This is a genomic window from Qipengyuania vulgaris, assembly GCF_009827325.1.
Classification (GTDB): domain Bacteria; phylum Pseudomonadota; class Alphaproteobacteria; order Sphingomonadales; family Sphingomonadaceae; genus Qipengyuania; species Qipengyuania vulgaris.
The window spans coordinates 849,451-895,915 of record NZ_WTYC01000001.1; the positions used below are offsets into that span (position 1 = coordinate 849,451).

The 46,465-nt window shown below is 61.4% G+C and carries 41 protein-coding genes and 2 riboswitches (1 of these 43 cut by a window edge); of the genes, 12 read left to right on the forward strand and 29 right to left on the reverse strand.

All coding sequences use genetic code 11. The annotated features are described in order from the left end of the window. The 4 genes in view from GRI69_RS04090 to mmsB are tightly spaced (at most 11 nt apart) and all read left to right on the forward strand, a layout consistent with a single transcriptional unit that may run on beyond the window. Window positions 1-335: the end of an acyl-CoA dehydrogenase family protein gene (locus GRI69_RS04090; protein WP_160726934.1), read on the forward strand. It extends 811 nt beyond the left edge of the window; the window shows 335 of its 1,146 coding nt (coding positions 812-1,146); its start codon lies off the left edge, out of view; it ends in the stop codon at window positions 333-335. A gap of 11 nt (window positions 336-346) precedes the next feature. Next, the gene (locus tag GRI69_RS04095) at window positions 347-1,393 is read left to right on the forward strand and encodes an enoyl-CoA hydratase/isomerase family protein (RefSeq protein WP_160726935.1); all 1,047 of its coding nucleotides are present in this window, start codon (window positions 347-349) and stop codon (window positions 1,391-1,393) included. Further along, window positions 1,390-2,172, forward strand: a complete 783-nt coding sequence (locus tag GRI69_RS04100) for an enoyl-CoA hydratase-related protein (protein ID WP_160726936.1) — start codon at window positions 1,390-1,392, stop codon at window positions 2,170-2,172. The genes GRI69_RS04095 and GRI69_RS04100 overlap by 4 nt, the downstream gene beginning before the upstream one ends. After that, window positions 2,105-3,079 (forward strand): 3-hydroxyisobutyrate dehydrogenase, encoded by a 975-nt coding sequence (gene mmsB / locus GRI69_RS04105; protein ID WP_419957060.1) that lies wholly within the window; start codon window positions 2,105-2,107, stop codon window positions 3,077-3,079. The genes GRI69_RS04100 and mmsB overlap by 68 nt, the downstream gene beginning before the upstream one ends. Here mmsB and GRI69_RS04110 read toward each other — a convergent pair. The 10 genes from GRI69_RS04110 to GRI69_RS04155 all read right to left on the reverse strand — a co-directional run bounded on the left by GRI69_RS04110 (window position 3,066) and on the right by GRI69_RS04155 (window position 15,175). After that, the gene (locus tag GRI69_RS04110) at window positions 3,066-3,791 is read right to left on the reverse strand and encodes an Nmad3 family putative nucleotide modification protein (protein ID WP_160726938.1); all 726 of its coding nucleotides are present in this window, start codon (window positions 3,789-3,791) and stop codon (window positions 3,066-3,068) included. The two genes, mmsB and GRI69_RS04110, sit on opposite strands and share 14 nt — an antisense overlap. A gap of 16 nt (window positions 3,792-3,807) precedes the next feature. After that, complete coding sequence (gene gcvPB / locus GRI69_RS04115; protein ID WP_160726939.1) at window positions 3,808-5,415, reverse strand: aminomethyl-transferring glycine dehydrogenase subunit GcvPB; 1,608 nt, start codon at window positions 5,413-5,415, stop codon at window positions 3,808-3,810. Continuing rightward, a complete protein-coding gene (gcvPA, locus tag GRI69_RS04120) occupies window positions 5,412-6,779 on the reverse strand; it encodes an aminomethyl-transferring glycine dehydrogenase subunit GcvPA (RefSeq protein WP_160726940.1) in 1,368 nt (455 codons plus the stop codon). The genes gcvPB and gcvPA overlap by 4 nt, the downstream gene beginning before the upstream one ends. A gap of 43 nt (window positions 6,780-6,822) precedes the next feature. Beyond that, window positions 6,823-7,194: a glycine cleavage system protein GcvH gene (gene gcvH, locus GRI69_RS04125; protein ID WP_160726941.1), complete on the reverse strand. Its 372-nt coding sequence runs from the start codon at window positions 7,192-7,194 to the stop codon at window positions 6,823-6,825. A 5-nt stretch (window positions 7,195-7,199) separates the two neighbouring features. After that, a complete protein-coding gene (gcvT, locus tag GRI69_RS04130) occupies window positions 7,200-8,375 on the reverse strand; it encodes a glycine cleavage system aminomethyltransferase GcvT (protein ID WP_160726942.1) in 1,176 nt (391 codons plus the stop codon). 52 nt (window positions 8,376-8,427) lie between these two features. Next, window positions 8,428-8,527, reverse strand: a riboswitch (glycine riboswitch). Then, window positions 8,528-8,624: riboswitch (glycine riboswitch) on the reverse strand. A gap of 73 nt (window positions 8,625-8,697) precedes the next feature. After that, window positions 8,698-9,639, reverse strand: coding sequence for a sulfite exporter TauE/SafE family protein (locus GRI69_RS04135; protein ID WP_160726943.1), 942 nt, complete (start codon window positions 9,637-9,639; stop codon window positions 8,698-8,700). After that, window positions 9,615-12,242 carry a methionine synthase gene (metH, locus tag GRI69_RS04140; RefSeq protein WP_160726944.1) on the reverse strand — a complete coding sequence of 876 codons (2,628 nt, stop codon included), beginning with the start codon at window positions 12,240-12,242 and terminating at the stop codon, window positions 9,615-9,617. The genes GRI69_RS04135 and metH overlap by 25 nt, the downstream gene beginning before the upstream one ends. Further along, the gene (locus tag GRI69_RS04145; protein WP_160726945.1) at window positions 12,242-13,282 is read right to left on the reverse strand and encodes a homocysteine S-methyltransferase family protein; all 1,041 of its coding nucleotides are present in this window, start codon (window positions 13,280-13,282) and stop codon (window positions 12,242-12,244) included. The genes metH and GRI69_RS04145 overlap by 1 nt, the downstream gene beginning before the upstream one ends. 4 nt (window positions 13,283-13,286) lie before the next feature. Next, a complete protein-coding gene (gene metF / locus GRI69_RS04150) occupies window positions 13,287-14,207 on the reverse strand; it encodes a methylenetetrahydrofolate reductase (protein ID WP_202391802.1) in 921 nt (306 codons plus the stop codon). After that, complete coding sequence (locus GRI69_RS04155; protein ID WP_160726946.1) at window positions 14,204-15,175, reverse strand: ArsR/SmtB family transcription factor; 972 nt, start codon at window positions 15,173-15,175, stop codon at window positions 14,204-14,206. The genes metF and GRI69_RS04155 overlap by 4 nt, the downstream gene beginning before the upstream one ends. Before the next feature lie 265 nt (window positions 15,176-15,440). Between GRI69_RS04155 and GRI69_RS04160 the strand changes: the two genes are divergently transcribed. Next, entirely contained in the window at window positions 15,441-17,507 is a 2,067-nt protein-coding gene (locus tag GRI69_RS04160; protein WP_160726947.1) for a glycoside hydrolase family 3 C-terminal domain-containing protein, read from the forward strand. Here GRI69_RS04160 and GRI69_RS04165 read toward each other — a convergent pair. The 8 genes from GRI69_RS04165 to GRI69_RS04200 form a co-directional block, all read right to left on the reverse strand. Continuing rightward, window positions 17,504-18,502 (reverse strand): DUF2891 domain-containing protein, encoded by a 999-nt coding sequence (locus tag GRI69_RS04165; protein ID WP_337191019.1) that lies wholly within the window; start codon window positions 18,500-18,502, stop codon window positions 17,504-17,506. The genes GRI69_RS04160 and GRI69_RS04165 overlap by 4 nt on opposite strands. Next, window positions 18,493-19,443, reverse strand: a complete 951-nt coding sequence (locus GRI69_RS04170) for a 5-oxoproline transporter, DUF979 family subunit (protein WP_160726949.1) — start codon at window positions 19,441-19,443, stop codon at window positions 18,493-18,495. The genes GRI69_RS04165 and GRI69_RS04170 overlap by 10 nt, the downstream gene beginning before the upstream one ends. Further along, window positions 19,440-20,111 (reverse strand): DUF969 domain-containing protein, encoded by a 672-nt coding sequence (locus tag GRI69_RS04175; RefSeq protein ID WP_160726950.1) that lies wholly within the window; start codon window positions 20,109-20,111, stop codon window positions 19,440-19,442. The genes GRI69_RS04170 and GRI69_RS04175 overlap by 4 nt, the downstream gene beginning before the upstream one ends. Continuing rightward, window positions 20,108-23,665 carry a hydantoinase B/oxoprolinase family protein gene (locus GRI69_RS04180; RefSeq protein WP_160726951.1) on the reverse strand — a complete coding sequence of 1,186 codons (3,558 nt, stop codon included), beginning with the start codon at window positions 23,663-23,665 and terminating at the stop codon, window positions 20,108-20,110. Before GRI69_RS04180 ends, GRI69_RS04175 begins: the two co-directional genes overlap by 4 nt. A 42-nt stretch (window positions 23,666-23,707) precedes the next feature. Next, entirely contained in the window at window positions 23,708-25,132 is a 1,425-nt protein-coding gene (locus GRI69_RS04185; RefSeq protein ID WP_160726952.1) for an aldehyde dehydrogenase family protein, read from the reverse strand. Window positions 25,133-25,265: 133 nt separating this feature from the next. Next, window positions 25,266-25,388 carry a DUF2474 domain-containing protein gene (locus GRI69_RS04190; RefSeq protein WP_160726953.1) on the reverse strand — a complete coding sequence of 41 codons (123 nt, stop codon included), beginning with the start codon at window positions 25,386-25,388 and terminating at the stop codon, window positions 25,266-25,268. Then, a complete protein-coding gene (gene cydB / locus GRI69_RS04195; protein ID WP_160726954.1) occupies window positions 25,388-26,395 on the reverse strand; it encodes a cytochrome d ubiquinol oxidase subunit II in 1,008 nt (335 codons plus the stop codon). Before cydB ends, GRI69_RS04190 begins: the two co-directional genes overlap by 1 nt. Continuing rightward, window positions 26,385-27,842 carry a cytochrome ubiquinol oxidase subunit I gene (locus tag GRI69_RS04200; RefSeq protein WP_160726955.1) on the reverse strand — a complete coding sequence of 486 codons (1,458 nt, stop codon included), beginning with the start codon at window positions 27,840-27,842 and terminating at the stop codon, window positions 26,385-26,387. The genes cydB and GRI69_RS04200 overlap by 11 nt, the downstream gene beginning before the upstream one ends. Before the next feature lie 179 nt (window positions 27,843-28,021). On the opposite strand from GRI69_RS04200, the gene GRI69_RS04205 reads away from it, so the two are divergent. Beyond that, window positions 28,022-28,702, forward strand: coding sequence for a DUF305 domain-containing protein (locus GRI69_RS04205; RefSeq protein ID WP_237452914.1), 681 nt, complete (start codon window positions 28,022-28,024; stop codon window positions 28,700-28,702). On the opposite strand, the gene GRI69_RS04210 is transcribed toward GRI69_RS04205, so the two are convergent. From GRI69_RS04210 to GRI69_RS04225, 4 genes are read right to left on the reverse strand one after another with little or no spacing between them, the layout of a single operon-like run. After that, window positions 28,644-29,375 (reverse strand): glutaredoxin family protein, encoded by a 732-nt coding sequence (locus GRI69_RS04210; protein ID WP_160727045.1) that lies wholly within the window; start codon window positions 29,373-29,375, stop codon window positions 28,644-28,646. The two genes, GRI69_RS04205 and GRI69_RS04210, sit on opposite strands and share 59 nt — an antisense overlap. A 26-nt stretch (window positions 29,376-29,401) precedes the next feature. Beyond that, window positions 29,402-29,881 (reverse strand): DUF411 domain-containing protein, encoded by a 480-nt coding sequence (locus tag GRI69_RS04215; RefSeq protein ID WP_160726956.1) that lies wholly within the window; start codon window positions 29,879-29,881, stop codon window positions 29,402-29,404. A gap of 15 nt (window positions 29,882-29,896) precedes the next feature. Further along, window positions 29,897-30,436, reverse strand: coding sequence for a DUF2231 domain-containing protein (locus GRI69_RS04220; protein WP_160726957.1), 540 nt, complete (start codon window positions 30,434-30,436; stop codon window positions 29,897-29,899). A gap of 56 nt (window positions 30,437-30,492) precedes the next feature. After that, window positions 30,493-30,765: a metal-sensitive transcriptional regulator gene (locus GRI69_RS04225; protein WP_160726958.1), complete on the reverse strand. Its 273-nt coding sequence runs from the start codon at window positions 30,763-30,765 to the stop codon at window positions 30,493-30,495. 75 nt (window positions 30,766-30,840) lie between these two features. Here GRI69_RS04225 and GRI69_RS04230 point away from each other — a divergent pair, with 75 nt between their 5' ends. Further along, window positions 30,841-32,529: a copper resistance system multicopper oxidase gene (locus tag GRI69_RS04230; protein ID WP_160726959.1), complete on the forward strand. Its 1,689-nt coding sequence runs from the start codon at window positions 30,841-30,843 to the stop codon at window positions 32,527-32,529. After that, window positions 32,526-33,575, forward strand: coding sequence for a copper resistance protein B (locus GRI69_RS04235; RefSeq protein ID WP_160726960.1), 1,050 nt, complete (start codon window positions 32,526-32,528; stop codon window positions 33,573-33,575). Before GRI69_RS04230 ends, GRI69_RS04235 begins: the two co-directional genes overlap by 4 nt. 90 nt (window positions 33,576-33,665) lie before the next feature. Here the strand turns inward: GRI69_RS04235 and GRI69_RS04240 are convergent, their stop codons facing one another. From GRI69_RS04240 to GRI69_RS04255, 4 genes are read right to left on the reverse strand one after another with little or no spacing between them, the layout of a single operon-like run. After that, window positions 33,666-35,819, reverse strand: coding sequence for a tetratricopeptide repeat protein (locus GRI69_RS04240; protein WP_160726961.1), 2,154 nt, complete (start codon window positions 35,817-35,819; stop codon window positions 33,666-33,668). Between the two features lie 4 nt (window positions 35,820-35,823). After that, on the reverse strand, window positions 35,824-36,330 hold the full coding sequence (locus tag GRI69_RS04245) for a cytochrome c3 family protein (RefSeq protein WP_160726962.1): 507 nt from the start codon (window positions 36,328-36,330) through the stop codon (window positions 35,824-35,826). Continuing rightward, window positions 36,327-37,937, reverse strand: a complete 1,611-nt coding sequence (locus GRI69_RS04250) for a cytochrome C (protein WP_160726963.1) — start codon at window positions 37,935-37,937, stop codon at window positions 36,327-36,329. The genes GRI69_RS04245 and GRI69_RS04250 overlap by 4 nt, the downstream gene beginning before the upstream one ends. Window positions 37,938-37,939: 2 nt before the next feature. Then, window positions 37,940-38,842, reverse strand: coding sequence for a hypothetical protein (locus GRI69_RS04255; protein ID WP_160726964.1), 903 nt, complete (start codon window positions 38,840-38,842; stop codon window positions 37,940-37,942). A gap of 318 nt (window positions 38,843-39,160) precedes the next feature. Here GRI69_RS04255 and GRI69_RS04260 point away from each other — a divergent pair, with 318 nt between their 5' ends. After that, window positions 39,161-40,471: an NAD(P)-binding domain-containing protein gene (locus tag GRI69_RS04260; RefSeq protein WP_160726965.1), complete on the forward strand. Its 1,311-nt coding sequence runs from the start codon at window positions 39,161-39,163 to the stop codon at window positions 40,469-40,471. Window positions 40,472-40,481: 10 nt separating this feature from the next. Here the strand turns inward: GRI69_RS04260 and GRI69_RS04265 are convergent, their stop codons facing one another. Continuing rightward, complete coding sequence (locus GRI69_RS04265) at window positions 40,482-41,546, reverse strand: tetratricopeptide repeat protein (protein WP_160726966.1); 1,065 nt, start codon at window positions 41,544-41,546, stop codon at window positions 40,482-40,484. A 558-nt stretch (window positions 41,547-42,104) separates the two neighbouring features. On the opposite strand from GRI69_RS04265, the gene GRI69_RS04270 reads away from it, so the two are divergent. The 3 genes from GRI69_RS04270 (at window position 42,105) to GRI69_RS04280 (ending at window position 43,692) form a co-directional block, all read left to right on the forward strand. Next, window positions 42,105-42,932, forward strand: coding sequence for a CPBP family intramembrane glutamic endopeptidase (locus GRI69_RS04270; RefSeq protein WP_160726967.1), 828 nt, complete (start codon window positions 42,105-42,107; stop codon window positions 42,930-42,932). Window positions 42,933-43,000: 68 nt separating this feature from the next. Next, on the forward strand, window positions 43,001-43,378 hold the full coding sequence (locus GRI69_RS04275) for a hypothetical protein (protein ID WP_160726968.1): 378 nt from the start codon (window positions 43,001-43,003) through the stop codon (window positions 43,376-43,378). Beyond that, entirely contained in the window at window positions 43,375-43,692 is a 318-nt protein-coding gene (locus tag GRI69_RS04280; protein WP_160726969.1) for a winged helix-turn-helix domain-containing protein, read from the forward strand. Before GRI69_RS04275 ends, GRI69_RS04280 begins: the two co-directional genes overlap by 4 nt. 543 nt (window positions 43,693-44,235) lie before the next feature. Here GRI69_RS04280 and GRI69_RS04285 read toward each other — a convergent pair. Then, window positions 44,236-45,429 carry an IS91 family transposase gene (locus GRI69_RS04285; RefSeq protein ID WP_160726970.1) on the reverse strand — a complete coding sequence of 398 codons (1,194 nt, stop codon included), beginning with the start codon at window positions 45,427-45,429 and terminating at the stop codon, window positions 44,236-44,238. Between the two features lie 6 nt (window positions 45,430-45,435). Next, window positions 45,436-46,344 (reverse strand): tyrosine-type recombinase/integrase, encoded by a 909-nt coding sequence (locus GRI69_RS04290; protein ID WP_160726971.1) that lies wholly within the window; start codon window positions 46,342-46,344, stop codon window positions 45,436-45,438. Between the last annotated feature and the right edge of the window lie 121 nt (window positions 46,345-46,465).

The following is a 46,465-nucleotide window of genomic DNA, read 5'->3' on the forward strand; positions in this document are numbered from 1 at the left end:
TCGACACGCCCATCGCCGACTTCCAGAACACGCAGTTCATGCTCGCCGACATGGCGACCGATCTGGAAGCTGCGCGCGCCCTGCTCTATCTTGCCGCGGCCAAGGTGACCGACAATGCGCCCGACAAGAGCAGGTTCTCCGCCATGGCCAAGCGCCTTGCCACCGATAGCGGCAGCAAGATCGTCAACGACGCGCTGCAACTCTTCGGAGGCTATGGCTACTTGCGCGAATATCCGATCGAGCGGTTCTGGCGTGACCTGCGCGTCCACTCGATCCTCGAGGGCACGAACCAGGTCATGCGGATGATCGTGGGCCGCGACCTGCTGCGTCAGTAAGCGAGAGTAACATGACCGACGAAGTGAATATCCATGCGCATGGCCGAACCGGCCACATCTCGCTGAACCGCCCCAAGGCGCTTCACGCGCTCACGCTCGACATGTGCCATGCAATGAGCAAGACGCTGGCTGAGTGGGCCGCGGGCGGCGAGATCGAGGCCGTGATCCTCGACCATGCCGAAGGACGCGGGTTCTGCGCCGGGGGCGACATCAACCTGCTGCGCCATTCCGCGCTCAACGATGACGGGAGGAGTGGCCGCAAATTCTTTCACGACGAATACCAACTCAACCACCAGATGTTCGAATATGACAAGCCGATCGTGGCTTTCATGGACGGCATCACCATGGGCGGCGGCGTGGGCATTGCCCTGCCGTGCAAATATCGCGTCGCGACCGAACACACGCGCTTCGCCATGCCCGAAACCGGCATCGGCCTGTTCCCCGACGTGGGCGGCGGCTGGCACCTTTCGCGTCTCGGCGGCAGGCTGGGCCAGTTCCTCGCCTTGACCGGCGCTCGGCTCGACGGGGCGGAATGCGTCTGGGCGGGCATCGCCACGCACTACCTGCCGACGGAAAAGCTGGCCGAAGCCAAAGCCCGCATCACCGAGCATCCGGACCGTATTTCGGGCATCCTCTCGGAACTCTCCGTGTCCCCGCCCGAGGCGCGGATCGAAGCCAATTTCGACGCCATCAAGAAACACTTCGCCTCAGACCGCTACGAGGACATCCTCGCCAGCCTCGAGGCGGACGACAGCGAATGGGCGGCGAAGGAACTCGCCACGCTGCGCACCAAGAGCCCGCAGACCTGCAAGGTGGCGCTGCGCCAGCTGGCGGAGAGCGAGAAGCTGGACAGCTTCGCCGACAACATGCGCATGGAATACCGCATCGCCAGCCGCGTGCTGACCCGCCCGGACTTTTCCGAAGGCGTGCGCGCGGTGATCGTGGACAAGACGAACGACCCCCAATGGGATCCGGCAACGCCCGAGGGCGTGAGCGAGGAACTGCTCGACAGCATCTTCGCCCCGCTTCCCGCTGACGAGGAATGGAAACCCCTATGAGCTACGAAACCATCACCGTCGAACAGCGTGACGCGGTTACGCTGATCACCCTCAACCGCCCCAAGGCGTTGAATGCTTTGAACAGCAAGGTTCTCGAAGAATTGATTGACGCCTTCGCCGTCTATCAGGCGGACGACAGCCAGCTTTGCGCGGTGCTGACCGGATCGGGCGACAAGGCCTTTGCCGCCGGCGCCGACATCAAGGAAATGAGCGAGAAGGACGCAGCCGACTTCTACCTCGAGGATTTCTTCGCCCCCTGGACGAGCGAGATCGTAAAGAAGACCCGCAAGCCATGGATCGCCGCAGTCAACGGCTTCGCGCTGGGCGGAGGATGCGAACTTGCCATGATGTCGGACTTCATCATTGCGAGCGAAAACGCCAAATTCGGTCAGCCTGAAGTCAAGCTCGGCGTCGCGCCGGGCATGGGCGGATCGCAGCGCCTTACGAAGGCGGTCGGGAAGTCGAAGGCGATGGAAATGTGCCTGACAGGGCGGATGATGGATGCCGAGGAAGCCGAACGCAGCAACCTCGTCGCACGGGTCGTGCCGCATGACACCCTGCTCGACGAGGCGATGAAAACCGCCGCGCAGATCGCCTCGATGCCGCCGATGGCCGCCATCGCGAACAAGGAAATGGTCAATGCCGCCTTCGAAACCGGCCTCGACCAGGGCCTGATCATCGAGCGCCGCATCTTCCAGATCCTCGCCGCGAGTGAGGACAAGAAAGAGGGCATGGCCGCCTTCGTCGAGAAGCGGGAAGGCAAGTGGAAGGGGCGCTGAGCCCCTCCCCTTCGAACACGAGAATACGCGGAGAGAGAAAATGAAAATCGCCTTCATCGGCCTCGGAAACATGGGCGGCGGAATGGCCGCGAATCTCGTCAAGGCGGGGCACGAGGTGAACGCCTTCGACCTTGCTGATGAAGCGCTTCATTCGGCCGCTGAACACGGGTGCACAACGTTCGACGATGCCGGTGCGGCATGCCAAGGCGTAGATGCAGTGGTGACGATGCTGCCCAGTGGCGCAATCGTGAAGTCGGTCTATGAGGGCAGCGTTTTCGGTCATGCCCCTGCAGGTGCTGTCCTGATCGACTGTTCGACCATCGACGTTGCTACCGCCAGGGAAGTGATCTCAAACGCCGAGGCTGCTGGATACGACATGGTCGACGCCCCCGTTTCGGGCGGGATCGCAGCGGCGAATGGCGGCACCTTGACCTTCATGGTCGGCGGAACCGAAAAGGCCTTCAACCGCGCCAAGGAAGTCCTCGACCCGATGGGCAAGGCCGTGATCCACGCGGGCGATGCCGGTGCCGGCCAGACCGCCAAGATCTGCAACAACATGCTGCTGGCCGTTACGATGATCGGCACGGGCGAGGCGCTGAAAATGGCCGACAAGCTCGGCCTCGATCCGCAGAAGTTCTTTGAGATCTCAAGCCAGTCGACGGGGTATTGCTGGCCGCTCAACGATTACACGCCGCTGCCTGGGGTGGGCAAGCAAAGCCCGGCGGACAATGATTACAAGGGCGGCTTCGCTGCCGCGCTGATGCGTAAGGATTTGCGCCTTGCCATGCAGGCGGCGCAAAATGTCGGGGCAGTCACCCCGCTGGGCAAGCATGCTGCCGAAATTTACGAAGAGTTCGCCGAAGAAAGCGGCGGGCTCGACTTTTCGGCGGTCATCAAGACGCTCTGAGTTCGCCCATCACCCGCGCGAGCCATTCGCGCGGGGCTTGGCCACTGCCCACATCGGCTACGAATTCCTGCCCGCGCGCCACGCTCTTCAGCCGCCCGTTGCCAAGCCAGCGTTCCGGACGGTCGTGATAGGATAGCCCTCCCCGCTTCAGCCAGTCGGGCCGCTTCCACAGCGATGGCGACCCGCCCGGAACGGTGAGGCGCAAGCCCTCGCTCGCCCGCGCAGCCGTGCCGCCCGGTCCGATATAGATGCAGTCGTTGGTGCCGTGCATTTCCAGCGCATGCGGATGGTTCGCTTCGGCCAGCCAGCTTGGCACTCCGCCCGCGAGGTGAACCGTCTCGGCGATCTCCATCCACCCGAAAATCCGGTGGTGCGGCTCGCCGCTCTCCTCCTCGCGGAACAAGCCGAAAAAGAGGAAGACATCGCCCGTCCCCACACCGCGATTGGCAAGGTGGGTCTGCGCCGCGCCGACTTGCCCGAAAAGGCAGGTCCCGTCATCGCGGAACATGGGATCATGGTGGCAGAGATCGTCCGCACCGAGCTTCCCGCGACTAGCCGCGACCGCATGGTCCCCAAGCCCGAGATCGCGGTAGCTGGTGCGCGAGGCAGCGCCTGCCGGGATCGGCAGGCTCAACGGCCTGCCGTCCACGATGGGCGAAGGCCCACCACCGGAGGAACTGTCGAAGCCCTTGCGGCTGAAGACGATCTTCATGGCCGCGGGCCCGCGTCTACCGTCCGTCCTGCTCGCTCATGCTCGGCGCACCGCCGGGAGGGTTGGGTTCTTCCCAGGCCAGGATCGGCTTGCGTGCCGCCAGCGTCTCGTCGAGGCGGCGACGCGGGGCATAATGCGGTGCGGTCTTGAGGCTTTCGTCGCCAGCCTTCGCCCGTTCCGCCACGCTGCGCAGCGCGCCGATGAACTGGTCCAGTGCTGCCTTGCTCTCGGTCTCCGTGGGCTCGACCAGCATCGCGCCATGCACCACCAGCGGGAAGTACATGGTCATCGGATGGTAGCCCTCGTCGATCAGCGCCTTGGCGAGGTCGAGCGTCGAGACGTCCTCTGCGAAGCCTTTATCTCCGAACAGCGCCTCGTGCATGCATGGCCCGCTGTGGCCGAAGGGCGCATCGAGCACGTCTTCGAGGCTGCGCAGGATGTAATTGGCGTTGAGCACCGCATCTTCGGCCACCTGCCTGAGCCCGTCTGCACCGTGGCTGAGGATATAAGCCAGCGCGCGGGTGAACATGCCCATCTGCCCGTGGAAGGCAGTCATCCGGCCAAAGGCCTTGGTATGCTCGAACTCGGCTGCGTTCTCTTCTTCGACGAGATGGACCACGCCGTCCTTGGTCCGCGCAGTAAAGGGCAGCGGGCCGTAAGGCGAAAGCGCTTCGGACAGCACCACCGGTCCCGACCCCGGACCACCGCCGCCATGCGGGGTGGAGAAGGTCTTGTGTAGGTTGATGTGCATGGCATCGACGCCGAGGTCGCCCGGACGCACCTTGCCGACGATGGCGTTGAAATTGGCCCCGTCGCAATAGACGAAGCCGCCCGCTTCATGGACCGCGTCGGAGATCGCCTTCATGTCGCGCTCGAACAGTCCGCAGGTGTTCGGGTTGGTGATCATCACGCCCGCAACGTCCGGGCCCAGCCGCGCCTTGAGCGCTTCCAGATCGACCCGTCCATCGGAATTGGCGGGAATGTCCTCCACCCGGTAACCGGCAAAGGCCGCGGTCGCCGGGTTGGTGCCATGCGCACTTTCGGGGACGAGGATAACCTCGCGGGCGTCGCCGCGCGCTTCCAGAGCGGCGCGGATGCAGAGGATCCCGCACAGCTCGCCATGCGCGCCCGCCTTGGGGCTCATCGCAACGCCGTGCATGGCGGTCAGTTCGATCAGCCAGTGGGCCAGTTCGTTCACGACCTCCAGCGCGCCGCGCACCGTGTCGACGGGCTGCAGCGGGTGGACATCGGCAAAGCCGGGCATCCGCGCGACCTTTTCGTTCAGCCGCGGATTGTGCTTCATCGTGCAAGACCCGAGCGGGAAGAGGCCGAGGTCAATGGCGTAGTTCTGCCGCGAAAGGCGCGTGTAGTGGCGGATCGTTTCGGGTTCGGAAAGACCGGGCAGGCCGATTTTCTCGCTGCGGTCGAGCCCGCCGAGGCGGTTCGAGCCGGACTGCGGTTCGGGCAGGTCGACACCGGTGGTCTCGGTCGTGCCTATCTCGAAGATCAGCGGCTCTTCCAGCATCAGAGCGCGGTTGCCGGTGACGGTATCGGGACCGGCCATGGCGTTGTGATCCTGCACGGGCGTGCCGGGCTTCCAGCCGGATGCGTTGGGCGCGCTCATGCCAGCACCTCCCCGAGAGCCGCGGCAAGGGTTTCGATGTCCTCCTCGGTCGTGGTTTCCGTGACCGCGACAATAAGTCCATCGGCGAGGTCGGCGTGTTCGGGGAACAGCCGGCCGAGCGAGACCCCCGCAAGCACATCCTGCTTGGCGAGCTTGCGCACCACGGTGCGCGCATCGGTGCCTAGGCGGATGGTGAATTCGTTGAAGAAGCTGTCGTTGAGCACCGAAATGCCCGGCACCTTAGCCAGCCGGTCGGCGGCGATGCAGGCGAGACGGTGGTTCTCCATCGCCAACCGGCGCAGCCCCGCTTCCCCCAGCAGCGTCATGTGAACGCTGAATGCCAGCGCGCAGAGGCCCGAATTGGTGCAGATGTTGCTGGTCGCCTTTTCCCGGCGGATATGCTGCTCGCGGGTGGAGAGCGTCAGCACATAGCCTCGCTTGCCCTCGGCATCCTGCGTTTCGCCGCACAGGCGGCCCGGCATCATGCGGACATGCTTGGGATCGCGCACGGCAAAGAGACCGAGATAGGGACCGCCGAACTGGAGGCCGACGCCGATCGACTGGCCCTCGCCCACGACGATATCCGCGCCCATCTCGCCGGGCGACTTCAGCGCGCCCAGAGCGACCGGCTCGGTGTTGACAACGATCAGAAGCGCGCCCTTGGCATGGGCTGCCTCTGCTATGGGAGCAAGGTCGGTCACGCGGCCGAGAATGTCCGGATACTGCACGACGACCGAGGCGGTATCATCGTCGATGCGCGCGATCAGGCCTTCATTGTCGGGCGCTGCCTGCATGGCGGGCCTGGCATGCGCGATCTCGTCGTCGGTGAACTTCGCCATGGTCTTCACGACCTCCGCATAATGCGGATGCAGCGCGCCGGAGAGAACGACCTTGCGTTTCTTGCCGCGCGCGATGCGGCCGGCCATCGCCACAGCTTCCCAGCACGCGGTCGAGCCGTCGTACATGCTCGCATTGGCCACCGCGCAGCCATAGAGATGCGCGACCTGGCTCTGGAACTCGAACAGCATCTGCAGCGTGCCCTGCGCGATTTCCGGCTGGTAGGGCGTGTATGCAGTCAGGAACTCGCCGCGCTGGATGATGTGATCGACGCTGGCCGGGACGTGATGCTTGTAAGCGCCCGCACCGAGGAAGAAGGCGGCATCGGCGGCCGCAAGATTCTTCTTCGACAGCCGCCGCATACGCTTTTCGACAGCCATCTCGCTGGCATGCATCGGCAAGCCGTGGATCGGACCGTCGAGCCGGGCTTCCTCCGGCACATCGACGAACAGGGCGTCCACATCGGGCGCACCGATTTTCTCAAGCATCGCCGAACGGTCGGCGTCAGTCAGCGGCAGATAGCGCATTTACAACCTCACTGGCCCCGTGATGCGGGGCAAGGATTGGAATTCAGAGTCCGTCGCAGAAGCTCTTGTAGGCCTTGTCGTCCATCAGGCCTTCGAGTTCGGACTTGTCGGAGACGGTCATCTTGAAGAACCAGCCGTCTTCTTCGGGCGAGGAGTTCACCAATGCAGGATCCTCATCGAGGTTTTCGTTCACCTCGACCACCTCGCCCGACAGGGGCGCGTAGACATCGCTTGCAGCCTTGACGCTTTCGACCACGGCGGCGTCCTTGCCCTTCTCGACCATCGCGCCGACGTCGGGCAATTCAACGAAAACGATATCGCCAAGCTGGCCTTGGGCGTAATCGGTGATGCCGACCGTGGCGGTATTGCCTTCAAGGTCGATCCATTCGTGTTCATCGGTGAAATAGCGGGCCATCTCTCTCACTTTCCTCTGTGATAACGGTGCGGGACGAAGGGCATACTGGCGACCTTCGCGGACAATCTCTTGTTACGAACCTCGACTTCGAGTTCGGTTCCTTCATCGGCGAGCGCGGTGTCGATATAGGCCATGGCGATCGGCCGTTCGAGCGTGGGCGAAAACCCGCCGCTGGTGACGCGGCCGACCTGCTTTTCGCCAGAATAGACAAGCGCACCCTCACGCGCAGGCAAGCGGCCGTCGATCTCAAGACCGACGCGCTTCTGTGCGGGACCATCGGCAAGCACCTTGGCCACCGCTTCATGGCCCATCCAGCCGCCTTCCTCGCGGCGCTTCTTGGTGAGCGCGAAAAGGAGGTCGGCAGAGACCGGATCGGTTTTTTCGGTGATGTCGTGCCCGTAGAGTGGAAGGCCCGCTTCCAGACGAAGGCTGTCTCGCGCACCGAGACCGATGGGACGCACCTCGATTTCAGCGCACAAACGATCGCACAGGCTCTCGGCGAACTCGGCCGGAACCGAGATCTCGAAGCCATCCTCTCCGGTATATCCCGAGCGGGTGATGCGGAGCGGCCATTCGCCAAAGTCGTGAACGAGCGAGTCCATGAAGACCGAGTCGTCGATCACGTTGCGCATCACGCGATTGAGGGCGGTGGCAGCGTTCGGACCCTGCAGCGCGATCAGCGCATGCTCATCCATGTGAGTCAGAGTGACGTCGTCATCGAGATGTTCGCGCAAATGGGCGATATCATCCCACTTCATCGCGCCGTTCACCACGAGATAATAGGCCGGTTCTCCCCAATGACCCTCTGTGCCTTCTTCCTCGTCGCCCTCGATCCATGGCGTCGCATTGGTGACCATCAGATCGTCGAGGATGCCGCCGTCTTCGGCCATCAGCAGCGAATAGCGCGTGCGTCCGGGTTTGAGGGAGGCGATCGCGCCGGGAAGCAGTTTTTCCAGTTCCTCGGCAGCCTTCTCGCCGGTCACCATGAGCTGGCCCATGTGGCTGACGTCGAACAGGCCCGCTTGGTCGCGCGTCCAATTATGTTCGACGACGATGCCATCGTACTGGATCGGCATTTCGTAGCCGGCGAACGGCACCATGCGCGCGCCCTTGCCGCGATGCCATGCATCGAGCGGCAGAGTGCCGATTTCGTCCTCAAAGGTTTCGTTTTCTTCGCTCAAGTCCCGTCCTTCAAAAGCATGGGTGCGCCCGTCGCCGTGCGCCAAACCAACCCATGCCCCCTCTGTCGGGAAACCTGAGAGACTGACACGCCGGTTAGCGCGCTTACCCCTTCGGTGGCCGCCTGATCGGGCGACGCTTTCCAGAGTGTCGATGGCAGCGCACGGTCCATGTGCCTGAGAGTTTCCGGGGCGGTTGCTCCTTCGGCGCTATACGGGGTGTCCCCGAACAGTCTCTCCCATGCGCGCCCGCTGCAGAATCGCCCCTGCAGCCGACGGATCAGCACTGCGCGAGTCGTTGCGCGGGGTCAATCGCGCAATGACCTCAATTCGTGTTCAACCACAGCAAATATAGCGCCGAGAGTACGATCCAACTGCCGTCGAGCGTTTTCAGGCGCCGTGCCCCCAGCCACAGCGCGATAGGCCGCGCCAAGAACCCGCCGAGCGCCGCGCCAGGTGCCGCAAGAAGAACCACTTCCCATTGAATGGTACCGGCATCGATATGCCAGATTGCGCCAACAATCACGCTGACGGAGGAAATCAGACAAGCGGCCCCCGTGCATAACAAGACAGGATAGTGGCGAATGAACAGGTATAACGCGACAAGTTCTCCCACTCCGACCGAGAATAGCGCGGTCAACACACCGCCCGGCACGGCAAGAAGGAGCAGGACGAACAGGTCACCTCGCTCGAGCTCGGATTTTTCCTCGCGTTCGCAATTGACCGTCCAGGTGGCGGCGATGAGCGATAAGCCAAGCAAGATCGAGAATGCCTTGTAGCTCAACAGTACCGTCTGCTGATCGAAGTTGGTCAGCCGCTGAGTCAGCAACATGGCAGGAAGCGAGAGCGCGAGAACAGCGAAAGCTGCAGCGAAAAAGTCACGCGGCCGGACCTTGGAGTGGAGTGGCTCGGGTACCGGTTGGTGGTAGAGGCGGTCGGTCCATCGCAGCGCGCCCATGGTCATGCCGAAGCTTTGAATGCACATGGAAACCCCGACCACTTGAAGCGGCTGGATATCCATCTTCCCTAGCTCGCGCAGGGCATTGAAAACGGGTACAAAGACTACGCCGCCGCCCGTGCCCGAAGTATTGGCGATGATTGCCCCGATGACTCCGACGCCGGGAAGGAACCACAGTCCCGTGATCAGTGACGGATCGTAGGAAACGGATAACCATAGCACCGCATAGGCGACCAGCAGGACGCCTCCGCCAATCCACGCCAGCCGCCCGCGGGGCAGCGCGCTCAGTCCAGATTGGGTCGCAGCCATCGTTCGGCAGTCGCCATATCGACACCGCGGCGGCCCGCATAGTCCTCGAGCTGATCGCGCCCAATGCGCGCTACTCCGAAATACTGCGCTTCGGGATGGCCGAAGTAGAAACCGCTGACAGCTGAGGTGGGCAGCATCGCGAAATTCTCGGTCAGTTCGAGACCCGCATTCTGCTCCACACCAAGCAAATCGAAGAGGATTGGCTTCAAGCTGTGATCGGGACACGCCGGATAACCCGGTGCCGGCCTGATCCCGCGATACTGCTCCTTGATCAGCGCTTCGTTGGTGAGCTGCTCTTGCGGCGCGTACCCCCAAAGCTCGGTGCGAACATGCCGGTGCAGAGCTTCCGCGAACGCCTCGGCGAAACGGTCTGCCAAGGCCTTCAGAAGGATGTCGGAATAATCGTCCTTGTCCTCGAGGAAACGCTTGGAATGTTCCTCGATGCCGTGGATCCCCACGGCGAAACCGCCGATCCAGTCGCCTGCCGGATCGATGAAATCGGCCAGGCACATATTGGCGCGGTCGCGCGACTTCTTGACCTGCTGGCGCAGGAAGGGGAGAACCGTATGCGTTTCTCCCTCCGCATCGTGAATGGTAACATCGTCGCCGTCGCGCGCGCAGGGCCAGAAGCCCGCGACACCCTTAGCCGTCAGCCATTTACCTTCGATAATCCGGTCGAGCATGGCATCGGCATCGGCCTTGAGTTGGCGCGCGGTTTCGCCAACCACCTCATCGTCGAGGATCTTGGGATATGTGCCGTGCAATTCCCATGCCCGGAAGAACGGTGTCCAGTCGATGTACTCGCGCAGGTCGGCGAGCGGCCAGTCGTCGAATGCATGGACGCCGGGATTGAGCGGCGGCGCTGCCTTGTCCGATAAATAGGCATCGAAGAAATTGGCGCGTGCATCCTCCAGTGAAAGCAACACGCTCTGGGTCTTGCCCTCACGTGCTTCGCGCACTTTCACATATTCGGCTGCAGTCGTCTCGACGAACTCGTCTCTCTGGGTATCGGAGAGAAGGCGGCTGGCTACTCCTACCGCGCGGCTTGCGTCGAGGACGTGGATTACCGGCCCATCATAGGCAGGATCGATGCGCAACGCGGTGTGAACCTTGCTGGTGGTGGCCCCGCCAATCAGCAGCGGCAGGTCCATGTCTGCAGCCTTCATTTCCTCGGCAACGGTGACCATCTCGTCGAGCGACGGTGTGATGAGACCCGACAGCCCGATCATATCCGCTTTCTCTGCGCGTGCGGTTTCGAGGATCTTCGACCAGGGAACCATGACCCCAAGATCAATGACGTCATAGCCGTTGCACTGCAGGACCACGCCCACGATGTTCTTGCCAATGTCGTGGACGTCGCCCTTGACCGTGGCCATCACGATCTTGCCCTTGGCCTTGCGTTCCTTTTCCGGAAGCAGGTCCTTCTCAGCCTCGATGAAAGGGATGAGGTGCGCGACGGCCTTCTTCATGACGCGGGCGGACTTCACCACCTGGGGCAGGAACATCTTGCCGCTGCCGAACAGGTCACCGACGACGTTCATGCCGTCCATCAGCGGGCCTTCGATAACCTCGATCGGGCGCCCACCAGAGGCCTTCACCAACTCGCGCGCTTCTTCGGTATCGTCGACCACATGCGCGTCGATACCCTTGACCAGAGCATGTTCGAGCCGCCGCTGGACAGGCCATCCGCGCCATTCCTCCGCGGCCTTCTCATCCGCCGCGCTCTTGCCGCGATAGCTTTCGGCAAGGTTGATCAGCCTTTCGGTCGCATCCGGTCGGCGCATGAGGATCACATCCTCGCAGGCTTCGCGCAGTTCGGGATCAATCTGGTCGTAGACATCCAGCTGGCCCGCATTGACGATCGCCATGTCGAGCCCTGCCGGGATCGCGTGAAACAGGAACACCGAATGCATGGCGCGGCGCACCGTTTCGTTGCCGCGGAAGCTGAAGCTCAGGTTTGAAAGGCCGCCGCTCGTCTTGGCGTGCGGGCAACGCTGCTTGATTTCCTGTACCGCCTCGAGAAAGTCCAAGCCGTAACGGTCATGCTCTTCAATCCCCGTCGCGACCGCGAAGATGTTGGGATCGAAGATGATATCCTCTGGCGGAAAACCCATACCGGCAAGCAGGTCATAGGCCCGGCTGCAGATTTCGACCTTGCGCTCTTTAGTATCGGCCTGTCCGGTCTCGTCGAAGGCCATCACTACGACGGCAGCCCCATAATCCATGCATTTGCGGGCATGTTCGAGGAAGGCGTTCTCACCCTCTTTCATGCTGATCGAATTGACGATCGGCTTACCGGAAACGCATTTCAGGCCTGCCTCGATCACCTCCCATTTGGAGCTGTCGATCATCACCGGCACGCGTGCGATATCGGGCTCTGCGGCGATCAGCTTGAGGAAGGTCGTCATCGCATGTTCGGCGTCGAGCAGGCCCTCGTCCATGTTGACGTCGATCACCTGTGCGCCATTGTCCACCTGGTCGCGTGCGACTTCGACGGCGGTTTCGTAATCGTCTGCGAGGATCAATTTCTTGAACCGTGCAGAGCCGGTCACATTGGTGCGTTCGCCGATATTGACGAAGCGGGCTGTGGTCAGGTTACTCATCAGGCGGCAATCGTGAAGGGTTCAAGGCCGGCGAGGCGCATGTTCGGTCCGATGCGGGGCGGCTTTCTCGGCGCGATGCCGGAGACGGCCTTCGCCATCGCGGCAATATGCTCGGGAGTAGACCCGCAACAGCCCCCAAGCGCATTGATGCGGCCACCGTCGGCCCACACCTTGGTTAGCGCCGCGGTCGTTTCCGGCACTTCGTCATATTCGCCAAGATCGTTGGGCAGGCCCGCATTGGGGTACGCCATGAGATAGGTGTCGGCGATGTCCGAAAGTATCTGGACATGTGGCCGCAATTGCTCAGCGCCGAAGCTGCAGTTGAGGCCGATGGTGAGCGGTTTTGCGTGTCGCACGGTATACCAGAAGGCTTCGACCGTGTGGCCGGAAAGGTTGCGCCCGGAAAGGTCGGTGAGGGTAAGCGAAATCATCAGCGGGATGTCGCGCTCAAGCTCGCGTTCCAGCTGCTTCACCGCCATGATCGCCGCCTTGCAGTTGAGCGTATCGAATACGGTTTCGATCAGGATGAAGTCTGCCCCGCCCTCGATCAGTGCCCGGGATTGCTCGACGTAGACCTCGACGATCTCGCCGAAGCTCACCTCGCGAAAGCCGGGGTCTTCGACATCGGGAGACAATGAAAGCGTCTTGTTGGTCGGCCCGACTGCACCTGCGACAAACCGCGGAATCCCATCGGTGCGGGCGTCGATCGCTTCACGAGTTATCCTCGCGGCGGCGAAGTTGATATCGTGGACGAGCCCTTGCGCGCCGTAATCGGCCTGGCTGATGCGGTTGGCATTGAAGGTATTGGTGGCGAGGATGTGTGCCCCTGCATCGATGTAGCTGTCGCAAATCCGCCGAATGACGTGTGGCTGGGTCAGGTTGACGAGATCGTTATTGCCCTTCTGGTCGTCCGCCAGCCCGGTGTCGCCTGCATAGTCTTCCGGTGCCAGTTTCGCGCGCTGGATCTCGGTGCCGTAAGGCCCGTCCTTGATGAGGATCTGCTTCGCCGCAGCGGTTTCGAATTCGTGCCTTTTGGACATTGCTTTACGCTTTCGGGCGCAGGCCGAGCATGTGACAGATCGCATAGCTCAGCTCGGCGCGGTTGAGGGTGTAGAAATGGAACTGCCGGACGCCGCCCGCATAGAGACGGCGGCACATTTCAGCGGCAATAGTGGCGCTGACGAGCTGGCGCGCCTCGGGTCTCTCATCCAGGCCGTCGAACAAGCCTCCCATCCACTCGGGAATGGCCGTACCGCAAAGGCCGGACATGCGCTGGACCGCCGCGAAACTCAGGACCGGCATGATACCAGGAACGATCTCGCCCTCGATTCCGGCAGCAGCCGTCTTGTCGCGAAAGTCGAAGAAGCATTCCGGCTCGAAGAAGAACTGGGTAATGGCGCGTGTCGCACCCGCATCGAACTTGCGCTTGAGGTTATCGAGGTCTGTCTGCCGGTCCGACGAGTCCGGATGCACCTCGGGATAGGCGGCAACCGAGATTTCGAAATCGGCGATTTTCTTCAGACCGGCAATCAGGTCGGCAGCATTTTCGTAGCCACCCGGATGCGGAGCATACCCTTGCGAGCCACTGGGCGCATCGCCGCGCAGGGCCACGATATGGCGCACGCCCTCCTCCCAATATTCCCGGGCTACCTGATCGACTTCCTCACGGGTCGCGTCGACGCATGTCAGGTGAGCTGCGGCGGGAATTGCCGTTTCGTTCACGATGCGCCGAACCGCCTGATGGGTGCGTTCGCGGGTCGAACCACCCGCTCCGTAGGTTACCGAGAGAAAGCGGGGATTCAACGGAGCCAGGGTTTCGACGCTTTGCCAAAGAGTCTCGCCCATTTTCTCGGTTTTCGGCGGGAAGAATTCGAAGCTGACCTCGATATCGCCGGGCAGACCGGAGAAAAGCGGTCTTTCCAATGCCCGCTGCGCTTCGCGCATCTGATCGAGAGTGGGGCTCATCCAACTGTCCTTTCCGAACCGCGGCGGCGGTTGCACACCCAGATTTTCACGCCGATCTCACCATCGTCGAGCGAGATCGGTTCTCGCGGATCGAAACCCGCATCATCAAGTAGCTCATGCATATGCCCGTCGGCGAAACCCAACCTAGCGTGGGCGTGCTTCTCGCGAAGCTCCTCCCGCTGATGAGCGGCAAAGTCGACAATCGCAATTCGCCCTCCTGCCCGCGTCACCCTCGCCGCTTCGCACAACGCGGCTGCCGGACTGGTCGCAAAATGCAGGACCTGGTGAAACAGGACGGTGTCGAAACTGTCGGGCGCAAAGGGCAGGCTTGCAAAGTCCCCCTGTATGACCTCGACCCGCGCGGCAGGCAGGTGCTGCAGCTTGGCCCGGGCCAGCCGCAGCATGGCGAGGCTCTTGTCCAGAGCGACGATGTGGTCTGCCTTTTCCGCGAAAAGTTCGGCCATGCGCCCCGTACCTGTGCCGATATCGAGCAGGCGGCCCAGCGTTGTTTCGCCGAGCGCCTTGGCGAGTGCCTCTTCGACCAGTTCATCGGAAGAGTGAAGACGCCGCAGTTCATCCCAGTCGTGGGCATGATCGGCGAAATACTCCTGCGCCTGCGCTTCGCGAGACGCACGGATCTCCGAAAGCCTTCGACGATCGCCTTCGCATTGTTCACCAAAAGCCGTGTCGAACGTTTCGAACCGGGCGAGAAACTGGCCGAGATCGGAACGGATTGCGGGCGCGTCTTCGCCATCACCCCGGGCGCGCAGGAAAATCCAGCTCCCCTCGCGTCGACGCTCCGCAAGCCCGGCATCGCACAGTATGCCCACATGGCGTGAAACGCGCGGCTGGCTTTGGCCGAGTACCTGCGCAATTTCACCAACCGCCAGCTCCATCGAACCGAGAAGCCGCATGATCCGCAGCCGCGTCGGATCCGCCAAGGCACGAAAGATGACTTCGGTACGCATCGCCGGGAACATATAAAGATATTTTTATATCCGTAAACGATGGATGGCAAAGCATTGCTTGCCTTGGTGCGAACTGGTGTTTCGGGCTCTCGCTTACCGGATATTCACCATTTTCTCCCACCCTTGCGTATCGCCCGCAAGGACTCAGCGCCTCGCGGTCATCCAACCACGGGTTTCGCCCCCGGACGAACAGCTGAGTCCGGGCGCAGCTAGATGGAGGCAACGTGCGCAATCGAAGCCGGACATCACTCCGCATCGCTCCCGCATGCCTGGCTATCCGAGCGAGGATCTGATGATCCAGCCTGCGACAGATACGGAATGCCAGCGGCTGATCGCCGATCTCCTGGTCTACATGTCTCCGCTGGAAAAGGCCGGACAGTTGACGATGCGGCCTGCTCCCCCTGCCGACGATCAAGGTGAAATGGAGCGGCTCGCGACTGAGGTTCGCGCGGGACGGATTGGATCAATCAGCGGAATCCAAAATCACGAACAGGCCGACTATTTCCAGAATGTCGCCCAGACCCAGTCGCGTCTCGGCATTCCTCTACTCTTCCCGGCAGAAACCGGGACCGGAATCGATACGATCTTTCCCACGGCATTCGCCGGAAGCTCCAGCTGGGATATGAATGCCATCGAAGCTTCGGAAGCCGCCATTGCGCAGGAAGCCGATCAGCGCGGCATAAACTGGGCATTTAGCCCCGAGGTCATTCTGAGCAATGCGCGTGAGGCGCCTGCGGACACGTGCGGGCAGGATACGCACTTGGCCGCAAGCATAGCTGCGGCACGGATCCGCGGATTGCAGCAGGCGGACACGAGGGGCGCCTTCACCCTGCTCTCCTGCCTGGATCTTTCGGCGGTCGTTGCAAGCCGTGGAAAGGAAGGCAATGCGGTTTGGCCGACGAGAGCGCTGGAGATTGCGCTCGCCGCTATCAGGGACGCAAATGTCGGGTCGATTGCCATCGGCGCCACAGACGGTGATACGAAGCGTGAAGTGGACATGGCCTTTGGATTCCTGAAAGGGCCGGGGGGCTTCGACGGCATATGGCTTAGCGAATGGGACGAGCTTGCAGGCGAACTGACGGCTTCCGAAATTGCGGGCCTGCGCGAAGGCATGTCGGCGGATTTGCTGGTGTCTGCAATCGATCAGGGGCTGATTTCTTCAGAGCGTCTTGATTCCATGGTCTCACGAGTACTGCGCGCAAAATTCCGTCTTGGCCTGCTTAGAGCAGCCTTGTCCTCCAGCCTGCCCCGGCAGGCCAGCACCTTGCCCACTCCGATTCACAATCGCGAAATCGCACTCGAACTCGCGCGGCGATCCCCCGTACTTCTCCGTAACGAGCCGCCATTGCTGCCGCTGGGGATCGATGCAGGGGATATACTTCTGGTGGGTCCCGCCGCCTCCGATCGATCGGCACCGCTCGCCGGCAGAGAAGGTATCGCAGCAAGCATTATCGACGGGTTTGAACAACTCGGCGTGCCGCATCGCTATGTATCGGGCCTTGCGTTGCGCGGCGGCGGAACGGCGCCGGGAGACATGATTGCCGCCGACCGCATGGCGATCGGGATGGCGATAGAAGCGGCGAAACGGGCGGGAACGGTCGTGCTGGCTCTCGCCGGCACCGCCTCCGGCGAACTCGGAGAAGCGAACGAGCAACTGATGTACGCGCTGTCTGCCGCCAATCCGCGGCTGGTGCTGGTGACCATGGGGCCGCGGCCGATCGATCCGCGGATTTCGGGACGATCCCTCCCCTGCATCCTGCATGCCGGCCAGTTGGGCACGATGAGTGGCCACGCCATTGCAGAGTTGCTGACCGCCGAATCTTCTCCCAGCGGTAAACTGTCCATGGGAATATTTTCGCCCGACGGGGCAGTCATGCTCCCCTTCGGCCACGGCCATACGTATGCCGACTTTGCCCTCACCGACTTCACTATCGAATTGGGGCGGGACCGTTTCTATGCCATCGCCCAGCTTCACAACACGGGAACTTGCGAAGGGACTGAAACCGTTCAACTCTACATCGCGCGCCGTACGGTGGACGACGGGGTGCCATCGAAGCACATGCCTCTCGCCGATTTCCAGCGAGTGCGGCTTCGGCCAGGCGAACGAGAAACCCTCACCATCGAAATCGGCCGGGAGGAACTGGGAGCACATCAGCCCGATGGCAGCTTCCGGATCGAAGGGGGAACCTTCGATGTTTTTCTTGGCCTGAGCAGCGAGAGGGGAATTGCCGGCAGGATCACGCTTTCTGAGCAGATGGCCCGCGCCATGACAGCACAAGGCATACACCCGAGCCCGACTCTAGGTGCATTTGGCACTCTCAGGAGTGCCTAGCGCCGCCCGTCCTCATCCAGCAACACAAGCAATGCAAAGCTCGCCAGCCAGTGTTCGCCGGCATAATCGCCCGTGACATGGTCGATTGCCGCTGCCAGATGGTCCGACGCACGGTTTTCCAGCATTTCCCGAGCTTCGTGCGGTCCCATGGCGGAAGCAATCTCCCGCAGCGCCCACGACCGGCTGAGGTTGAGGCCATCCAGGTGCGCGATCTTGCCGTCACTACGATCGGAGACAGTGACAGGCACGCACTCGCGGGCCAGCCAGCCGTTTTCGAGCACCAGCTTTTCGAACCACGGAACGAACAGGCCGTGCGGCATGACCCTGCTCATCAACATGGCAGCGGAAAGTGCGGGCGAAAGAAATTCGTCTCCGCCAGGCTCCCAACCCGAATAGGCTTGCCGCTGGCCAAAAGCGGCAAGCGCCCACTCGTCGATGACCGATAGCAATTTCACATCCCGCCTTTCGGCCCAGGCACGTGCCAGCAGAAGGGCAAAACCCGTGTTGAAGTGCGTGCCAACGGTGATCGGATAAGTCAGGATGCGAAGGTAATCTTCCATCCGCGCAGCGATCGCACGAGCGAGCGGCTCCATCTTCGCGGCCCATTCGCGATCGCCATGCCGCTCGGCTTCGTGGTGCAGGAAGAGCAGCCATGCCCAGCCATAAGGACGCTCGAAGCCGCGCGCTTCGGGCCGCTGGAGATAGGCCAGTTCGATGCGCAGTTTTTCCGCGGTGAAAGTTTCTTCGGCAAGCGTTTCGATCTCGTGGGCTTCGGGCATGTCGGGGAACTTCCGGCGCAGCGTCAGCAGCGTCCACCAGCCGTGGACACAGCTGTGCCAGTCGAAACTGCCGAAAAAGACCGGGTGCAGCGTCCGCGGTGGCCGCACATCCGCCTCGCTGGCCATCACATGGTCGAGCTTGTGGGGAAATTCCTGTCCCACATGGCCGAGAGCGATGCGCGCAAAAGCGCGGGCGATACCTTGCGTCAATTCCACAATATGAATGCCCCAAAGTAAATGATCGCGACATTGCATAGCCAGAGAGGGATGGCCGTGCCGATCTGCTGGCGGATCACGGCGTTCTGATCCTTCAGTTCGAGCAGAGCTGCGGGTACGATATTGAAATTGGCAGCCATGGGGGTCATCAATGTGCCGCAGAATCCCGCGAGCATTCCCACCGCTCCGATGACAGCCGGATTGCCGCCATAGGTCTCCACCAGCAGCGGAATGCCGATTGCCGCTGCCATCACGGGAAATGCGGCAAACGCGTTGCCCATGATCATTGTGAAAAGCGCCATGCCCAGGGTGAAGACGATGACGGTCAGGAAAATGCTGCCATCGGGGATGAGGTCCGCAGCGACCCCGCCGATTATCTCTCCCACTCCGGCCAGCGCGAAGACCGCGCCGAGAGCTGCCAGCATCTGAGGCAATATGGCGGCCCAGCCGATCGAATCCAGCAGGCGTCGCCCCTCTTCGGCTGGCGCCAGCAGCGGGGGCTTCAACCATACCATGGCCACGACCAGCGCGATCAGGACACCGACGCCGAACAGGATCAATGTCTCGCGCCGCGGTTCGAACAGGCCGGTCTCGCTGAGGGGTGTGTAGTTATAGAGCAGCGTACCCGCGACCGCGGTGAGCGGCACGATGAGAGCAGGGACGAACAGCTTGTTACCGAGCGCCCTGGATGCCTTGGCGCGATCTTCGATACCGGTGGTGGCAGGATCGCTTCGCTTCAGCCCTCCCACACCGGCGATCGCGACCAGTGCCAGTACCAGCAAGCCATTCGCGAGGTCGGACAGATGGCTGCCAAGGAGGAAACTCGCCGAAAGCAATCCCCAAAACGCGGCATTGCCGACCAACCTGTTGCGCAGGCTGAGCAGCGACCAGATCGCGAAAAAAACGCCCGCAAGGATATAGAGCCATTCATAGGTGATCACTTCGCGGCCCTCCCCAGTTTCCGGTCGAGGGCGCGGATTCGCCAGCTGTGAATGATGAAGGCACAGATTGCGGTCGGGATCGCCCAGACGGAAAGCTGCAGCGGCGTGAGCGGGTAACCGTAGCTTTCGAAGACACCCTGAATCAGCAGGATCGAGGCGATGGCGAAGAAGATGTCCTCGCCGAAGAACAGCCCGACATTGTCGGTTGCAGCGGACATGGCGAGCACCTTCTCGCGGTCGTCTTCCGCCAGCCTGCCGTGCGATTTTTCCGCCGCCGCTTCGGCCATCGGCGCGACCAGTGGACGAACCGCCTGAGGATGGCCGCCAATATCCTTCATGCCGAGCGCAGCGGTCAGCTGGCGGAAAAGCAGGTAGAAGGTCAGCAGCTTGCCCATGGTGGCGCCGCGGACGCTTTCGATCACCGCCCGCGCGCGCTGTTGCAGCCCATACCTTTCAAGCAATCCGATCACGGGCAGGATGATCCAGGTTACCGAGATATAGCGATTGTCGTTGAATGCCCGGCCCAGCGCCTCGATCACGGCGACGAAATCGAGGCCTGCCAAGAGACCCGTTGCGAGTGCCGAGCCGACCACGACGAACAGCGGATTGAAGCGCAGCGCAAAGCCAATCACAACCAGCGCGATGCCCAGCAAGGGCCAGTAATTCATTCGATTGCCTCTCCGAACCCGCCCCCACCGGGCGTCAGGATGACGAAGGTGTCACCAGGCTGCATCTCGGCAGAATCGGTCGCCGTCAACTCTTCGCGCGTGCCATCCTTGCGTTCGACCCAGTTGCGGCCCGGCTGGGCATCGCCGCCGCCATTGATGCCGCGCGGGGCGATCGTGCGCCGGTTGGCCAGCATGTTCGCCCGCATGTCCTCGAGGAAAGTGACGCGGCGCTCGACCCCGTCTCCGCCGCGGTGTGCGCCATCACCACCGGAACCGCGCCGGATGGCGAAGCTTTCGAGCCTTACCGGTAGGCGTGACTCGAGAATCTCGGGGTCGGTCAGGCGGCTGTTCGTCATATGTGTCTGCACCGCGCTTGTGCCGTCGTGATCCGGCCCTGCACCCGAACCGCCGCAGATCGTTTCGTAATACTGGTGGCGGTCATTGCCGAAGGTGAAATTGTTCATCGTCCCCTGGCTCGGTGCGAGTTTACCGGTCGCTGCAAAGAGCGTGTCGGTTACGACCTGGCTGGTCTCGACATTGCCAGCCACCACGGCCGCGCCGGGACGCGGGTTCAGCATCGATCCTTCGGGCACCACCAGCTCGACCGGGCGCAGGCAGCCATCGTTCATCGGTATCTGGTCGTCGATCAAGGTGCGCAGGACATAGAGCGCCGCGGCCCGTGTGATCGATCGGGGCGCGTTGAAATTTCCAGCCAGTTGATCGCTGGTGCCGGTGAAATCGAAGACTGCCGATCGCGTTTGGCGGTCTATCGTGATCGCCACCCTCACAGTCGCGCCATTATCCATCTCGTAGGCGAAGCTGCCATCATCGAGGCGGCCTAGCAGGCGGCGCACGCTCTCTTCGGCGTTGGCAAGCACGTGGTCCATATAGGCTGCGACGACTTCCGCGCCCTGATCGCGCGCTGCGCCTTGCAAAAGTTCCGTTCCGCGGGTGCAGGCAGCAAGCTGGGCGCGCAGATCGGACAAATTGCGGTCAGGATTGCGCGCAGGGTACTTGGCGGAAGCGAGAGCCTCGCGCACCGCTGTTTCGCAGAATGCGCCTTCATCGACCATGAGGAGATTGTCGATCATGACACCTTCCTCCTCGATCGTACGGCTTTCCGGCGGCATGGACCCGGGTGCGATACCGCCGATATCCGCATGGTGTCCTCGCGCAGCAACGAAGGCGTCCGGTTCTTCGCCGTCTTCTCCATAGAAGACCGGCACGATCACGGTGATGTCGGGCAGGTGCGTGCCGCCGCGAAATGGATCATTGAGCAAATAGGCATCGCCCCGTTTGAAGCCGCGGCCGTCGCGCTTTGCGCCGCGAGCCTCGATAGCGCGGGCAATACTGTCGCCCATCGAACCCAGGTGGACGGGGATGTGCGGCGCATTGGCGATCAGGCTTCCCTGCGCGTCGAACAGGGCACAGGAGAAATCGAGCCGCTCCTTGATATTGACCGATGTCGCCGTGGACTGGAGCACCACGCCCATTTCCTCGGCAATCGCCATGAAGAGATTGTTGAAAATCTCGAGCCGGACAGGGTCGACTTCGGTACCGACCGCGCGGTCGCGTTCAAGCGGCTCGAAGCGGGTCAGGACGAGAGAGCCCTCTTCCGCCAATCGTGCCTGCCATGCGGGCTCGATCACGGTAGTCGAGCCGGGATCGACGATCAGGGCCGGGCCGAAAATTTCCTCGCCCTCGCCCATTTCTGCGCGAGCGAGCGTGCGCCATGTTCCGCTTGCCTCGCCGCCAATCGAAACCGGATCGGCCTGGGCCGTGGCGAGACCTCCGGAAATTCCGCTGGCTTCCACGCTGAGCGCTTCCAGCACGATCGGAGCCTCGGCATCGGAGTAACCGAAGCGCTGGCGGTGGAGCAGTCGGAACGCTTCGTCCATTGTGTCTACCTCGCCAACCTCGACGGTCAGCATGGAATCGCTGCCTTGGAAGCGCAGGCGCGCGCGACTTTCCAGCTTGACCGTCTCGGCCTCGATGCCCTGCGCGGTCAAAGCTTCAAGTGCCTGTCCTTGGAGCGATGCCAGGTCCTGAGAGAAGTCGCCGGTCAGCGGCCTGACGAGGCTTACCTCGCGGATTGCCTTCACCGGGGCGAGGCCGATTCCGTAGGCCGAGAGGATGCCTGCTAGTGGATGGACCAGGACCGTCTCTATGCCCAGCTCGTCCGCGACCTTGCAGGCGTGCTGGCCGCCCGCTCCGCCGAAACAGGCAAGCGCATAGGTGGTCACGTCATGCCCTCGCGCCACGCTGATCTTGCGGATGGCATTGGCCATATTGTCTACCGCGATGGCGATGAAACCCCTCGCAATTTCGTCGAGTGGCTTGGGTTCCGGCAGCGATGCGGCAACTTCTTCCAAACGCCCGCGCGCCGCCTTCGGGTCAAGCGGCTGGTCACCGTCGCGACCGAACACACTCGGGAAAAAGACCGGATCGATACGGCCAAGAAACAGGTTGCAGTCGGTGACCGTGAGCGCGCCGCCCTTTCGATAGCACGCGGGCCCCGGATCGGCCCCGGCGCTTTCCGGTCCGACACGGAAGCGCGCGCCGTCGAAGCTGCAGATCGAACCGCCGCCAGCGGCAACAGTGTGAATCTGCATCATCGGCGCAGCGACGCGCACACCCGCGACGACACTGTCCCCCGTCAGTTCGTAGTCGCCGGCGTAGTGCGCGACATCGGTACTCGTACCGCCCATGTCGAACCCGATGAGCTTGGAGTGCCCCAGCGGCTCGGAAGCGGCGACCATGCCGACCACGCCGCCAGCAGGCCCTGACAGGATGGCATCCTTGCCCCGGAAAGCCCCAACCTCTGCGAGACCGCCATTCGACTGCATGAAACGCAGGCGATCCGCCTCTGGCAGCGCGGCACGCAAGGTGTCGGTGTAGCGCTTGAGCACCGGCGAGAGATAGGCATCGACCACGGTGGTATCGCCGCGCGGAACGAGCTTGATCAATGGCGCGACTTCGTGACTGACGCTGACCTGCGCAAAACCGATTTCGCGCGCGATCCGGGCGAGACGTTCCTCGTGGTCGCGATACTTCCAGCCGTGCATCAGGACGATGGCGAGGGCATCGAAGCCCTCGCCGCGAAGCGCTTCGAAGTCGCGCCGAACCGCGTCTTCATCGAGAGGTGTGATCACTTCGCCATCGACGCCTACGCGTTCGTCGACCTCTACCACCGTCGCGGACAATTGTTCGGGCAGTACGATATGCCGCGCGAAAATATCGGGCCGAGCCTGCGTGCCGATCCGCAGCGCATCGCCAAAACCGCGGGTGATCGCCAGCGCCAGCCGCTCTCCCTTGCGCTCGAGCAGGGCATTGGTTGCGACGGTTGTACCGATCCGCAGTTCCGCGATCGGACCCGTGCCGTGCTGCCCCATGAGCCGCCGCACCGCTTCGCTTGCTGCGTCGCGGTAATGCTCGGGGTTTTCGCTCAGGAGCTTGTCGGTCACCAGCCGCCCATCGGGCGTGGTGGCTACGACATCGGTGAACGTACCTCCGCGATCGATCGCGAAGCGCCATGCAGCTTGTTGGTCGGTCATCGCGCGCACCCTAGGCGCGCGCGAGACCCATGCAAGGGAAGATCAGACCCTGGCGTCGCGCTTTATGGTGATGACCTGAGGATAGGTGAATTCCTTCAATCCATCGACCCCGTACTCAGCGCCGAAGCCCGACTGCTTGTGTCCGCCGAACGGCGCCAGCGGCGAAATGTGAAGGAATTCGTTGATCCACACCGTACCCGTTTCGAGCTGTTCGGCAATTTCCACGCCCTTGTCGGTATCCTTGGTCCAGACTGCACCGGCGAGGCCATATTCGGAGTTGTTCGCCCGTTCGATGGCTTCTTCCACCGAGGCGAACTTCATCAGCGGCATAACCGGTCCGAACTGTTCTTCTGCCACGATGCGCGCATCTTCGGGCGGATTATCGAGGATGGTGATCGGCACGTAGTAGCCCGTGCCGGAGGGATCGACGTCACCGCCGGTCAGGAATTCATAGCCCTTGTCCTTGGCATCCTGGATCAATTCGCACACGCGGTCGAACTGCTTCTTGTTCTGGATCGGACCGACGCCGGTACCCTGCTGCGATCCGTCACCCACGACCACAGTTTTGGCGTATTCGGCAATGGCCCTGGAAAGGTCGTCATAGATATCTTCGTGGATGTAGATGCGTTTGGCAGCAACGCAGATCTGCCCGGCATTGGAAAAGCTAGACCAGAAAAGTTGTTCGGCCACCTTTTCGACATCGGCATCGGGCAGCACGATCGAGGCGTCGTTGCCGCCCAGTTCCAGCGTGATGCGCTTCAGATCGCCCGCTGCGCCTTCCATGATCTTCCTGCCTGTCGCCGTGGAGCCGGTGAAAGTGATCTTGTCGATATCGGGATGCTCGGTAATGAGCGGGCCGAGTTCGTCGGGGCCGGTGATGATATTGACCGTTCCGGCCGGCACAACGTCCTTGATCAATTCTGCAATGCGCAAGGTGGTAAGCGGCGTGAAGGGCGATGGCTTCAGCACGATGGTGCACCCAGAAATCAGTGCGGGCACGATTTTCTGGATCGCCATCATGACGGGGAAGTTCCACGGCACAATGCCGCCGACTACGCCAACCGGTACGCGGCGCGTACGGCTGAGGCGTGTGTCGTCATCCTGATTGATCACATCGTCGAGCGTGAGCGTCGATTGCGCTACGGCCAGTCCGGCAGCGCCGTAAATCTCCTGCTGCGCCTGCGCATGCGGCTTCCCCTGTTCGGTGGTCAGCAGGCGGAACAGTTCGTCGGCGTTTTCCTTGATCACTCCGGCGATGCCCTGCACGACCTTCTGGCGCTCTTCCGAGCTGGTCTTGCGCCAGATCTTGAATGCGCGCCGGGCGGCCGAGACTGCGCGGTCGAGTTCCTCCTTGCCGCAAGCGGGTGCAAGACCCACGACCTGCTCGTTAGCCGGGTTCACGACTTCGAACGTCTGTCCGGCAGTAACCAATTCGCCGTCTATCAGGTTGGCATAGGTCTTCGTCATGGGTCTCTCCTCGCGTGCAGATTCGGTTGCGGAGAGAAACGTAATGGTTCGCCGCAGAATCACAAACTCCAATCAACATGCGAAGCATCGAAGCCTGACTGGCGGCCACCCCAGCCTGGCTGACCCGCGACGATCAGAGGCCGAGCCAGGTTCGGATCAGCAGCGCCACCACACCAAGGACGGCGACACTGGCGAGCCAGATGCCGGCCATCCAGCCCAGCCTTTGCCAGAGTGGTTTCTCTTCAGGCCGCGTCATCAATGATAGCCCTCGTCCGCGACCTTCCCGCGGAAGACCCAATAGGCCCAGACGGTGTAGGCGATGATCAACGGCAGGGTAATCGCAACTCCGATCAGCATGAAAACCTGGCTTCGTTCGGGCGCTGCGGCATCCCAGATAGTCACGGACGGCGGTACGACGTTCGGCCACATCGTTACACCGAGTCCCGCCATGCCGAAGAAGAACAGTGCCAGGCTCAGCCAGAAGGGCTTGCTATGCCGTTCGACCGAGAGGGCGCGTAGCAGGGCCAGCGCGATGATGCCGGTCAGGATCGGTACGGGAGCAGCGAAATAGATTTCCGGTGCGGTCAGCCAGCGTTCGGCATATTCCGGACGCAGGCCGAGATTGTAGAGGCTGACACCGCCCATCAGGATGAAGGTCGCCCAGGCCGCGCGCTTGGCCATCTTGCGCGCGTGGTTCTGGCTGTCGCCTTCGAGTTTCCAGACCAGCCATGTCGCCCCGAGCAGCGCATAGCCCGCGACCGTGCCGAACCCGGTCAGCAAGGTATAGGGAGTGAACCAGTCGAACCAGCTTCCCGCATAGGAGCGGTCAACCACTTCGATACCCTGCAGCAAGGCGCCCAGTGTCATGCCCTGCGCCATCGCGGCCACCAGGCTACCCCCAGTGAAGGCCGCGTCCCAGTATCGCCGGTGGCCGGGATCACGCCACCGGTATTCGAACGCCACGCCGCGAAACACGAGGCCCAGAAGCATGGCGATGATCAGCGGATAGGTTGCAGGAAGGATGACGGCGTATGCCAGTGGAAAAGCCGCAAACAGGCCTCCCCCACCCAGCACCAGCCAGGTCTCGTTACCGTCCCAGACCGGCGCGATCGAATTCATCGCACGGTCGCGTTCCGGCCCCACCTCGAAAGTCGGGAAGAGTATCCCGATGCCGAGATCGAAGCCGTCCATCACGACATAGGCAAACACGGCAAAGGCAATGATGAACGCCCAGATGACGGTGAGATCGACGTTAACGGCCATCGGTCGCCTCCTCGTGGTCGCGCGGCAGGGTGTCGGGATCGGAACCCGGGTTCTGGGTCGGCCCAGGCATGATGCCCGCAGTCCGGATCGGCCCCTTTTCGCCGCGCTTCACACCATACTCGCCCGTGTGTGGCGGTTTGTGCATCAGGTGAAGGATGTACCAGACCCCCGCACCGAACACGACGAAGTAGACGATGACGAAGGCGAGTAGCGAGGCCCCCACGGCCGGCGCATCGAGTGGGCTTGCCGCATCAGCCGTTCGTAACAAATTGTAGATGACATAGGGCTGGCGGCCGACCTCGGTAGTGATCCAGCCTGCGAGGACAGCAACGAAGCCGCTGGGCGCCATGACCAGTGCCGCGCGGTGCAGTGTGCGCCAGTCGTAGAGCTTCTTCCGAAACCGCGCGAACAGGCTCCACATTCCAAGTCCCAGCATGGCGAAGCCGATGCCGACCATGATCCGGAACGACCAGAAGACGATGCCGACGGGCGGTTCTTCATCGTCCGGTATCGTGTCCAGCCCGGCCAGCGGAGCATTCAGGTCGTGTTTGAGAATGAGCGAGGAAGCCTTCGGAATCTCGATCGCGTAGTCCACACGCTTCTCTTCGCTGTTCGGAATGCCGAACAGGATCAGCGGCGCACCATCAGGGTGGCTGTCGAAATGCCCCTCCATCGCCATGACTTTCTGCGGCTGGTGCTCGAGCGTATTCAGCCCGTGCATGTCGCCCGCGAATATCTGGATCGGAGCGACGATCGCCGCCATCCACATCGCCATGGAAAACATCTTGCGCGCATGGAGGTTTGCGCGGTCCTTCAGCAGGTGCCATGCGCCAACCCCGCCCACCACAAAGGCAGTGGTGAGATAGGCGGCGATGACCGTGTGAACGAGGCGATAGGGGAAGCTCGGATTGAACACGATATTCCACCAGCTGTCGCCGGGCAGGTATTGTCCGTTTGCCCCGATTTCGTAACCGACCGGGGTCTGCATCCAGCTGTTGACCGACAGGATCCAGAACGCGCTGATGAAGGTGCCCACCGCCACCATCAGCGTCGCGGCGAAATGCAGCTTCTTCCCGACCCGGTTCATGCCGAACAGCATGACCCCCAGGAAACCTGCCTCGAGGAAGAAAGCGGTCAGCACTTCGTAAGCCATGAGCGGGCCGATAACCGGCCCTGCGATATCCGAGAATTTCGACCAGTTGGTGCCGAACTGGTAACTCATCACGATCCCGGACACGACGCCCATCGCGAATGTGATCGCGAAAATCTTCAGCCAGTATTTGAACAGGTCGAGATAAAGCTGCCTGCCGGTCTTGAGCCATAGCCCTTCGAGCACCGCGAGATAGCTGGCCAGTCCGATGGAGAAAGCCGGAAAGATGAAATGGAAGCTGACCGTAAAGGCAAACTGAATGCGGGCCAGCAGCAGAGCGTCGATTTGATCGAACATGAAAGACTAGTAGCAAACTCTTGCGGGATACGAAGTGCGAAGCTTCGAACAGCTATTCGCTTTGATGCATGCTTGACAAGGTTCCGCTTGCGAGTTGCCTTTCACGACTGGTTATTTGCCATACGCCATTTCGGAACGAGCCAATCGGCTCGGGTGTAGTTGCAGGTGAGGAGGTTCGAATGAAATCTTACGAAACCAGTTCGCAGCACCAGCGCCATCAAGGCAGATGGTCAACATTTGCAGCCATGATCGCTACGTCTATCGTAACGATGTTCGTTCTCAAATATTCGAACGTTTACGAGACCGGGCACGTCTGGTTCAGCCAGACCCGCATGTGGATGGCCCTGATGATGGGCATGGCGATGATCATCATCATGCTCGGTTTCATGTGGGGCATGTATCGCAGACTTGCCACCAAGGTTCTGGTCATGTGCGCGGCAGCTGCCGGTTTTCTGATTTTCCTTTTCCTCGCCCGCAGCCAGACGACCGTCGACGACCAAGCCTTCATGAAGGCAATGATACCGCATAACTCAATCGCCGTGCTGACAAGCCGCCGCGCCGAAATCTCGGATCCCCGCGTGCGTGAACTTGCCGATGCAATCATCGAGGCGCAGGTCAAGGAAATCGCACAGATGGAATTGCTGCTCGAAGACATCGAGACGAACGGCAAGCTGGGGGACGGAGCGCCCCCTGCCTCCCCGTACCGCAGCCTTGACGCCCCAACTGCAGGCGGAAGCCGAAGCCGCGGTCGGAAGAAAGATCACGCCGGAAATGCGCGAGGAACTGGATTCCCCGCGATGATTAGATCGCGATCCAGCCCAGTTCCTTCGCTCCCATCCACAGGCCCATACCAATCATGAAGAGGTTCTCGGTGAGCGAAACGAAGCCGAGTGGCACATTGCTGTTGCCGCCCACGCAAGCGCATTTCAGCTCGCGCTTGTCTATATAAACCGCCTTGAAGACGCTGACTGCGCCGACCGTGCCGATGAACAGCGCTACCGGAACTGATATGATCGGCAGGGCATGCGCCACCATCAGAACCCCCGCCAATGCTTCCCCGAACGGGTAGACGTAACCGTAGCGAACCCAGCGCCGGGCCAGGAGATCGTAGTTCAGGAACATCGTCGAGAAACTGCGGACGTCCTGCAGTTTCTGTATTGCGAGCAGTGCCATCGACAGGCTTACAAACCATTCGACCGCCTGGATGGTGAAGACGGTGCCGAAGACATACCAACTGATCGCAAGGCCGAGCAGGAAGGCAACGCCGAAGATCGCCAGAACGGGCTGATAGCTCGTCTCGCCTTCCTTCGGTTGACTGCGGGATTTTCCGAGAAACGCGCGCAGCTCCTCGTACCCTCCAACGCGCTTTCCGTCGATAAAGGTTTGCGGCGTGGTCGAGACCCCATGCTTTTCCTTGAAGGCATCGGTATCTTCCCGACTCTCGAGATGATGATCGTCGACCGAAAAACCTTCCCTTTTGAGAAGGTCGACCGTCTTCAATCCGTAGGGACAGAGATGTCCCGGCATGACCATCCGGTAGACAGTTGCCGTCTTTGCGCTCACGAGGCGCTCCCCGGATAGCTGGCCCACACGCTGCGGCCATCAGGACCGAAGGCGATTACCTCGAAGGCCTGGCGATGGTCCCCATGCTCCATCCCCGGTGAACCCATCGGCATCCCGGCGACAGCGAGGCCCGTCACACCGTCGGGGCGCTCGGCAAGGAGACGCTCGACATCCGCAGCAGGAACATGCCCTTCGATGACGTATCCGTCGGCGATCATAGTATGGCAGGAACGCAAATCGTCCGGCACACCGTTCTGCGTCTTGATCGACATCATATCCGGATGATCGATCGTCTCGACGACGTTTTTGTCTCCCTGCTCCATGTGATCCGCCCATGCGAGACAGCATCCGCAATTCGGATCGCGATACATGGTATAGGTTGCCGCCTGAGCCGCGCAGGCGGAGAGCGCGACGCCCATCAACATCGCTCCCGCTAGCGAGCGACGAGCAATGGCAGTGCGTAGAATATGAAGCATGGAATTCTCCTCTTCCTATAAACTTAAATGGTTGGGCCCATGGGCGAGTTCACCGCCCCAATAACCCTGCGCGCACAGGACCGCTGCGATAAGAAGCAGCATGACGCGGAAAGATCTGCGATCAGATCGGCGTTCAAGCACCACCGCTGCAATCGCTGCGACCGCTAGGCCAGTGCCTGTCCAGCGATGCCAATGCATTGTCGCATCACCGCCAAGCCAAAGACCGGTATGGATCCAGCCGAAGATCACTGCGACTACCGCTCCTGCCGCTCCACCCCAGGTCATCACCGAAACTGCTGCTGTCAGCCGGTTCGAAGGGCGGGCAAGGCCAATCAACTCCGCCAGCGTGGCCGCCAAAAGCAAACCGATCGGGAAATGAACCATCGCCGGGTGGAGGCTCGTCCAGATCGAGGTGTCAGTTACTTCGTGCTGTGAAACCGGACGGTCTCGATCCAATGCGTTCTGCGATGCTCCGATCTTGTCGCCGGCCGCGGGCATGCCGTTTACGGTAGGATTTTCTACCTCGGTCCCGTGGCTCTCCTTACCATGCGCCATGAGCGGTTGTCCTACGGCGAGCATCAGTAAAGCAACCATGAGACGAAACGCAGCGATCACCGCTTGGCCTTCTCGAACAGCGACACAAGTTCCTCGAACTTTTCACGTTGCATCGTTTCGTCGCCGCTTGCGATAGCCTCGGCAACGCAGCACGCCGCATGATCCTTCAAAACCTGGCTTTCGACCTTGGCGAGTGCCGATTTCACTGCCTGTATCTGATGCAGGATTTCCATGCAGTAGCGATCGTCATTGACCATCTGCGCGACTCCCCTGACCTGGCCGGCGATCCGGTTAAGTCGGTTGATTTTTGCGCTTTTCGCGTCGCTCATACTCGAATCCTGCTTGAAATACCCTAGGGGGGTATATAGAGGCTGGTTCGACCGATCAACAATGTAAAAGTCCCGATGACCTTTTCTCGCCGCCACCTGATCAAAAGTACCGCAGCTTTGGCAGCAGCCAGCGCCCTCCCCATGCCTGCATGGGCAAGGGGTTTGTCAGTAACGGACGCGAAGAAGGGTTTCGGGGAGGTTTCCGGCGAAAATATCGAACTCGCAATCGGCAACCACCATTTCAATACCGGTGGCCGATCAGGACACGCTATCGCGGTGAACGGAACGGTACCCGGGCCGCTGATCCGCCTGCGCGAAGGCCAGATGGCACGCCTGAATGTGACCAACAATCTAGACGAGGGCAGCTCGATCCACTGGCACGGCCTGCTGCTGCCCTTCCAGTTCGACGGCGTCCCCGGCGTAAGCTTTCCAGGCATTCGGCCAGGCGAGCGCTTCAGTTACGAATTCCCGATTCGCCAGAGCGGCACATATTGGTGGCATTCGCATTCGGGGTTGCAGGAGCAGGCCGGCCACTATGGCCCGATCATCGTCGAGAGTGCGACGCCCGACCCCCGGTACGACCGGGACTATGTTGTTCTGCTTTCCGAATTCACCCCAATGCACCCACACGACATCATGCGAAAGCTCAAGGTCGGGGAACATTACTTTCAGCGTGACATGCTGACAGCCACTGAAGGAGAGATGTCGGGCGAGATGCGCCGCATGTGGGGCCGAATGCGCATGAATCCGCGCGACATTTCCGACGTAACGGGCAGCACCTATACATTTCTCGTGAACGGCCATGGTCCGGAAGACAATCTGGAACTGGCTTTCAATCCGGGAGATCGCGTGCGGCTGCGCGTGATCAACGGTTCGGCGATGACCTTCTTCAATCTGCGCATTCCCGGAGTGCCGATGACGATCATCCAGGCTGACGGGCAAGACGTAGACGATGTTGAAGTCGACGAGTTCCAGATCGGCGTCGCAGAAACCTACGACGTAATCGTTTCGCCGCCCGCTGGCAGCCACGCGATTGTGGCGGAAGCCATGGACCGCAGCGGGATGGGTCTCGCCAGCCTGACGAGCCATGCCGGTCACATCGCCACAGCTCCGGCACTGCGTGATATCCCGACCCTCACCATGATCGACATGGGCATGATGGATCATGGCGGCATGGAAGGCGTGAACGAAATGGGCCACTCCATGCGCGACACCTCGAAACTGCCCGGCGATGTCGAGGCGGGCCCGGGTGTCGATATGATCGCGCCAATGCCTATGGACCGGATGGATTTTCCGGGCCTCGGTCTCGACAAGGTCGATCACCGGGTGCTGCGTTACACTGACCTCAAAGCGAAGCGGATGAACCCCCACCGCAAGATCGACCGGGAGATGGAAATTCACCTCACCGGGAATATGGAACGCTACATGTGGTCATTTGACGGCAAGAAATTCTCTGCCGTCACCGACGAGCCGATCCGGTTTGGCTATGACGAACGCGTTAGAGTCAAGCTGGTCAACCAGACCATGATGGCCCATCCGATTCATCTTCACGGCCACTTCTTCGAACTGGTGAACGGCGCAGAACACATGCATCAGCCACTGAAGCATACGGTAGTCGTACAACCCGGCGGTACTGCCACTTTCGATCTCACGGCGAACGAGCCGGGCGACTGGGCATTTCACTGTCACCTTCTATACCACATGCACGCAGGGATGATGCAGGTGGTGACGGTCCGCCCGTTCCCCGACGGAAAACCGGTATGATCCGAGCTTCGTTCCTCGTGGGCGCGATGCTGGTGGTCTCTCCCCTGAATGCTCAGGACCATGCATCTCACAAAGAAGCGACACCGCCCGCAATGGACCATTGCGCAATGGGCCACCTGCCGCCGGAGCAATGTCCGCCGATCGATGAACCTGAAGGCGACGCAACTACCGCCGACCCAACTACCGCCGATCCAACGACCGACGGTATGCCTGACGGTATGGACCATGGAAATCATGGCACCATTGATCACGCTGAGCACGGCGAGGTGACTGACAAATCGGCTAATGCTGCCGCTCCGGAAACTGCGGTCCCGCTGCGCGCGCTCGAAGGCCCCCGGCACGCAGCCGACGCGGTCTGGGGAAGCGAGCAGATGGCGTCCGCGCGTTCGCAGCTGGCGCGTGAACATGGCAGAATGGCCACAGGAATGGTCCTCGTCGAACGGCTTGAGGCGCGGCTGGCCACCGATAGCGGCGAAGATGGCTATTTGTGGGATGCGCAAGCCTGGTATGGCGGCGACATCAACCGTTTCGTCCTCAAGACCGAGGGCGAAGGAGAATTCGGCGGCGCTCTGGAACATGCAGAAGTGCAGGCACTCTACAGCCGCGCCATCGGTCCGTTCTTCGATTTGCAGACGGGGGTACGCTTCGATCCGGAGCCCGACAATCGTAGCCACCTGGCAATCGGCATCCAAGGCCTCGCGCCCTATATGTTCCATATCGATGGAGCCATGTTCATCTCCGACAAGGGAGATCTCACCGCGCGCGTGGAAGCCGAATACGACCAGAGGATAACACAGCGTCTGATTCTCCAGCCTCGTATCGAAGTCGAGCTCTCAGCCCAAGATATTCCGGAAAGGGAAGTCGGTGCCGGTATAAGCAACGTGGAGCCGGGCCTTCGTCTCCGATATGAAATCGCGAAGGAATTCGCGCCCTATGTGGGCGTAGAGTACGAAGCGAAGGTCGGCGATACAGCGGAACTTGCACGCCTTCGCGGCGAAGACCCCGATGCGATCAAGGCACTGATCGGTCTGCGCGCCTGGTTCTGACCAGGTCGAAGTATCTCTCGGCGGTCGAACAAGTCATGGCGGGGTGGCCTTAACGGCAGCCCTGCAGGACTCCTCGAATGCGCATATACTTCAGAAGCGTAGTGTATATCCGACTTGGGCAACAAAGCTTCTTTCTTCGCGCTCGCCTGTCCAGTCATAATTTATATATCGCTCGTCCCGTAGAATATAGCCCAGCTGAGCTTGCAGCTCCACCTGTGGAGACACCTGCCACGCAGCCTTGAGCGACGGGTAAAATGTGGTGTCGGACCCGTTTCCCACCTTCTGGTTCCGATGCGCCACGCTAATCCGCGGCGCGACATAGGCCTCCGATCCCAGCGGGAAACGATAATAGAAATCAGCCGACTTGATCTGCGATCTCTCGCGGTCCGTGACCGTGAACAGGCCCACCAATGTATCACGTTGCCGGAACAGGTTCGATGCGATCCCCTGCGCACTGACCCGCACTTCGGTTCCGCTGGCAAGATAGGCTGGCACTCCCAGAGAGCCCGGATCGCCCGAAAGCGAGGAAACTTCGATCTCGCCTGATAATCGCCAGCTCTCGCCAACCGGCGTGGTGAAGGACGCGCTCAGCGAGCGCATCTGCAACGTGCGGTCGCGTGATACCTCGCGCACTGTTTCCAGCGGTTCGAGCGCCAGGATCGTGTCCAGCCTCGGTCGCACCTGCCCGATGATGGCATTGGTCAGGGATAGCGTCGGGTAGTGCTGTATCGTTCCAGCGATGGACGCCAACGCCCCATTCTCCAAGGCGAGGGTGCCCCGAAGATAGGCTGCGTTGAGCGTATCGAAAGCAAGGTCGTAATCGATCAGGCCATCGACATGCCACTTGTCCCCGCGCACGCGAATTTGTCCGCCGATCGCCTGCCGGTCCGTTACGCCTGAGGCGCGCTGGTCGAACCAGTAAACGCTGGCCTCCAGTCTTCCCTCATTGTGCGAATAGTCCGCCCCGATCGCGTAGAATGTCTGCCTGTCGTTGATCGTGGTCTGCCGTTCAGACCAGACCGACGCGCCGAAAGCGCCGCGAACGGAAAATCCCGATGACAGCGTGGTCTTGGCAGACACCCCATCAAACCTCCCGAAGATGCCAAGCCCGTATTCCTTTTGACGCCCGATCGTCATCCGGTGATCGGACCCTTGCAGGGCAAGCGAAACGTAAAGCTGATCGAGCAGGGCGTAGGAGCCCTGATTGCGATCCGATCCGGTCAATTGCACCGGCCTGAATTCCGCAACGTATCCTGCACTCGCCCGAGATTCGATGGAGGTCGTGCCATTCGTGGCGACGACAGTGGTATCGGCGACAGTCAAGATCTCGTCGACATTGACGCGCCGGTCGATGAAGCCCGGTGCGAACGTACCCGAACTGTCCCGGATCGCAGCCCGGCTGCGATCCCGAATGTAGAATTGCGAGAAATATCCCCGTACCGAAGTTCGCCATGGTGCTTCTGGTGTGTCCGGGGCAACCTGCGAGCCAACTATTTCGGGCTGTCCTGACGTTTCCCCCGCGGAAGCCTCGCCCAAAGACCCCAGCCGCATTTTGATCCGCGGCACGGCATCGTGGTCGGGATAATCGGCGATGAAGGCATCGAAAATTGCGCGGGCTTCAGCAGTACGACCAGCCCGCTCTGCAAGCATGCCCGACAATTCGCGGGCTCGGGGCGAGTGAGGCCCCTCTCCGCCTGCAAGAATTTGCGCAATCAGCAGATTGGCAGCGGCATCGTCGCCATTCCTGATATGCTCTTCGGCCCGGTCCAGCAGCTCGCTCTGTACACCGGCATCCACCGGCGCAAGCAGCGTCGCATTCCCGGCGGTCTGCGGCGCAGCGGAACAGCTGGGCCCAGTGAATTCGAACATGATCTTCGATGGATCGGCGGAAGAAACAGGGTGGGCTCGGCCGTTCTGTGACAGCTCGATCACCAGCACAGAACCCACCGGTGCGTCGGGCTCGATCCGCACGGTCTCGATCAAATCCCGGAGGGCATCGGGGACCGCAAGATGCTCTTCTTGTAAGACCGCTGATCCGGCAAGTGACATTCGGAATGCGTGTTCATTTTGGACCCGTGCCCCCAAGGGGGCCGACATCCCCGGAGGAAGCGTGATTTCAAAACGCGGGCAATCACCGTTCCCCGTGGCGGTGAGCGTCGGAAGCCCACGCTCGGTACTGACCGCGACCTCCGCCATCGGAGCGGGATCGAAGACCTCCTGAAACTGGATTACGAGGTCCGCCATCAGTTCAGTCTGCCCTGCGGGAGGCGCGGCTTATACCGGGCAGGAACAGATCCCAGTGAACGGTTGTGTGGCAGTCTTCGCAGACCGGCCCGGTCGGCGGATGGCCGGGAGTCATTCCCGGCGCGGTGAAGTTGTTGTGGCACCGCGCGCAACCGAAATCGAAGCCGGCGTGGTCGAAGCGCGCTAGTCGCCAATCCTGTTCGGTGTGGCAGGCGGAACATTGCAGAGAGGTCGGGATGTGCCGGAAAGGTTTGCCTTCGGCGACGATATTATTGTGGCAGCTTTCGCAGGTTCGCGGGGTTCCCTGAAAGACCCCGGCGCGGTGGCATTCCTGGCATTCTACGGTGGCATGCGCCCCATCCAGCGCAAAGCCAGTTTCGAAATGGTCGAAACGGTCGACGATGCGGGCCCGTTCGCTGTCCTGGGGCGGCGGGACAGCTTCCTGCGGCAATGATATCGCAGCAGCGAATGCCGGCATGACGCAGAGGGCGATCAGTCGGAATATGATCATGAGACCTTCCCTTTTCGAAAACGCCTGCGCCGCCGCACCATTGATGTGCGGGTGATCAATTCGCTCCACGAACCGGTGGTGTGGCATTCGGCGCAGTTGGATCCGAATTCGCCGCGGTGGATGTCGTCTGCGCTATGGCACTGCGAGCAGGTTGATCCGATCCGGGCGGACTGCGTCTCCTGACCGTGACAGGCGTAGCAGGACAGACGGGCGTGCCTTCCATCGAGCGGGAAGGACGTCTGGCGGCCATGATCGAAGGTCCAGCTCTGCCAGTCGCTGGTATCGTGGCACTGCGCGCAATTCGGTGCACGGCCGAAGCGCCCCGCGTGCCGCGTGTCCGCATGGCAGGCGATGCAGGTTGTGCCCTTGGCCTGGAACGTCAGGTTCGCATGGCATGCGGTGCAGGTCACCGCACGGTGCCTCCCGGCGAGACGAAAGGCGGTTGCGTCATGGTCGAAGCCGGAAGCGGGCCGCCACCTGCTTTCGGTGTGGCAGGAAGCGCAGGTGCGCCCGAGTTGCCCACGGTGCGGATCGTCTGAGCTGTGGCAGCCGGCACATGTGGTCGGAAGCTTTACCTTTCCTGCGGGCTGCACGTGACAGGTCTTGCAGGCGATCGCAGCATGAGCGCCGCGCAGCGGAAAGCCGAACCGGGCGTGGTCAAAGCTTACGGACGACCACGTGGTGGTCTTGTGGCATGAAGCGCAATCGCGTCCGTAACTGCCCTTGTGGACATCGTCCTCCGCATGGCAGCCGAAGCACGTCATCGGTGGGCGTTTGATGCGCTCGCCCTTGCCGTGGCATTGCACACAAGTGGTTGCGCGGTGCGACCCTGTGAGTGGGAAACGGGTGTCGCGGCTGTGGTCAAAATTGACGAACTCCCACCCCGTAGCGACATGACAGCTCTCGCACTTGTCGCCCTTCGAGCCTTCATGAATATCGTCGTTCCTGTGGCACGCCACGCAGGTTGTCGGAGTACCCTCGAAGCGTCGATTGGCATGGCAGCCCTCGCAGGTGACCGCGCGATGTTTCCCGAGCAGATTGAAGCCGGTTATCGAGTGGTCGAACGCGCGCGTCTGGGTCCAATTGCTCGTTGTGTGGCAGCCCTCGCATTTCTCGCCGAGCCGGCCGTCATGCGTATCGTCCTTTTTATGGCATGCCACGCAGGTGGTCGGTGCTACCCTGAAAGCCTGTGACGGCTTGTGGCAGCTTGCGCATGTCAGCTCGGCATGGGCGCCGGTCAGCGGAAAGTCGGTCAGCCTGTGATCGAATTTCTGCTCGTCGAATGCCGCGATGTCGAAGCCTAATCCCTTGTGGTCCGAATGGCATGAAGCGCAGCTTTCGCGAGCGACCCTTGGCGATTTGCCGTGAAAGCCCTCATCACGCTCGATGTCCTCGGCAACATCCACATGGCATGACAGGCAGCGATTGTCCTGCTGCCCGGACAGAAAGGGCACGTGGCAGGAGAGGCAGTTGTCCTCCAGTTCGGCATGCGCTTTCGAAAGCGGCCCCGGAGTGATGAGTTCACCGATCACGGGCATGGCAAGATAGGCTGCAAGCGTTGTGGCCAGAATGGCGCCGAAGATCAGGATGATCCATTTGCGCACCATGCTCAGAAATAATGCGCTGCGAGGATGTGGATGATCGCGGTTACCCCGAGGAAGATGTAAAGCGGGATGTGTGCCACGTGCCACAGGGCGAAAAGGCGTTCGAACGTCGCGAAGGTGCCGGCGTCCAGCAAGGCGTCAAGATAGCTCCGCACGTGTTTCCGGACTTCGGCGCGCATCGCCTGTCTCTCTTTTTCGGGTGCGCCGAGGAGCGCCATGTGCTGCTCGACCTCCTGGGCAGCAGCCTTCATCAGACGATTGCGGTTGAGCTTGATGGCGACACTCAATCGCAGCGATGCGAAAATGGTGCGGGAAAGGCGTCGGCGCGGATGGGAAACGATCTGCTGGTATTCTGCCAGCCTCGCTTCGACTTCTTTGCCAAGCGCGCCATCGCGATCGAGCCTGTCGCGCTGACGCCTCATCTCGGTCATGATATCGGCCGCTTCTCGATGGCGGAGAGAGTTGCGGCTATATAGGTGCAGGTGGAGGTACCGACCAACCAGCCCTGACAGGGAGACTAGGATCATCGCCCACAAGGCCACCCCGCTGTTGAGTGCGCGCCAGGAAAAGCCCGCGTGAAACAGTACCAGTAGCGGGCCTAACACTCCCAATGTCATATGGATCTTGAACCACGTGCCGACAGTGCCCGGAATGATAGGACCGCCGCGCTTGCGTAGCGGGTATCCGAGCAGGATCACCATCATCGATGCGCCGATGATACCGAGCCAATAGCCGAGCCCCTCGCCGGGGTTGAGGCCCATGCGGTCTTTGGTGAGCCAGCCAATGACGATTGCGGAAACCACGAAGGTCGCGAATAGGTAGCCTTTCCGGCGGACCGTACGAACCGAGCGCACCTTCCGGCCAGTCGCCGTGGGGTGCTTCAGTTCGAGTCCGACCCAATCGGCCATACAGCACACCTCCGCCGGACCACGAGATGCAGTCCGTCAACCGTACGACCCGGTTCTTTGAGGCGGCAAGTAGCCCCCGATGGCCACCGCAAGTTGCGACTAGCACAATATATTATGGATGTCGCGCTTCACCGCAGTTGGAGAACACATACGGCAATTTCGCCGTCTTAAACGAACGCCTCGACTGCCATAAACTTGCCGTTCATTTGCCCAGCCTAGCACCCGAGCGGACATCTGCGGCCGTACGGTATCTCGAACTGATATCCTGCGGCGGCGGGTTGCCAACTCAAGAAACCAGCGGGTCGCGGAGTTTCAAACATGTCTGTCCTAACCTCGGTTGCGGCTTACGCCGTGCCTGCCGCCTCGATCTGGGGAATCTATTCGATTGGTAGGTTCAGATCGCTTGCCAAGGCCCGCGAAATACTGACCGATGCCACTGAAGCGGGCTTGACCGAACCGCCCTCGCTCCATCCGGCGATCGACACCGACAAGTGTATCGGCTGCAATTCGTGTGCCCTCGCCTGTCCCGAAGGCAACGTGCTCGGGATCGTCGAAGAAAAGGCGACGCTGATCGACCCGACCCGTTGTATCGGACATGGCGCATGCGCTGCAGCGTGCCCGGTCGGCGCGATCCAGCTTGTCTTCGGCACGGAGAAACGCGGTATGGACATTCCGTGGGTGAGCCCGGAGTTCCAGACCAATGTGCCCGGCATTTATATCGCAGGCGAGCTGGGCGGGATGGGCCTCATCCGCAATGCGGTTACTCAGGGCCGCGAGGCGGTCGAGAACATCGCGCGCACCCTCACAGACGATCCCGCCGCTCCGGACGAACTGGACTTGTTTATCGTTGGAGCCGGCCCGACAGGTATCGCAGCCAGCCTCGGTGCGACGAAGGCGGGTCTTCGCTTCAAGACTGCCGAACAGGACAGCCTCGGCGGCACGGTCGCCCACTATCCCAGGGGCAAGGTGGTGATGACAGCACCAGTCGAACTCCCCCTTTATGGCACGATGGATTTCCGCTCGGTCACCAAGGAGGAGCTGATCGCGCTGTGGACGCAGGTAATCGATCAGACAGGAGTCGAGATCGGCTATGACGAGCGGGTCATCTCCATAGACGCCACGGAGACCGGCTTCGCGATCGAGACATCCGCAGGCAGTTACCGCGCGAAGAAGGTGCTGCTTGCCATCGGACGGCGTGGCTCACCGCGAAAGCTCGGCGTTCCGGGCGAAGACGGCACCAATGTCCTGTACAGGCTGAAGGATCCCGAAGACCACATCGGCAAGCGGGTCCTCGTCGTAGGCGGCGGCGACAGTGCTTTGGAAGCCGCAATCGCCATGGCGGAAACGCAGCGAATCGAAGTGACGCTCAGCTACCGGGGCGAAGCCTTTTCCCGCGCCCGCAAGCTAAACCGGGACCGGATCGACGAACTGGCGACTTCGGGCCAGATCGACGTCATGCTCGCCAGCGAGGTCAAGGAGATCGCGGAGAAGGTATCGATCCTGCGGAGCGACGGAATCGAGGAGGCGCTGCCTAACGACGTGGTTATCATCTGCGCTGGCGGTGTGCTTCCCATCCCCTTGCTCGAAAAGCTAGGGGTGGAAATCGAGCGGAAACATGGAACTGCCTGATCGACAAAGATCAACGCACACCTAGTTCTCGTGCTGTCGCATTGACGCGGGCCACTCCTGCGCTGTTTCGTGCCAGTACGCTGCGCGCAGTCGCAAGATCTTGCACAGCCTGATCGTACTCGCCGCGTACCATTCTCGAACGGATCAGGCGCGACCATCCTTCTGGGTCGTTGGGGTTCTGGGACAGGCGAACGGCTAGTCCTTCGACCATCCGATCAACCATGGCCTCTTGCTCCTGCTGCGAAAGCCGGGATGCCGCATCAATAGTGTCCTGATCCAGAACTGGCATTGTCGAATTGGCCTCAGTCCCGGCAGTTCGGACGAGCCTGTCGGAGACATCCACATCCAGTTCGGACGCGGCCTTCGCGATGTCGACGCTCAGCTCGCTTTGCCATGCGGCATCGGCTAGTGTTTCGTTGGCCAGAACAATCCATTCATCCAGTGCCTGTCGCTTGCGGCCTTTCTGGTAGTCGGACTTCGCAATGAAATAGCGCGCGCGAACGTCAGATTGGTCTATTTCTCTGGCCTGCTTAAAATGCCTAAGCGCTTCATCCGAAACCATCCCATCGTTCATCGCCGTTAGCGCCTCACCGTACCCAGTGTGCGCGGTCGCATCGCCCGGTAGGAGAGCCACCGCTTTCCGGTAGGGCATGACCGCATCCGCCGGCCGATCGGTCATCAAATATGCCCAACCCAACATTCGGAAACCTTCACCGTCTTCGGGATTTCGCTCCAGCCGCGCCTCGAGCCGCTCGATCATGGTCTCGACATCCGCGATACTGGGGTCAACTGGTCCGGCAGTACCAGGAGCAAGGCTTTGCGGTCCAGCCAAAGGAGGCACACTGCGAGAATTGCCATAGCCGATCGCAATCGCAAGGACCGCAAGGCTGAAAAGAAGCACAGCGATGGATTTAAGCCGATAGAGGCGCTTGGGATCGAGAATATGCGTCGCGCTTGCTGATACCTCTGAGTGTACGCCGTTGGCTGAGCTTCGAGAATAACGCTGCCACGCGAGCGTCAGCAAGGCGCCTGCGGCCACGCCCGACAGAAGCAGCAATATCCATTGCGGCAACATTCAATCCTCCGAAAACTCGGGCGACCGTACGGGAGGATTACAGGGCCGAAGCCCATTTGGATAGTCGACAAACCGAAGTATGGCGGAGAGGGAGGGGTTCGACCTAATCGACTCATACAATTGATTCTAATATCATTCATTGAGATATTTTTCGCTATTTACCCCTACAATTACCCCCTTTCCGTTGGAGTAGCTTTTTCGAATTGCTGACTTTTAGTCGCGCCTGCATCTCGCTCACTCCTTATTCCTGAACCTGATCACGTTCGACTTTCGCTCCGAGAAACAAAAAGCGACACTGGGCAATGGCAGCTTTGCGCCCCATTTTGGTCAAGAGATGATCATCGAACAAGCTTTCGAAAGCGGACGTCGCGACTGATAATTGTCGATCGGTAACGATTGAAAGAACCAGCCTTACTTCAGAACCCCCGCTTATCTCCTGCCATCAGGTTGCCCGCGCACTGTAGCGTGCAGTTCATTTTCCCAGGAGGAAAGTTTTGACTTGCCTCGAAGGAAAGTCGCACCTAGTCATTTTCCTTCGAGGAAAGTGAGGGTTTGGCAATGGATTTGGTAGACAGTTTGGTCCTTCTGGTCGTGCTGGGCGGGCTCGCGTGGATGTCTTGGCGCGATGCGCGCGACTACGCAGCTTTCAAGAAGTTTGATTCCAGCGCGGACCGGGTGCGCTTCTACCGCCGATGGACTGTCGTTCCGATGGCGCTTTTCGGTGTCGGTGGGTTAGCCGTGCTGCTGACCTTCGGGAGACTGGACTCACTATACTCCTTGCCCGTCGAATTCGCGCCATTGATCGCTCCCTTCGAGGCAGCTTCGGAACCCGAAGGTTCCAGCTTTGAAACGGTGCTCGGAATGGCCATTGGCTTGCTTCTAGGCCTTACCATCACGGCCGTGGTCTGGCGTCGGCGGTTGAAGAAGATGTCACAACCGGTGGTCGGCGACATTGAAGCTCTCCTGCCGCGCAACGGAAAGGAGGTGGCATCCTGCATCCCTCTGGCTCTGAATGCCGGCATCAGCGAGGAAATCTTCTATCGCGTCGCCCTCCCGCTGTTGGTGCTAGAAGCTACCGGATCAATATCGGCGTCGCTGATGATCTCGATCGCGGCATTCGGATTGGCGCACTGGTATCAGGGTTGGAAGGGCGTGCTCGCGACCAGTGCGATGGGTGCGCTCTTCTTCTGGTTCTATCTCTCGAACGGATCCATCATCAAGCCGATTGCGATGCACGTGCTCATCGATATGATCGGCTTGGTGATCAGGCCTTTGGTTTCCCAGTATCTGGCTAGGCGACGTGCAAGTGCCGAGGCGAGTGAGGGGGCTGTGCCAGCAATGCCGGCAGGAGCAGCTACGGTTGTCGAGACGGAGGCAAGCACATGAACAACTCTGAGGATCCACGGGACGCACTGGCAGCTCTCGAGTCCACGAATGATCGTCTGGCGAGACGAATGAGGTGGCCGATCTGGAGGCATTTTGCCGGTGGATTGCTCATGACGCTGATGGTCGCGGCAGTAGCTCTCCCTCGTAATGTCGCAGCCGTGGTCTTCGTGACGGCAATGGTCCTGATGTTGTTGATTGTCCGGGACGATAAGAAGCGCCACGGCATGTTCGTGAGCGGATATCAACGAGGCAGGACCGTGTGGATCGTAGCCGCGATCATCGTCCTGAACCTATCCGCGCTGGTCATCGTCCTCACCCAGTTCGAGGACCCGACCGACGATCCATGGTTCTGGGTGACGTTGTCAATCGTCGCTTTCGGGACATCGGGACTCAGCTGGATCTGGGAACGGGTGTATCGCGGAGATGTGCGTGAAGGGAGGTTATGAGCGTGGGTCTCGACGAGATGTTCAACGCTTCCGCGCGCCTGCAGATCGCAGCAATTCTTCTCCGCGCCGACGAAGCCGAATTCTCGGTCATTCGAGACGTCATCGAGGTGAGCGACTCCGCTCTTTCGAAACATCTCTCGACACTGTCAGAAGCGGGCTATGTATCGATCAAGAAAGCGCCCCGGAACGGCCGCCGGCGAACTTGGGCAGCGCTCACGTCTAAGGGCCGACGGGCCTTTCAGCAGCACGTGAAGGCGCTCCAGGAAATGATCACGGTGGCGGACGAGAAGATCGGTGAGACTGCTTCGGACTAGATGACACTGAGGACTACTATTAAGCTGTCGAACTGAATGCCCAGGTCGCGGGGCTATTGAACGGTTTGAGGCCGAAATGGCCGAACGGCGAACCTCTGCCCGTTCACGCCACTTTGGGCTTCCATTGCCAGTTTATGGGAGCGCTCTGAATGTCCGCAACAGAGGGCTGGAGCTTTCATAAAAGCGGACTCGCTGACCGTCTGCTTTTTGGGGCTTGCTTTCCGAAACCGGACAGTCTCCTCCCGTTTAGAGTTTCGGACGCCGTGAGGCGTCGGAAAGTCGACGGTGCCCGAACCCGCGGGCCGCACGCGATGAGCTATGGGGATTTTGATTTCGGGTTTGTCCGGGCGTCTGCTGACGGTGCCGATAAGCGGACGTGCCTGAGAGCAGCCTGTCCGATTTTGTGGAGACACAGCAGCCGTGGGAAGCGCGTCCGTCCGATTTTGGCGATGGGACGACCGCTCTTGGACGGACGATATGCAGACGTCCTTGTCGCCGGAAGCGTGGCTGCGGCGGGGCGCGAGGGTGTCGGGCCGTGCCGGATCACGGCGTGGGCATGCCGGATGGGACGATCGGGTATGGCGGACCGCGCGGCAGGTGGCAGCGCTGGAACGTCTCGATGACGACCATGCGCCCGCCGCAGCAAGGGCATGCCGGACGCGGATCGGGCGGTTCGATGGAGGGCTCGTCCGTCGCCGGCGGTGCGATCGCTAGCAGCTGACGGGCGCGTTCGAGATGGGCTTTGCGGGTGCTGGCGGCGAGCAGGCCGTAGTGGCGGATGCGGTGGAACCCGCGCGGCAGGCAGTGCAGCAGGAAGCGGCGGATGAACTCGTCGGCGCTGAGCGTCATCACTTGCTGACGGTCTGGCGCGGAGCGGCGATAATCCTTGTAGCGGAACGTGACGCCGCTCTCGCCGAACCGGAGGAGACGGCTGTTCGAGATGGCGATCCGGTGGGTGTAGCGCGACAGATAGGCGAGCACTGCCTCGGGACCGGCGAACGGCGGCTTGGCATAGACCACCCAGCGCTTCTTGCGCACTGGCGACAGGTGGCGCAGCAACGCGCGCCGGTCAGCAAGAGGTGCCAGCTGGCTGAAGAAGGCGAGCTTACCGGCATCGTGCAGCGCCAGCAGCCGGGTGAGGAACAGGCGGCGGAAGAGTGCACCCAGCACTCGCACCGGAAGGAGGAAAGCCGGGCGGGAGGATATCCATCTCTCCCCGTCCAGCGCGATGCCGCCTCCCGGCACGATCATGTGGATGTGCGGATGGTGGGTCATGGCCGAACCCCAGGTGTGAAGCACGGCGGTGATGCCGATCCGGGCGCCGAGATGCCTGGGATCGGCGGCGATGGTCAGCATCGTCTCCGAGGCGGTCTTGAACAGCAGGTCGTAGAGGAGCGCCTTGTTGGTGAACGCGATCTCGGCGATCTCGGCGGGCAGCGTGAACACGACATGGAAGTAACCGACCGGCAGCAGGTCGGCCTCGCGCGCGGCGAGCCAGGTCCGTGCGGCGGCGCCCTGGCACTTGGGGCAATGCCGGTTGCGGCAGGAGTTGTAGGCGATCCGCCAGTGCCCGCAGTCGGTGCAGGCCTCGACATGCCCGCCCAGCGCGGCGGTGCGGCAGTGCTCGATCGCCGACATGACCTTGAGCTGCTGCAGGCTCAGATGCCCGGCATGGGTAGCCCGATAAGCTGGCCCGGCGGCACGCAAGACATCGGCGACCTCGAGTGAGGCGCGCACCGGCTCTCAGCCGCTTGGCGCCTTCTTGTCCGGTGCCGCGAGCGCGAGCCGATCGAGCGGGCTGACCACCGCCCGCATCGTCTTGGTCGCCACCTGGGCGTAGAACGCGGTGGTGCCCAGCTTGGCGTGGCCGAGCAGCACCTGGATGACGCGGATATCGACCCCGTCCTCGAGCAGGTGGGTCGCAAAACTGTGCCGCAGGGTGTGCGGTCCGACCCGCCTGGCGATGTCGGCTGCCTCGGCGGCTTCGACGACGACGCGGTGGAGCTGCCGTGTGCTGATCGGCAGCATGGCGCCTCGACCGGGGAAGAGCCAGCCATCGGCGTGGAGCACGCCCTGCTGCCGGCCCGCGCGCCACCAGTCGCGCAGCAGCACGAGCAACCCTTCGGGCAGCATGGCATTGCGATAGCGCCCGCCCTTGCCGCGTTCGATCCTGAGCAGCATGCGCTTGCTGTCGATATCGCGCACCTTGAGCGCCGCGACCTCGCCGACGCGCAGACCCGCGCCATAGGCGACCGACAACGCGGCCTGGTGCTTGAGGCAGGTGGTCGCATCGAGCAGCCGCTTCACCTCGCTCTGCGTCAACACCACCGGGATCTTGCGGGCGTGCGCGGTGCGGACCAGCTTACGGGCAAGCTCGGGACGGTCGAGCGTGTGAGTGAAGAAGAACCGCAGCGCCGACACGATGCTGTTCATGGTCGGCGCCGGGATGCCGGCGTCCCGCTGCTCGATCTGGAACCGCCGGACATCCTCGGCGGTCGCGGTGTGGGGCGAGCGCCCCAGCCAGGTCGCGAACCGCCCGACATCGCGCAGATAGTTGCGCTGCGTCTCCGGGCTGAACCGGCGCAGGGTCATATCTTCGATCAGCCGCTGGCGCAGCGGGCTGACAGGCCCAATCGGAATAATCTCGTTCATCGTTCGACTCCTCGGTTGAAGGAGCCACGATCGTCTGCCTCTCTCGGACCAGACGCTACGCCCGTCGTTCTACATCACCCTCACCACAAGCAACCATCCCGCGAAGCGGGTTCGTGCATCG

Excerpts from the sequence above, each read along its gene's own strand:
- GRI69_RS04095 (WP_160726935.1), top strand. The coding sequence starts at position 347 with ATGACCGACGAAGTGAATATCCATGCGCATGGCCGAACCGGCCACATC.
- GRI69_RS04100 (WP_160726936.1), top strand. The coding sequence starts at position 1,390 with ATGAGCTACGAAACCATCACCGTCGAACAGCGTGACGCGGTTACGCTG.
- GRI69_RS04110 (WP_160726938.1), bottom strand. The coding sequence starts at position 3,791 with ATGAAGATCGTCTTCAGCCGCAAGGGCTTCGACAGTTCCTCCGGTGGT.
- gcvPB (WP_160726939.1), bottom strand. The coding sequence starts at position 5,415 with ATGAGCGCGCCCAACGCATCCGGCTGGAAGCCCGGCACGCCCGTGCAG.
- gcvPA (WP_160726940.1), bottom strand. The coding sequence starts at position 6,779 with ATGCGCTATCTGCCGCTGACTGACGCCGACCGTTCGGCGATGCTTGAG.
- gcvH (WP_160726941.1), bottom strand. The coding sequence starts at position 7,194 with ATGGCCCGCTATTTCACCGATGAACACGAATGGATCGACCTTGAAGGC.
- GRI69_RS04135 (WP_160726943.1), bottom strand. The coding sequence starts at position 9,639 with ATGGCTGCGACCCAATCTGGACTGAGCGCGCTGCCCCGCGGGCGGCTG.
- metH (WP_160726944.1), bottom strand. The coding sequence starts at position 12,242 with ATGAGTAACCTGACCACAGCCCGCTTCGTCAATATCGGCGAACGCACC.
- GRI69_RS04145 (WP_160726945.1), bottom strand. The coding sequence starts at position 13,282 with ATGTCCAAAAGGCACGAATTCGAAACCGCTGCGGCGAAGCAGATCCTC.
- metF (WP_202391802.1), bottom strand. The coding sequence starts at position 14,207 with ATGAGCCCCACTCTCGATCAGATGCGCGAAGCGCAGCGGGCATTGGAA.
- GRI69_RS04155 (WP_160726946.1), bottom strand. The coding sequence starts at position 15,175 with ATGCGTACCGAAGTCATCTTTCGTGCCTTGGCGGATCCGACGCGGCTG.
- GRI69_RS04160 (WP_160726947.1), top strand. The coding sequence starts at position 15,441 with ATGCCTGGCTATCCGAGCGAGGATCTGATGATCCAGCCTGCGACAGAT.
- GRI69_RS04175 (WP_160726950.1), bottom strand. The coding sequence starts at position 20,111 with ATGAATTACTGGCCCTTGCTGGGCATCGCGCTGGTTGTGATTGGCTTT.
- GRI69_RS04180 (WP_160726951.1), bottom strand. The coding sequence starts at position 23,665 with ATGACCGACCAACAAGCTGCATGGCGCTTCGCGATCGATCGCGGAGGT.
- GRI69_RS04185 (WP_160726952.1), bottom strand. The coding sequence starts at position 25,132 with ATGACGAAGACCTATGCCAACCTGATAGACGGCGAATTGGTTACTGCC.
- GRI69_RS04190 (WP_160726953.1), bottom strand. The coding sequence starts at position 25,388 with ATGACGCGGCCTGAAGAGAAACCACTCTGGCAAAGGCTGGGCTGGATG.
- cydB (WP_160726954.1), bottom strand. The coding sequence starts at position 26,395 with ATGGCCGTTAACGTCGATCTCACCGTCATCTGGGCGTTCATCATTGCC.
- GRI69_RS04200 (WP_160726955.1), bottom strand. The coding sequence starts at position 27,842 with ATGTTCGATCAAATCGACGCTCTGCTGCTGGCCCGCATTCAGTTTGCC.
- GRI69_RS04205 (WP_237452914.1), top strand. The coding sequence starts at position 28,022 with ATGAAATCTTACGAAACCAGTTCGCAGCACCAGCGCCATCAAGGCAGA.
- GRI69_RS04210 (WP_160727045.1), bottom strand. The coding sequence starts at position 29,375 with ATGGTCATGCCGGGACATCTCTGTCCCTACGGATTGAAGACGGTCGAC.
- GRI69_RS04215 (WP_160726956.1), bottom strand. The coding sequence starts at position 29,881 with ATGCTTCATATTCTACGCACTGCCATTGCTCGTCGCTCGCTAGCGGGA.
- GRI69_RS04220 (WP_160726957.1), bottom strand. The coding sequence starts at position 30,436 with ATGGCGCATGGTAAGGAGAGCCACGGGACCGAGGTAGAAAATCCTACC.
- GRI69_RS04225 (WP_160726958.1), bottom strand. The coding sequence starts at position 30,765 with ATGAGCGACGCGAAAAGCGCAAAAATCAACCGACTTAACCGGATCGCC.
- GRI69_RS04230 (WP_160726959.1), top strand. The coding sequence starts at position 30,841 with ATGACCTTTTCTCGCCGCCACCTGATCAAAAGTACCGCAGCTTTGGCA.
- GRI69_RS04235 (WP_160726960.1), top strand. The coding sequence starts at position 32,526 with ATGATCCGAGCTTCGTTCCTCGTGGGCGCGATGCTGGTGGTCTCTCCC.
- GRI69_RS04240 (WP_160726961.1), bottom strand. The coding sequence starts at position 35,819 with ATGGCGGACCTCGTAATCCAGTTTCAGGAGGTCTTCGATCCCGCTCCG.
- GRI69_RS04245 (WP_160726962.1), bottom strand. The coding sequence starts at position 36,330 with ATGATCATATTCCGACTGATCGCCCTCTGCGTCATGCCGGCATTCGCT.
- GRI69_RS04250 (WP_160726963.1), bottom strand. The coding sequence starts at position 37,937 with ATGGTGCGCAAATGGATCATCCTGATCTTCGGCGCCATTCTGGCCACA.
- GRI69_RS04255 (WP_160726964.1), bottom strand. The coding sequence starts at position 38,842 with ATGGCCGATTGGGTCGGACTCGAACTGAAGCACCCCACGGCGACTGGC.
- GRI69_RS04260 (WP_160726965.1), top strand. The coding sequence starts at position 39,161 with ATGTCTGTCCTAACCTCGGTTGCGGCTTACGCCGTGCCTGCCGCCTCG.
- GRI69_RS04265 (WP_160726966.1), bottom strand. The coding sequence starts at position 41,546 with ATGTTGCCGCAATGGATATTGCTGCTTCTGTCGGGCGTGGCCGCAGGC.
- GRI69_RS04270 (WP_160726967.1), top strand. The coding sequence starts at position 42,105 with ATGGATTTGGTAGACAGTTTGGTCCTTCTGGTCGTGCTGGGCGGGCTC.
- GRI69_RS04275 (WP_160726968.1), top strand. The coding sequence starts at position 43,001 with ATGAGGTGGCCGATCTGGAGGCATTTTGCCGGTGGATTGCTCATGACG.
- GRI69_RS04280 (WP_160726969.1), top strand. The coding sequence starts at position 43,375 with ATGAGCGTGGGTCTCGACGAGATGTTCAACGCTTCCGCGCGCCTGCAG.
- GRI69_RS04290 (WP_160726971.1), bottom strand. The coding sequence starts at position 46,344 with ATGAACGAGATTATTCCGATTGGGCCTGTCAGCCCGCTGCGCCAGCGG.